This is a genomic window from Heyndrickxia ginsengihumi (assembly GCF_011008565.1).
GTDB classification, from domain to species: domain Bacteria; phylum Bacillota; class Bacilli; order Bacillales; family Bacillaceae_C; genus Weizmannia; species Weizmannia ginsengihumi.
Map to the genome: position 1 here is coordinate 1 of NZ_JAAIWK010000031.1, position 41,825 is coordinate 41,825.

At 36.3% G+C, this 41,825-nt stretch carries 40 protein-coding genes, 3 pseudogenes and 1 riboswitch; of the genes and pseudogenes, 29 read left to right on the top strand and 14 right to left on the bottom strand.

From position 1 onward, the window contains the following. Positions 1 to 251 precede the first annotated feature (251 nt). The 6 genes from G4D61_RS15330 (at position 252) to lpdA (ending at position 7,130) form a co-directional block, all read left to right on the top strand. Positions 252 to 1,010 carry a MerR family transcriptional regulator gene (locus tag G4D61_RS15330; protein WP_163174289.1) on the top strand — a complete coding sequence of 253 codons (759 nt, stop codon included), beginning with the start codon at positions 252 to 254 and terminating at the stop codon, positions 1,008 to 1,010. 131 nt (positions 1,011 to 1,141) lie between these two features. Beyond that, positions 1,142 to 2,215: an NAD(P)H-dependent flavin oxidoreductase gene (locus G4D61_RS15335; protein ID WP_035353713.1), complete on the top strand. Its 1,074-nt coding sequence runs from the start codon at positions 1,142 to 1,144 to the stop codon at positions 2,213 to 2,215. 162 nt (positions 2,216 to 2,377) lie between these two features. Further along, positions 2,378 to 3,376, top strand: coding sequence for a thiamine pyrophosphate-dependent dehydrogenase E1 component subunit alpha (locus G4D61_RS15340; protein ID WP_025730833.1), 999 nt, complete (start codon positions 2,378 to 2,380; stop codon positions 3,374 to 3,376). A 47-nt stretch (positions 3,377 to 3,423) separates the two neighbouring features. Next, a complete protein-coding gene (locus tag G4D61_RS15345) occupies positions 3,424 to 4,452 on the top strand; it encodes an alpha-ketoacid dehydrogenase subunit beta (protein WP_025730831.1) in 1,029 nt (342 codons plus the stop codon). A gap of 22 nt (positions 4,453 to 4,474) precedes the next feature. After that, positions 4,475 to 5,734, top strand: coding sequence for a dihydrolipoamide acetyltransferase family protein (locus tag G4D61_RS15350; RefSeq protein WP_025730830.1), 1,260 nt, complete (start codon positions 4,475 to 4,477; stop codon positions 5,732 to 5,734). Positions 5,735 to 5,750: 16 nt separating this feature from the next. Continuing rightward, entirely contained in the window at positions 5,751 to 7,130 is a 1,380-nt protein-coding gene (lpdA, locus tag G4D61_RS15355) for a dihydrolipoyl dehydrogenase (RefSeq protein ID WP_025730828.1), read from the top strand. Positions 7,131 to 7,694: 564 nt separating this feature from the next. On the opposite strand, the gene G4D61_RS15360 is transcribed toward lpdA, so the two are convergent. Then, positions 7,695 to 8,600, bottom strand: coding sequence for a DMT family transporter (locus G4D61_RS15360; protein ID WP_163174291.1), 906 nt, complete (start codon positions 8,598 to 8,600; stop codon positions 7,695 to 7,697). A gap of 318 nt (positions 8,601 to 8,918) precedes the next feature. Between G4D61_RS15360 and G4D61_RS15365 the strand changes: the two genes are divergently transcribed. Beyond that, on the top strand, positions 8,919 to 10,781 hold the full coding sequence (locus tag G4D61_RS15365) for a sigma-54-dependent Fis family transcriptional regulator (RefSeq protein WP_035349027.1): 1,863 nt from the start codon (positions 8,919 to 8,921) through the stop codon (positions 10,779 to 10,781). Between the two features lie 186 nt (positions 10,782 to 10,967). On the opposite strand, the pseudogene G4D61_RS15370 reads toward G4D61_RS15365, so the two are convergent. Continuing rightward, a pseudogene (locus G4D61_RS15370) lies at positions 10,968 to 11,121 on the bottom strand (EamA family transporter); the annotation flags it as partial. A gap of 424 nt (positions 11,122 to 11,545) precedes the next feature. Then, positions 11,546 to 11,650: riboswitch (SAM riboswitch) on the top strand. A gap of 165 nt (positions 11,651 to 11,815) precedes the next feature. On the opposite strand from G4D61_RS15370, the gene G4D61_RS15375 reads away from it, so the two are divergent. Next, entirely contained in the window at positions 11,816 to 12,955 is a 1,140-nt protein-coding gene (locus G4D61_RS15375) for a 5-methyltetrahydropteroyltriglutamate--homocysteine S-methyltransferase (protein WP_025730823.1), read from the top strand. A gap of 409 nt (positions 12,956 to 13,364) precedes the next feature. Next, on the top strand, positions 13,365 to 13,652 hold the full coding sequence (locus G4D61_RS15380; RefSeq protein WP_025730822.1) for a DUF6509 family protein: 288 nt from the start codon (positions 13,365 to 13,367) through the stop codon (positions 13,650 to 13,652). A 142-nt stretch (positions 13,653 to 13,794) separates the two neighbouring features. Here G4D61_RS15380 and G4D61_RS15385 read toward each other — a convergent pair whose 3' ends face one another. Both G4D61_RS15385 and G4D61_RS15390 read right to left on the bottom strand, forming a co-directional pair. Further along, positions 13,795 to 15,204 carry an MDR family MFS transporter gene (locus G4D61_RS15385; RefSeq protein ID WP_035353705.1) on the bottom strand — a complete coding sequence of 470 codons (1,410 nt, stop codon included), beginning with the start codon at positions 15,202 to 15,204 and terminating at the stop codon, positions 13,795 to 13,797. A gap of 139 nt (positions 15,205 to 15,343) precedes the next feature. Beyond that, positions 15,344 to 15,817: a MarR family transcriptional regulator gene (locus G4D61_RS15390; protein WP_025730818.1), complete on the bottom strand. Its 474-nt coding sequence runs from the start codon at positions 15,815 to 15,817 to the stop codon at positions 15,344 to 15,346. Between the two features lie 498 nt (positions 15,818 to 16,315). Between G4D61_RS15390 and G4D61_RS15395 the strand changes: the two genes are divergently transcribed. From G4D61_RS15395 to G4D61_RS15420, 6 genes are all read left to right on the top strand, one after another. Next, positions 16,316 to 17,494: an acyl-CoA dehydrogenase family protein gene (locus G4D61_RS15395; protein ID WP_025730816.1), complete on the top strand. Its 1,179-nt coding sequence runs from the start codon at positions 16,316 to 16,318 to the stop codon at positions 17,492 to 17,494. A gap of 65 nt (positions 17,495 to 17,559) precedes the next feature. Further along, complete coding sequence (gene fabG / locus G4D61_RS15400) at positions 17,560 to 18,324, top strand: 3-oxoacyl-ACP reductase FabG (RefSeq protein ID WP_163174293.1); 765 nt, start codon at positions 17,560 to 17,562, stop codon at positions 18,322 to 18,324. Between the two features lie 25 nt (positions 18,325 to 18,349). Beyond that, entirely contained in the window at positions 18,350 to 18,799 is a 450-nt protein-coding gene (locus tag G4D61_RS15405) for a MaoC family dehydratase N-terminal domain-containing protein (protein WP_025730812.1), read from the top strand. Beyond that, positions 18,796 to 19,191: a MaoC/PaaZ C-terminal domain-containing protein gene (locus G4D61_RS15410; RefSeq protein WP_025730811.1), complete on the top strand. Its 396-nt coding sequence runs from the start codon at positions 18,796 to 18,798 to the stop codon at positions 19,189 to 19,191. The genes G4D61_RS15405 and G4D61_RS15410 overlap by 4 nt, the downstream gene beginning before the upstream one ends. Positions 19,192 to 19,312: 121 nt before the next feature. After that, positions 19,313 to 20,881, top strand: coding sequence for a long-chain-fatty-acid--CoA ligase (locus G4D61_RS15415; protein WP_205603300.1), 1,569 nt, complete (start codon positions 19,313 to 19,315; stop codon positions 20,879 to 20,881). 174 nt (positions 20,882 to 21,055) lie between these two features. Beyond that, positions 21,056 to 21,631, top strand: coding sequence for a TetR/AcrR family transcriptional regulator (locus tag G4D61_RS15420; protein WP_306304302.1), 576 nt, complete (start codon positions 21,056 to 21,058; stop codon positions 21,629 to 21,631). Positions 21,632 to 21,748: 117 nt separating this feature from the next. Here the strand turns inward: G4D61_RS15420 and G4D61_RS15425 are convergent, their stop codons facing one another. The 3 genes from G4D61_RS15425 to G4D61_RS15435 form a co-directional block, all read right to left on the bottom strand. Next, positions 21,749 to 22,504 (bottom strand): class I SAM-dependent methyltransferase, encoded by a 756-nt coding sequence (locus tag G4D61_RS15425; RefSeq protein WP_025730806.1) that lies wholly within the window; start codon positions 22,502 to 22,504, stop codon positions 21,749 to 21,751. Positions 22,505 to 22,527: 23 nt separating this feature from the next. Continuing rightward, on the bottom strand, positions 22,528 to 23,067 hold the full coding sequence (locus G4D61_RS15430) for a shikimate kinase (protein WP_163174297.1): 540 nt from the start codon (positions 23,065 to 23,067) through the stop codon (positions 22,528 to 22,530). A 121-nt stretch (positions 23,068 to 23,188) separates the two neighbouring features. Further along, complete coding sequence (locus G4D61_RS15435) at positions 23,189 to 24,502, bottom strand: aminotransferase class I/II-fold pyridoxal phosphate-dependent enzyme (protein WP_025730802.1); 1,314 nt, start codon at positions 24,500 to 24,502, stop codon at positions 23,189 to 23,191. A 283-nt stretch (positions 24,503 to 24,785) separates the two neighbouring features. Between G4D61_RS15435 and G4D61_RS15440 the strand changes: the two genes are divergently transcribed. The 3 genes from G4D61_RS15440 (at position 24,786) to G4D61_RS15450 (ending at position 27,680) form a co-directional block, all read left to right on the top strand. Next, positions 24,786 to 25,112: an antibiotic biosynthesis monooxygenase family protein gene (locus G4D61_RS15440; protein WP_025730800.1), complete on the top strand. Its 327-nt coding sequence runs from the start codon at positions 24,786 to 24,788 to the stop codon at positions 25,110 to 25,112. A 262-nt stretch (positions 25,113 to 25,374) separates the two neighbouring features. Further along, the gene (locus tag G4D61_RS18255; RefSeq protein ID WP_025730799.1) at positions 25,375 to 26,490 is read left to right on the top strand and encodes a methyl-accepting chemotaxis protein; all 1,116 of its coding nucleotides are present in this window, start codon (positions 25,375 to 25,377) and stop codon (positions 26,488 to 26,490) included. 2 nt (positions 26,491 to 26,492) lie between these two features. Next, a complete protein-coding gene (locus G4D61_RS15450) occupies positions 26,493 to 27,680 on the top strand; it encodes a phenylacetate--CoA ligase family protein (protein WP_025730797.1) in 1,188 nt (395 codons plus the stop codon). A 107-nt stretch (positions 27,681 to 27,787) separates the two neighbouring features. On the opposite strand, the gene G4D61_RS15455 is transcribed toward G4D61_RS15450, so the two are convergent. Further along, positions 27,788 to 28,312 (bottom strand): type 1 glutamine amidotransferase domain-containing protein, encoded by a 525-nt coding sequence (locus G4D61_RS15455; RefSeq protein ID WP_025730795.1) that lies wholly within the window; start codon positions 28,310 to 28,312, stop codon positions 27,788 to 27,790. Positions 28,313 to 28,697: 385 nt separating this feature from the next. Here G4D61_RS15455 and G4D61_RS15460 point away from each other — a divergent pair, with 385 nt between their 5' ends. The 4 genes from G4D61_RS15460 to G4D61_RS15475 all read left to right on the top strand — a co-directional run bounded on the left by G4D61_RS15460 (position 28,698) and on the right by G4D61_RS15475 (position 31,509). Beyond that, on the top strand, positions 28,698 to 29,495 hold the full coding sequence (locus tag G4D61_RS15460; protein ID WP_025730793.1) for a formate/nitrite transporter family protein: 798 nt from the start codon (positions 28,698 to 28,700) through the stop codon (positions 29,493 to 29,495). Between the two features lie 170 nt (positions 29,496 to 29,665). Further along, on the top strand, positions 29,666 to 30,637 hold the full coding sequence (locus G4D61_RS15465) for an aldo/keto reductase (protein WP_163174299.1): 972 nt from the start codon (positions 29,666 to 29,668) through the stop codon (positions 30,635 to 30,637). 274 nt (positions 30,638 to 30,911) lie between these two features. Beyond that, on the top strand, positions 30,912 to 31,091 hold the full coding sequence (locus tag G4D61_RS15470) for a small acid-soluble spore protein H (RefSeq protein WP_025730789.1): 180 nt from the start codon (positions 30,912 to 30,914) through the stop codon (positions 31,089 to 31,091). A 220-nt stretch (positions 31,092 to 31,311) separates the two neighbouring features. Further along, positions 31,312 to 31,509 (top strand): hypothetical protein, encoded by a 198-nt coding sequence (locus G4D61_RS15475; protein WP_025730788.1) that lies wholly within the window; start codon positions 31,312 to 31,314, stop codon positions 31,507 to 31,509. Positions 31,510 to 31,629: 120 nt separating this feature from the next. Here the strand turns inward: G4D61_RS15475 and G4D61_RS15480 are convergent, their stop codons facing one another. After that, complete coding sequence (locus tag G4D61_RS15480; RefSeq protein ID WP_035353685.1) at positions 31,630 to 32,418, bottom strand: Cof-type HAD-IIB family hydrolase; 789 nt, start codon at positions 32,416 to 32,418, stop codon at positions 31,630 to 31,632. A 331-nt stretch (positions 32,419 to 32,749) separates the two neighbouring features. Here G4D61_RS15480 and G4D61_RS15485 point away from each other — a divergent pair, with 331 nt between their 5' ends. Beyond that, complete coding sequence (locus G4D61_RS15485) at positions 32,750 to 33,310, top strand: DUF420 domain-containing protein (RefSeq protein ID WP_025730785.1); 561 nt, start codon at positions 32,750 to 32,752, stop codon at positions 33,308 to 33,310. 75 nt (positions 33,311 to 33,385) lie between these two features. Here G4D61_RS15485 and pdxR read toward each other — a convergent pair. Continuing rightward, positions 33,386 to 34,837, bottom strand: a pseudogene (gene pdxR / locus G4D61_RS15490) (MocR-like pyridoxine biosynthesis transcription factor PdxR). A 125-nt stretch (positions 34,838 to 34,962) separates the two neighbouring features. Between pdxR and G4D61_RS15495 the strand changes: the two are divergent. Both G4D61_RS15495 and G4D61_RS15500 read left to right on the top strand, forming a co-directional pair. Beyond that, on the top strand, positions 34,963 to 35,580 hold the full coding sequence (locus tag G4D61_RS15495; RefSeq protein WP_025730781.1) for a LysE/ArgO family amino acid transporter: 618 nt from the start codon (positions 34,963 to 34,965) through the stop codon (positions 35,578 to 35,580). Between the two features lie 35 nt (positions 35,581 to 35,615). Next, positions 35,616 to 36,233, top strand: a complete 618-nt coding sequence (locus G4D61_RS15500; RefSeq protein WP_163174301.1) for an NUDIX hydrolase — start codon at positions 35,616 to 35,618, stop codon at positions 36,231 to 36,233. Between the two features lie 24 nt (positions 36,234 to 36,257). Here the strand turns inward: G4D61_RS15500 and G4D61_RS15505 are convergent, their stop codons facing one another. The 4 genes and pseudogenes from G4D61_RS15505 to G4D61_RS15520 all read right to left on the bottom strand — a co-directional run bounded on the left by G4D61_RS15505 (position 36,258) and on the right by G4D61_RS15520 (position 38,735). Next, on the bottom strand, positions 36,258 to 36,719 hold the full coding sequence (locus tag G4D61_RS15505; RefSeq protein WP_035353679.1) for a hypothetical protein: 462 nt from the start codon (positions 36,717 to 36,719) through the stop codon (positions 36,258 to 36,260). A 132-nt stretch (positions 36,720 to 36,851) separates the two neighbouring features. Beyond that, positions 36,852 to 37,349 (bottom strand): hypothetical protein, encoded by a 498-nt coding sequence (locus G4D61_RS15510; RefSeq protein ID WP_025730776.1) that lies wholly within the window; start codon positions 37,347 to 37,349, stop codon positions 36,852 to 36,854. A 439-nt stretch (positions 37,350 to 37,788) separates the two neighbouring features. Next, positions 37,789 to 38,074: pseudogene (locus G4D61_RS15515) on the bottom strand (multicopper oxidase domain-containing protein); the annotation flags it as partial. A 187-nt stretch (positions 38,075 to 38,261) separates the two neighbouring features. Then, on the bottom strand, positions 38,262 to 38,735 hold the full coding sequence (locus G4D61_RS15520; protein ID WP_025730772.1) for a divergent PAP2 family protein: 474 nt from the start codon (positions 38,733 to 38,735) through the stop codon (positions 38,262 to 38,264). 214 nt (positions 38,736 to 38,949) lie between these two features. Here G4D61_RS15520 and G4D61_RS15525 point away from each other — a divergent pair, with 214 nt between their 5' ends. The 4 genes from G4D61_RS15525 (at position 38,950) to G4D61_RS15540 (ending at position 41,663) form a co-directional block, all read left to right on the top strand. Then, positions 38,950 to 39,933 (top strand): L-lactate dehydrogenase, encoded by a 984-nt coding sequence (locus G4D61_RS15525; protein WP_371316483.1) that lies wholly within the window; start codon positions 38,950 to 38,952, stop codon positions 39,931 to 39,933. 221 nt (positions 39,934 to 40,154) lie between these two features. Beyond that, on the top strand, positions 40,155 to 40,526 hold the full coding sequence (locus tag G4D61_RS15530; protein ID WP_025730768.1) for a replication termination protein: 372 nt from the start codon (positions 40,155 to 40,157) through the stop codon (positions 40,524 to 40,526). 272 nt (positions 40,527 to 40,798) lie between these two features. Next, entirely contained in the window at positions 40,799 to 41,179 is a 381-nt protein-coding gene (locus G4D61_RS15535; RefSeq protein ID WP_035353670.1) for a hypothetical protein, read from the top strand. Further along, positions 41,169 to 41,663, top strand: a complete 495-nt coding sequence (locus G4D61_RS15540) for an aminodeoxychorismate lyase (protein ID WP_025730765.1) — start codon at positions 41,169 to 41,171, stop codon at positions 41,661 to 41,663. The genes G4D61_RS15535 and G4D61_RS15540 overlap by 11 nt, the downstream gene beginning before the upstream one ends. The last annotated feature ends 162 nt before the right edge of the window (positions 41,664 to 41,825 follow it).

Here is a 41,825-nt window from a genome sequence, read left to right on the forward strand (position 1 = left end):
TTAATATCATTATTATAAGCTAAAAAGACAGTTAAAGGTTTAATTTATTCAACCTTTAACCGTCTAATAATTTAATGGACTTTTTCAGTGCCCTCGTTTCCCGCCTGCGGGGTCTCATTTTTTGCTTCAATCAGTTTCTGCATAAATTAGGTAAGTGTCGAGCATTATCTTTTGAAAAACAACAGTTATTTTTTCATTGACTCTCACGTTACGTAATACCTTAACATTTGGTTATAAGGGAGGTCGATAACATGAGAATCAAAGAAGTTGCTGATTTAGTCGGAATAAGTGTCCGTACTTTACATCACTACGATGAGATTGGTTTACTAGTGCCTGATCAGGTCTCAGATACAGGGTATCGCATTTATTCAGAAAATAATCTTGCTTTGTTACAACAAATTTTATTTTTTAAAGAATTGGGCTTCCCTTTACAAACAATTAAGCAAATGATCTATAGTCCATCGTTTGATCGCTATGAAGCATTAACATTACAGAGAAAAATGTTAATAGAAAAACGCGTACAATTAGATCAAATGATTGCGACGATCGAAAAAACGATGCAGCATATGAAAGGGGAAGTACAAATGACGAATGAAGAGAAATTTGCCGGTTTTCAATTTGATGAGAACCTTTATGAGCAAGAGGCTAGAAAACGTTGGGGAAACGATAAAGTGGATGAAGCAAATGCACGATTGAGAAAGCTATCCAATGAGCAACAATTAGCGTTGAGAGAAGAAATGAATGCGATATTTAAAGAATTGGCCGATTTACGTTCTGGATTTCCAGCATCAAAAGAGGCGCAAGTAACGATAAAAAAATGGTTTGATTTATTAAATCAACAGATTGGACAATATTCATTTGACGCTTTTAAGGGATTAGGTCAGCTGTATGTAGATGATGAGCGGTTTACTAAAAATATTGATGCATTCGGTGAAGGATTGGCGCAATTTATGTCTCAAGCGATGCGTGTGTTTGCTGAGCGACAAAAGGAAGAAGCGGGGGCTGATTAGCTCCTGCTTTTTTCATTGAGAAGATAAAGTTACACAAACAGCGTGCATAGCTTTTAGACTGGATATCTATTATACTTTTAATTGAAAGCGCTTTAATATGTTAGGAAAAATATATAGTAGGAGATGGTTAGATGTGGAATAATACGCAAGTAACCAACATGCTCTCGATTCAATATCCGATCATTCAGGCAGGGATGGCGGGAGGAGTGACTAGTCCAGAGCTTGTGGCGGCTGTTTCAAATGCAGGAGCGTTAGGATCAATTGGCGCAGGATATATGACAATGGAATCATTAGAGAATACGATTCAAACGGTGAAAACATTAACAACGAATCCTTTCAGTGTTAACATCTTTGTTCCTGAACAAACAGCTGTTACAGAAGAAGAAATTGCATCGGCTAATGAATTATTAAATCCAATTAGAAAACAGTTAGGAATGGATCCAACATATAAAAGACCAATGATAAACGATGAGCTTTTTCACAAGCAAATTGATCTTATTATTCAGCACCGAGTACCAATTTGCAGTTTTACATTCGGAATTCCGCCAAAGAACGAAATCGCGCGTTTAAAGGAAAAAGGAATAATATTGATAGGGACTGCCACATCTGTGAACGAAGCATTATTAAATGAAAAAGCAGGAATGGATATGATTGTTGCACAAGGCAGTGAAGCGGGAGGACACCGCGGCAGTTTTGCAACGGCGTTTGATCTGGCTATGATCGGCACAATGGCCCTTGTTCCGCAAATCGTTGATGCTGTGAGTATCCCCGTTATTGCAGCAGGTGGGATTATGGATGGAAGAGGTGTGCTAGCTTCACTTATTTTAGGTGCACAAGCTGTTCAAATGGGAACTGCGTTTGTAACTTGTATAGAAAGCGGCGCACATCCGTTACATAAACAAGCAATATTAGAGGGGACAGAAGATCAAACAGTAGTGACTGCGACCTTTAGTGGAAAACCGGCACGCGGTATGAATAATAAGTTTATTCAAATGCTGCAAGATCAGCAGCACAATATACTACCTTATCCGTATCAAAATGTGTTAACCCAAGATATTCGCAAAGAAGCCGGAAAACAGAATAGACCAGAATTTCTCGCACTTTGGAGCGGGCAACATCCACGTTCAAGCAGACAGATTCATGCGGCTGAACTTATTATGGGCTTAGCAGCACAAGTTCGTCGTTTGGCGGAAACATTTTCGTAATCAAAAGTGAGACGAAGTGAGACAAAATGAGACAACTGTACAATTTTGTCTCACTTTTTTTATGGACACATCCATCAAACGTTAAATTACCGGCTTCGAATTTTTGGCACAATACTTGCATCTATAGATAGCGAAAGACTTTTGAAATTAGGAGGTAGAATAATGAAAACGACAAAAAGTCAAAGTAGTAGAAATGTGTTAAGTAAAGAAAAAGCACAATGGATCTATCAAAAAATGTTAGAAATTCGTAAATTTGAGGATAAAGTTCATGAAATTTTTGCTAGTGGTGTTCTACCAGGTTTTGTTCATTTATATTCGGGTGAAGAGGCAGTAGCTGTTGGTGTCTGTGCCCATTTAAATGACAAAGATTATATTACAAGTACACATCGCGGACACGGTCATTGCATTGCAAAAGGATGCGATTTAAAAGGAATGATGGCAGAAATATACGGGAAAGCTACTGGATTATGCAAAGGTAAAGGTGGCTCCATGCATATCGCTGACTTAGATAAAGGGATGTTAGGAGCCAATGGAATCGTTGGCGGAGGCTTTCCATTAGCATGTGGGGCAGCACTTACAGCAAAGTATAAAAAGACAAATAATGTAAGCGTTTGCTTCTTTGGTGATGGTGCAAATAACCATGGAACATTCCATGAAGGGATTAATTTAGCTGCAGCATGGAAATTACCAGTTGTTTTTGTAGCTGAAAATAATGGCTATGCTGAAGCAACACCATTTACGTATGCTTCGAGTTGTAAAACGATTGCTGATCGTGCAATTGCCTATAATATTCCAGGTATTCGCGTCGATGGGAAAGATCTACTTGCAGTCTATCAAGCAGCTGAAGAAGCGGTAAAGAGAGCACGAAATGGGGAAGGACCTACAATTATTGAATGTATTACGTATCGAAATTACGGTCATTTTGAAGGTGATGCTCAAACGTATAAGCCTGAACAGGAAAAGAAACAGCATTTAACAGAAAAAGATGCAATTGTCCTTTATAAACAATACTTATTAGATCAAAATCTTTTCACACAAGAAGAATTAAGTTCGCTGGAAAAATCAGTTGAGGATGCTGTTAAAGAAGCAGTGAAGTTTAGTGAAGAAAGCCCTTATCCAAGTGCATCAGAACTTTTAACAGATGTTTATGTTTCCTATTAATCATTTAGTTCAAGGTATCAGTCGAAAAGTAAAGGGAGGAAGATAACATGGGAAGAACGATCAGTATGTCAACTGCCATTAATGAGGCTATGAAACTAGCAATGAGAAGAGATGAAAATGTTGTTTTATTAGGTGAAGATGTGGCTGGAGGTGCACAGGTTGATCACCTGCAAGATGATGAGGCTTGGGGCGGTGTACTTGGTGTTACGAAAGGATTAGTCCAAGAGTTTGGGCGTGAACGGATTTTAGATACGCCAATTGCTGAAGCTGGCTATATGGGAGCAGCAATGGCAGCAGCATCAACTGGACTTAGACCGATTGCCGAACTAATGTTTAATGATTTCATTGGCAGTTGTTTAGACGAAGTATTAAACCAAGGAGCAAAATTCCGTTATATGTTTGGCGGGAAAGCGCAAGTACCTGTAACTGTGCGGACAATGCACGGTGCTGGTTTTAGAGCAGCTGCCCAGCATTCCCAAACATTATATGGTCTTTTCACAAGTATTCCAGGTTTAAAAGTAGTCGTTCCATCAACTCCTTATGATGCAAAAGGGTTATTACTTGCTGCCATTGAAGATAATGACCCAGTTATCTATTTTGAAGATAAGACTCTTTATAACATGACAGGGGATGTACCAGAAGGATATTATACGATCCCATTAGGAAAAGCCGATATTAAACGTGAAGGTAATGACATTACTGTAGTAGCGATTGGAAAGCAAGTTCAAACGGCACTTCAAGCTGCTGAACAGTTAGCGAAAAACGGAATTGAACTAGAAGTAATTGATCCCCGCAGTCTATCTCCACTTGATGAAGATACTATTTTATCATCGGTGGCGAAGACAAATAGATTAATTGTCATTGATGAAGCGAATCCGAGATGCAGTGTTGCGACCGATATTGCTTCACTTGTCGCTGATAAAGGATTTGATGATTTGGATGCACCAATTAAAAAGATTACAGCACCACATACGCCTGTACCATTTTCTCCTCAGTTAGAAGATATTTATTTACCAACACCTGAGAAGGTCATTCAAGTTGTTTCAGAATTATTAGGAGAAACGATTGGAGTATAAGGTTTAGAAAGGGGAGAGCGTTATGGCTACTGAAGTGATTATGCCAAAATTAGGAATGGCAATGAAAGTTGGTACTGTTTCACAGTGGAACAAAACAGAGGGAGAGCCCGTACAAAAAGGAGATTTAATTGCTACGATTTCTTCTGAAAAAATTGAAATGGATTTAGAAGCACCTGAAAATGGTACGGTTTTAAAAATTTCAGTACCTGAAGGCGAAGAAGTTCCGCCTGGTACAATTATCGGATATATCGGGAAAGAAAATGAGAATGTCAGTATTAGTCATTCTAGTGAGAATCCACAAGAACAACAAAATATTTCTAAAGTCGAAGAGGTAAATGTTAATAAACCGGCTGCTGAAACAGTACGAGTTCAAACAGCAAGCCAACAAAAAAGGGTGAAAATCTCACCAGTTGCTCGGAAAATGGCAAAAAAAGCTGGCTTAGATATTACACATATTCAAGGTTCAGGTCCTGGAGGTAGAATTGTAAAAATTGACGTGCTTCAAGCGATTGAACAGACGAAGGCAGCACCGACTGCAATTGTACAAGAGGAACCGCAAGTAGTTGCAGCAAACCATACTGTTGCGGCAGAAGAAGGTAAAAAAGTTCCTGTGACCGGAATGCGCAAAGTGATTGCAACCCGTATGTTCGATAGCTTGCAAAATAGTGCCCAATTAACAATTACAATGAAGGCAGATGTAACAGAGCTAAAAGCATTAAAAAATCAACTGAAAGATACTGTTGCAAAAGTTTTTGAACATAAATTAACGATTACTGATTATGTTGCTCGGGCTGTAACACTTGCTCTATTGCAACATCCACAAATGAACAGTACTTTTAAAGATGGTTCAATTTACACGTATGATCATGTTCACCTTGGTATGGCGGTTGCGCTAGAAAAAGGCTTGGTTGTACCTGTCATTCGCAATGCTGATTCGCTAAGTTTGACAGCTTTATCCAAACAAATTAAAGAAGCTGCTGATCGCGCCAAAACTGGGCAATTAGCAAATGAAGACATACAAGGATCAACGTTTACAATTTCAAGCTTAGGCGGTTATGATGTTGAGTTCTTTACGCCTGTTTTGAATCCACCTGAAGCAGGCATCCTTGGAGTTGGCACAATAACTGATGTACCAACTTATATTGGGGGAAAATTAGAAAGAAGAAGCATTTTGCCGCTTAGTTTAACTTTCGATCATCGTGTATTGGATGGCGCACCAGCTGCAGCATTTTTACAAACGGTTAAACAATACTTAGAAGAACCTATTACAATACTTTTGTAGAAAGGAGGTGCTTCTATTGACAACGATCGCAATCATTGGAGGAGGACCTGCTGGATATGTAGCGGCAATTACCGCTGCCCAGCAGGGGCAAGAAGTTATCCTGATTGAACAACGTTCTTTAGGCGGTACGTGTTTAAATACCGGCTGTATGCCAACAAAAACGTTGTTAGAAAGTGCATCAATGTTTAATCAAATAAAACATGCAAATCAATTTGGCATACAATTACCAGTAGACGCAGTAAGCATAAATTGGCAGCAAGTATTGGAACGAAAAGAACAAATCGTTGGCAAGCTTGTTCAAGGTATCCAATATTTAATGAAAAAGAATAAAATAACAATAAAAATAGGGAAGGCATCGTTTTTAACAAACCACACCGTGGTTGTTGAAAACAATGAGCAAAAAGAAACAGTTGAAGCTGATCAATTTATTATTGCGACTGGTTCTGAGTCCATACCGTTGCCGTTTGCACCTTTTGATGAAAAATGGATTATTAGCAGTAATCAAGCACTTGAGTTGCCGCAAGTCCCTAACTCCCTTTTAATTGTTGGTGGGGGTGTTATTGGCTGTGAGTTTGCAAGTATATACAGCAGAATGGGAACAAAAGTAACGATCGTTGAAATGGCCGATCAAATCTTGCCAGGGGAAGATAAAGATACAGTTGCGTTCCTACATAATCAATTGCAACAGGATGGCGTAACAATACGAACTTCCACTGCTGTAAAAGAACTTGACAACATCAATCAAGTAGCATTGCTCGAAAATGAACAGGGAAAACACGAGGTTTACGCTGATTATATTCTTGTTGCTATTGGAAGAAGTCCCCGTATCCATGATTTAAATTTAGAATACATCGGCGTAGAAGTGAGCAAACGAGGCATTATTGTTAATGAACAGATGCAAACAACAGTTCCAAATATTTATGCATGTGGAGATGTAGTCGGAGGAATACAGCTCGCACACGTCGGCTTTCATGAAGGAGAGGTAGCAGCATCCAATGCATCCGGGCTAGAGGCAAAAGTTAATTATCGGGCTGTACCACGCTGTATTTATACATTCCCTGAGATTGCCAGTGTTGGTATGACTGAAAAAACCGCCAATGAAATGTATCCACATATAAAAAAAGGTGAGTTTCCCTTCTCGGCAAACGGGAAAGCACTCATCGCAAATGAACAAGAAGGTAAGGTTAAAGTATTAATTGATCCGGAGTACGATGAAATTATTGGGATTTCCATTGTTGGACCTCATGCAACAGAATTAATTGGTCAAGGGACTATCATGCTACATGCCGAGCTAACTTCAGACAGTATGGATCACTTTATTGCAGCTCACCCAACATTATCCGAAGCGATCCATGAAGCCATTTTAAATGCAAATGGTCAGTCCATTCATATATAATCATACACATACGACAAAATCTCGGATATCAGTTATGCTTCCGAGATTTTGTCGTATTCATGTTTTCTTTTCTTTCCGCATGTAACGCACTCGCTTGTGTAATAATCATATTTATGACATCTACGAAAAAAGCAAACAATTGCTTTTAACCTTTTCATATGTAGTTGCTCCTCTGAATGTTTTAATAGTATGTAATAAAGAATACAGAAGGAACATTATACAACCATTACAAACAGATTAAGAACGATGAGAAAATTATTAAATTAAAGTTAAAATTAAAACAAAACGATGAACTATTATTGCGTAAAAATTAAGAAAAAGAGGAGTGGTCATCCAAAAGGGTATTTGATTTCCGCTCCGATCAACTTCTTCATGATCCGCTTTAGGGGCACAAATTCAATTAAAAACAACGCCCTTCTGTAAAGATCAATGAATATCTTAATCATCCAAAAGTGATTGTAGTTTTTTGTTCTTCTTCTAAACGAGAGGAAAAAGTCGCTGCAGAAAATAAAAATAATAAATAATTACAATAAAAGCCTTTTAATGAATAAACTGCAATTGCATCTATTTTTCTATTCCTTCAACACATAGTGGTTTCTTCACTGTTTTTTTCAATTTTACATCGTTCATAAACATTGTGCTTCCAAAAATGGTGATTAAGCCAAAAATTGTACCTACAGAAATATGTTCATGAAGAAATAGCACTCCAAATATTACACCAAAGAGCGGAACTAGAAATGTGACGCTTAATGTTTTCGTTGGCCCAACATGATGAATGAGATAAAAATAGAGCAAATATCCGATGGATGTCGAAAAAATTGCTAGACTGATAACTGCGATTGCAACAGTAAATGTGACAGGCTGATGAGGTAGATTTGTCACACTAAATGGAATAAGTAGAAGTCCTGCCCCTAATTGCTGGCCAGTCGCTAATGTAAGTGGAGGCTCTCCAACAAAAACACGTTTCGTATAGACTCCGCCAATGCCGTAAAATAGAGCAGCTAATAAAGAAAAACAAATTGATATGATAACAGTGAATGTTAATGAAACGGAACTCCAGCCAACAAGAATGACAACACCGACCATACCGATTGGAATGCCGATTAACTTTCGCAATGTTAATGTTTCCTTTAACCAAATACGCGCAACAATTGCGGTGAAGACAGGTGTTGTTGCATTAAGAATTGCTGCAATAGAGGCAGTCAAATGAAGTGTAGATGTAGCGATTAATGTAAATGGAATCGCTGCGTTGAAAGCTCCTAACAACAAGTATTCCTTCCATTTTGCTTTTAAGTTTGGAAGTCTTCTTATTAATAATGCATATATAAGGAGGAACAGCCCAGCAATCATGACACGAACATCAATTAAGACGAGAGGTCCTAATACAGGAGAAGCAATACGCATAAATAAAAAAGAGGCCCCCCATAGCGCTCCTAGAATTAGCAGAGCGCTAAATTCAGTTATTTTCATTATTTTCACTCCATTCAGTATTTCCTTTATCATAAAGCCACACGATATTATTCGTCAATTGAATATTCGCCGTATATCTATTCCGATTATAATTAACGCCAAGTCTTGAAGCGTGAACATGCAGCTTTCAAACGAAAGTTATGTCGAAAAATAAAGAATTATAAAAATTGAAAGCGTATTCAATTATATGTATAATATACATAGCTTACATGTTTAATGGAATAGGTCCTGTTTTCTCTTCACTAGTCACTTAAGTAAAATATTTCCCAGTTTCTGTCATTAACATTGTAAACCTATTGATGAGAGGTGGATCATTTGATAACGACGACAAAATGCTACTTAAATACATGGAAACGATTTGTCCATGAAGGGGTGTTAGATTCAGCACGCTTGAATAAAAGAGTCATAGAATCATGGTATCGATGTAAACAGGGAGAAGTCAATCCATATTTGACAAAAGGACATTATCTTTTGTCAAATGAACAATTGCAGAGGCAAAAAGTTAAGTACGCCCAATTATTGGAGGTAGCTTCTTCACATCTTGCACATATTGACCCCATTCTTCAGCAATCGGGAATGATGGCTCTTGTCATTGACCCTGAAGGTGTTGTTCTATCTATTCGAGGACATCGCGGAACAGTATACGAAGCAGAAAAAATCAATTTTGTTGAAGGGGCTTGCTGGACCGAAGATAAAGTTGGAACAAATGCAATCGGAACAGCACTTCAAACCGGCGAAGCTGTGATGATCAATGGAACTGAACATTTTTCCGTTGCTTCACATCGTTGGAGCTGTTCGGCAACACCAATTTATGATCAAAACAAGCAGTTGCTCGGTATCATTGATATTTCTTGTCCTCTAGAACAATCCCACCCGCTTATGCTCGGTACTGTAACATCTATTGCCTATATGATTGAGCAAGAATTGAACATAGTGAACCATGAGCAAGACATTTCGATTTTTGAGCAAGCAATTGATTTCATTGAAATGAATCCAGATGTTCCTTTTGTCGTTTGTAATGATCAAGGATTCATCATATCAGCGAGCCGGATTATTCGCGAAAAAAATCCTCAATATTCCAATATGAAAATAGAAGATCTACTTTCAAGTGGTTATAACATTCAAAAACAGAAACCAATTTTATCAAAAAAGCAGAAAAAGTTGGGAACATGTTTACTTCTTTCCGAAGCAAAAGTTCGACAACACCGTCATTTCCAGATAGTCCATAAAGAAGAAGAGCCCTTCCAATTTCAAGGAGTTATTGGCACAAGTGAAGTATTTATAAATACAATTGAAAAAGCAAAGCTAGTATCAAAAACAGATTCCAGTGTTTATATATTGGGTGAAACAGGTACTGGAAAAGAATTAATTGCCCGCGCCATCCATGAGAATAGTTCAAGAAAAAACGGACCATTTATTGCCGTGAATTGTGGGGCTATACCAAAAGCCTTAATGGAAAGTGAACTATTCGGTTATGTTGAAGGAGCTTTTACAGGGGCAAAACGGCAAGGATATAAAGGGAAATTTGAACAGGCGAATCATGGAACATTATTTCTTGATGAAATTGGTGAAATGCCTCCAGCGATGCAAGTTGCTATTTTACGCGTTCTTCAAGAAAGAAAAGTCATCCCTATTGGCGGAACGAAAGAGGTACCTATTGATATTCGCATTATTGCGGCTACTCACCGTGATCTTTTTCAGCTTGTCAAAGAGGGGACATTCCGGCAAGATCTATATTATCGTCTGCATGTATTTCCAATTCACGTACCTACATTGAAAGAAAGAAGAGAAGATATCCCTGCTTTTATTCATTATTTTTGCCAGACAAACAACTGTCATCTTGATTTGCCCGTTCAACTTCTCGAACAATTGCAAAGCTATGATTGGCCTGGGAATATTAGAGAACTGATGAATATATTAGAAAATCTTAAAATATCCGCGGGTGCTAATAGCAATTCCATTGTAGAATTATTATCTTTGTTTAAAGGAAACCACCACTCAAATAGTGATATAGAGACACCTGTTCAAGTTACAAAATATAATACGCGCGAAAAAATTCAAAGAGAGATGATGATTGAAGCGTTGCAGAAAACTTGCGGAAACGCATCCGCAGCAGCTAAATTACTTGGTATTCCTAGAAGCACTTTTTATCGGAGAGCGAAAAAATTAGGATTATCGTAATAAAGAAGGAGATGGCATAATGCCGTCTCCTTTAAAAATGAAACTATCTTTGTTCATATGCAATAACAACCCCCACTAAAATTAAAAAGAGACCTAGCCAAAAAGTTCCGCCAATGTTTTCTCCAAGGATAAGTCACCCATATCTTTATGGGCGATTTTCCACTTTTGTTTTGTTGAAAATCAATCCACTGAGAAGAGGACAGCGATTGCGACAAGATAGCGCAGCCAAACAAGTTGTAACGGTGGAATGACGGTTACAACAACTTTAACAACGACATACATGCCACCCAATACTTGCTGCTAATATTAAGAACATTGAACCTAGTATTGTATTATTCATTTTTAATACCCTCCATATGCATTTTAAATGTTCTATGCCTTAAAGGAGTATTTAGTTAAACTTCTCCTTTAAGAACGAGTAAATGCTAGAGGCACATCTTGTTTAAATAATGGATGATGATACATCATGTAATTTACCTCTTATCATAATGAAATGGATTAAAAAGATACTCATAAAGGGCTCATATTTGTAAACTCTCTTGCTTTTTATCAAACAATTCATAAAATCGATTGGAGCGTAACGTTTGAGACTCCTGCGGGAAAAACGAGCATCCTGAAGCGGAAATCAACGATTCCTTTAAGTAAATTAGTAACTTTAATTATAGTATGTATTTTACAGACTATTTCTCCTAAAATTAATATTTTTAATTTAATATATTGACAATAAATGATCATCGTATTAAACTAAATTCATAATTAAATATGTCTTATCAAGAGTGATGGAGGGACTGGCCCGATGAAATCCGACAACCAGCACATATATGTGTATGGTGTTAATTCCAGCAGATGTTTAATCTGAGAGATAAGAAAACGGACGTAAAGCTAAAAAGCTGGTTTTCTTATGATGAGGAAACCAGCTTTTTTACTTTAATTAGGGGAGTTGATCAGAAAAACAACCATATGATCGATTTAATATACATATTATTTCGAAAATAAATATGGAATATGAATTTATTTATGAAGGAGCTAAAACAATGACAATTCAACCAGCATTACAATCATTAAAACGTACACTTCCGCCATTTCGAGCAGACCATGTCGGGAGTTTATTGCGACCTGAACGATTAAAAAAAGCGCGTTTAGACAAAGAAAACGGAATTATTTCAGCGGACCAATTAACAGCCATAGAGAATGAAGAAATTCGTAGAATTGTAGAGAAGCAGAAAGAGGCCGGCGTTCTAGCAATTACCGATGGTGAATTCCGCCGCAGCTGGTGGCATTTTGATTTTCTAGAAGGCTTAACGGGGATAGAAGGTTTTGATAAGGAACACGGACTAAAATTTCATCATATTGAAACTAGGGGGCATGGTATCCGTGTGACTGAAAAAATCGATTTTCCTGATGATCATCCTTTCCTTGAACATTTTAAATTTTTAAAAGAGGCCATTGGCGAAAATGAAGATGGTTTCATTGCAAAACAAACAATTCCGAGCCTTAGTCTATTAAGCCGTCCAGCTATTATTAACCGTGATATATATCCCGACTTGGATGAATATTATGATGATTTAGCGAAGGCTTATAAAAAAGCCGTCCATGCATTTTATCATCTCGGCTGTCGCTACTTGCAAATAGATGATACAAACTGGGGATTTTTGGCAGATCCAAAAAATCGTGAAGCATTAAAAGGTACAGAGAGTGACGCAGAAGATGTTGCGCGAAGATGTGCGCAAGCATTAAACAAAGCATTGGAAGATAAACCAGCAGATTTAATTGTGACGATGCATATTTGTCGTGGTAATTATGCTTCCTCTTGGGCATTTTCTGGAGGATATGAACCTGTTGCAGAAATATTATTTAATCAAATCAATGTTGATGGTTATTTCCTTGAATATGACAGTGAACGCTCAGGTGATTTCAAACCTTTACGTTTCGTCACAAGAAAAGATTTACATATTGTTTTAGGACTAATTACATCCAAATCTGCTGAACTAGAAGATATCGAAAATATTAAAGCACGTATTCAAGAAGCATCACAATTTGTCCCTTTGGAGCAGCTTGCACTGAGCCCTCAATGTGGATTTGCTTCAACAGAAGAAGGAAATCTGCTTACAGAAGAAGAGCAATGGGAAAAGTTGAAATGGGTTAAAAAGATTGCAGATGATGTATGGAAATAAAGGCTAATTAATGAATAAAGTAATTCTTACGGAATGTTCTTTGATTTGTTGACAAAAAGGTTTAGAATGGCTTCATTCTAAACCTTTTTGTCATGATCAAGTTGTATATTGCTTTGCCAAGCTTGACTTTTCATTAAACATTTAGTCTCAGTAGTTTACTAGATTCGTTAAAAAACAAGGATTTTTCTTCCTCTCAATCATCATGGCAACTCTACAGGCAATTGCTGAGGAGGCTCCCTGACCGCCCGCGGAAAGCGCACCCCTGTAGTGTCAATCAATCATTTCAAGGATCCATCTATTATCAATTATTACTTTTTATTTCGAATATAGAACTTTTTTGAGTATAGCTCTAAGTGGTGTATAATATTCAAAGTAAATGCAGTAGATAAGTTGAAAGGACGAATGATTTATGAAGATTACCGGGCACGAAGTAGAAAAACTCGTCGATCCGACAGGTATTATTATAGGTGATCGCTATGAATTTTATCTTGATATCGAAGTTTCGGAAGACGATGAATTATATACTGATAAAGGATTATCATTAAAAGTTATTTATGCTGTAGATGAACAGCAGTCAAAAATTGCCCTTTATCAAATTTATGAAAAACTAAGTAATCAGCCGCTTGATTTTGAGCTTGAAGATGATGAAAAACAATTAGTGAATGACTACTGTAAGGAAGTAATCGAAGCAATGTAATCAAAAAAGAAAACAGGGACGTTCCTGTTTTCTTTTTTAGATAGATTTAGATGGTAGTTCTCCGAGGTAATAGATGTTTCCGCTAGCTGTATATTTGATCTAAAAAGAACTTGCGCTCAAATGTTCAAACGCAGGTTCTTTATTATGCATTCTTTTTATGTGTGAGGAATAGACTTGGGATGAAGATTACCACAAGGACGATGGCAGATACTAAAAATCCGGCATGGTAACCTTTTAAACCATTGGCAATCGTTGGTTGCAATCCTTGTACGACATTTGCGACCACTGTTGCGATAATAGCTGAACCGAAACTTGAACCAAGGTTTTCAATAATATTAATACCGACACCTGCTTCTGGAAGTTGTTTGCTGTCAAGTCCTGTATAAGCGTCACTCGTCAACGGAAGCATAATTCCTCCAAAACTGGTGCCGCGGATAAATAATATGATGGCAATCCAAATCATACTTGTTTTATCGGTAATAAAGATAAGCGGAATAGATCCGATAAGCGAAAGAATAAGACTAACTATAACTACGTATTTTGCACCGATCTTATCAATCATTTTTCCGATCATTGGCCGAGTAACGAGCATCCCAACCCCTTGAGGGATTAATGCAAGCGCAGCTTCGATTGCCGTGAAATGACGGAAGTTTTGGAAGAACAATGGGAGTATTAACATAGGTCCCATGACGGCAATATTCGCTAAAAATAACCCGATGCTTGATGCTAAGAAACTCTTGTGTGCAAACAAATTGATGGGGAGTACGGTTTGATTTTTTCTGATTCGATTATATACGAGGTAACTTACAGCGAAAGCAAGGCCGATGCCCACCCATAGGATTGTTTCACTATTGTTAAAAGATGCATGGTCCGCTGCTTTCGTAATTCCGTAAATCAATGCTGCGCTCATTAAGGATAAATCGACAATCCCAAAAATATCGAGTTTACTATTTTTGTTGAATGGTTCAAAGTCTGGAATAGTTTTCATCATAAGTGGTGCAGCAATCAAAACGATGAACACGTTGATGAAGAAAATCCAATGCCATGATGCAGCTTGAACGATGAAGCCTCCGATTACAGGTCCTAAGATTGGACCGAAAATCATTGGTGTGCTGACGATGGCCATAACTTTCCCTAGATTATCTGGACCTGCTGTTTTGACTAATAGTGTTGACATAAGCGGGGTAATAATCCCAGCACTAAAGCCTTGAAGCAAACGGAATAAGATAAAACTAGAAATGTCCCAACTAATCCCAGCAAAAACAGAAGTTACACCAAAAGCGATGACTGCACCGATGAAGATTTTCTTTCCGTTAAATTTGTTCATAAGCCATCCGGATACTGGAACTGCAATCGCAAGGGCTAAAACATAACCTGTAACGGCCCATTGAATAGTATCCAACGTCGTGTTGAAATCCTTATTTAATTTGTCGATGGCAATGTTCACCATCGTTGAGTCAAGCATTGGGGCAATTGCTCCAAGTGCAATTGCCCAGGCAGCCATAAGGATTTCTTTCGGTAATCCTTGTTCCTTTACTTTGTTTGTTAACATATTATTCTCCTCTCGAAAGTAACAATTTTGTTTCCTTGTTAACAAAAAAATAACATGTTTTTGTTTCCTTGTCAACAAAATATAGAGATAAAAAATGCAGCCGGATCGCAATAGAGCTAGGCTGCCTGTCGTTACAAATTTATTCAGACTTCATATTTACACCATGTTTTCTTATTTCTGCATCCAAATGCCTATTATACCTTTCCGCGAAGCTAATCATAATGTCAAATTGTTCCTCGCTTACCTGTTCAAATACTGCCTTATCGCGCTCTAGAAACTCTTTGTGCAGTTCCTCATGGATTTTATAAATTTCTTTCCCTTTCTCAGTAAGCCTAAAATAGATTTCTTTTTTGTTTTCCGGCTTCTGGTAGCTTTCGATTAAGCCTTTTTCTATGAGCTTCTTAGTCATTTTGCTTATTGCGCCCCTCGTCATATAAAGAGACTCCGCAAGTTTTGTCACATTCGTATTTCCGTTTTTTTCAATGAATTCTATACAATGTACTTCAGAAGGCTTATACCCTTTAAGACAGCGTTCCATCTTTGGCTTATTAAGCCAAGCCATCTTGTTAAACAAGTCCCTGAAATTCATGATGAGCTGTTCTTCTTTGTTCATGGCCTATCCTCCCCCTCGTTGGGACATTAACAATATTATATATTAAATTTCTGTTTCCACTTCAACAATTTAAAAAATTATTTAAGGAATTGAGCTATACGTGAAAAAGAGAGACAAAAGCCTTTAACTCCCAAGTAAACAAATGCTAGTTATCATTTGATCACCATTGATTAAATAAACCAATCCACTAAAGGGCAATTATCTAAAAACTTGCATAAGGCTGCACCTAGCTGGACTAAGACTTTGAATTGGCAAAAAGATGGAGGAATATGATCTGATTTAAAAAACAGATTAGCGATAATTTGCCAGAATTACTAGTAAATAGAATGTTGAAGCCGAAACAACTCGTTTCAAAACCTTCGCTTTCTGCAGTCTGAAACAGGAGCATTTCTAGTTTTTTAAAGGAAAATACATACTAACTAGTAGGTATGTTGCCTGCCTATGAATCATATACATGACAATATAGTTTATGAAGTAGATACAATAGGAGTTGGTTATATGCATTTACGACTGACAGATGAGCAAAAATTAGTTCAACAGACAATTAGAAAATTTGTTGAGAAAGAACTGATGCCCCTTGAATATGAAGTTTTAAAAAACGAAAGGGAAGGAAAGCCAAGTATTGCTCCGAGTAAACTCAAGGAGTTGCAATTAAAAGCAAAAGAATTTGGATTTTGGGGAATCAATACGCCATCAGCATATGGAGGAGCTGATTTAGGGCAGATGATGATGGCTATTATACTGATGGAAACGTCAAAAACATTTGTTCCTTTTCAGTTTGGCGGTTCTGCTGATAATATCCTTTATTATGGAAATGAAGAACAGAAGAAAAAATATCTGATCCCGACAATCAATGGGGAAAAGAAATCTTGTTTTGCAATGACCGAGCCAAGTGCAGGATCAGATACACGAAATATTAAAATGACGGCAGTGAGAGATGGCAATGCGTGGGTACTAAACGGGGAAAAAACTTTTATTACTGGGGGAAACGAAGCCGATTTTGTCATGGTGATTGCTATTACCGATAAAGAAATGCATCAAGCTACAAAAGGACGAGAAGGTGTTACATGTTTTATTGCAGACCGTGATATGGGCTGGAGATCAGAATATATTCATACGATGGGTGAATGGGGCCCAGCTAGTTTAATATTTGAAAATGTTCGAGTACCTGAAGAAAACATTTTAGGAACCGTCCATAAAGGCTATCAATTGGGGCTAGAGTGGATTGGTTTTGCAAGATGGATTGTTGGTGCAAGAGCTGTCGGAATGGCAGAGCGTCTTTTGCAAATGGCCATTGATTATGCAAAGGAACGGGAAACATTTGGTAAGCCAATTGCGGAAAGACAGGCGATTCAATGGATGATTGCTGATTCAGCTGTTGAAATTGAGGCCGCAAAATGGCTCGTATTAAATGCTGCTTTTACACTTGATCAAGGTGAAGATAACCGGCATTTAGCTTCTATGGCCAAATTATATGGTGCAAACATGGGAAATAGAGTAGTAGATCGCGTATTACAAATCCATGGTGGTATGGGCTATACAAGAGAACTGCCAGTAGAAAGATGGTACCGTGAGGCGAGACTGTGGAGAATTTATGATGGTACTGATGAAATTCAGCGTATGATTATTTCGCGAAATTTAATGAAGGGCCATGTTAAAATGGATCAGTTTATTTGAAACGGCTAATATTGAAAACGTTTTCTAAAAAGATTTTGATAAAGACTTTTTGAGGAGGAATAGCAATGGCTGGTAGATTTGCTCATCAAGGAGCACTTATTACAGGTGGAAGCCGTGGAATTGGTAAGGCAATTTCTGAACTTTTTGCTGGGGAAGGGGCAAAGGTAGCCATTATCGACGTAAATGAAGCGGCATTAAAAGAGACCGAAAAAGAATTGCTGAATAGAGGTGCTAAAGTATATACGGATGTAGTTGATGTAACAGATGCACAGCAAGTAGAAAAAGCCGTAAAAGAAATCTATAATTCTTTTGGATCGATTGATATTGCAGTAAATAATGCAGGTGTCATTCGCGACAATCTTTTATTTAAAATGACAGATGCTGATTGGGAAACTGTAATAAATGTGCATTTGAAAGGTTCTTTTCATACGACAAGAGCTGTACAGACATACATGGTTCAACAAAAATATGGGCGCATCATTAATATTTCTTCTACTTCTGCACTTGGGAATCGTGGGCAAGCAAACTATGCAACTGCAAAAGCAGGCTTACAAGGCTTTACAAAAACATTAGCGATCGAACTTGGAAAATTTGGAATTACTGTAAATGCTGTTGCTCCTGGTTTTATAGAAACAGAAATGACAAAAGAAACAGCAAAAAGAATCGGAATCTCATTTGAAGATTTAGTAAAAGCGAGTGTTGCTAATATACCTGTTGGCCGCAGCGGCAAGCCTGAAGATATTGCCAATGCTGTCGCGTTTTTTGCAGATAGGCATTCTTCGTTCGTTAATGGCCAGGTTCTTTATGTTGCCGGTGGGCCGAAAAACTAGATCATATCTGATGGGGGTGACTTCATTGTATCAAAACTATATTGGAAAGCGTGGAGACAAAGTGAAGAATATCGTCGAAAGAGGTTTAGTCAAAAGATTTGCAGAAGCGATCGGTGATCCGCACCCAATTTTTATTGATGAAGAATTCGGTAACAATTCTCACTTTGGATGCAATATTGCTCCACCAACCTTTCCGAGAGTGTTTGATTATGGAGCAATTAAAGGGCTGCATTTGCCTGCAAAAGGTTTGATACACGGTGAACAAAGCTTTCATTATGAAAGACCTTTATTTATCGGAGAAACGATTTATTGTTATTCGGAAGTGAAAGATTACTATGAAAGACACGGAAAGAATGGGGAAATGGGATTTCTTGTGCTTGCGTCAAGCGGAGAGGAACCATGCGGAAAGAACATATTTACCTCTACTTCAGTAATCATTATAACTGAGGCGGTTAGAAAGGGGATGGGGTTATGATAACGTCATTGCAAATAGGTGACTCTCTGCAAGAAATAAAGCTAAATCCCGTTTCTCGTTTAGACTTAATTAAATATGCTGGTGCGTCTGGAGATTTTAATCCAATTCATACGATTGATGAGGAAGCAACATCAGCAGGCCTTCCCGGTATTATTGCCCATGGTATGTGGACGATGGGCAATTTAGCTAAACTTTTTACTGCATATTATGATGAAGGCTTTATCCAAGATTATGAAATTCGTTTTAGTGGGATGGTATTTTTAAATGATGTACTAACATTAAAAGCGACGTTATTTGAGAAATTAGACGATAGACTTATCTTTAATGTTGAGGCCACAAACGAAAATAATCAGCAAGTGATTAAAGGGACAATCGTATTTGCCCAATATTAAAAGGAATCAATATGATTTGCATTCGCCTACCTGATTGGTGGGTGAATTGTAATCCAGTAGCTTCTTTATTTCGGTTGTTACTGGTTTTTCGTTACAATCATAATGTGTTGAGGTGAGAAGCATGGAAAAACGACCATGGTTAGATAAATATATAGTTGATGTAGAAACAGCGTTTACGACACCTGAAAGTGATTTATACAGCATGTTAGAACATACTGCAGGCAAACTCGGTGAAAAGACCGCTTTAATATATGAAGACAATCAAATAACGTTTAAGCAATTAAAAACTGAAGTCGATTGTTTAGCGCACGCATGGTATAAACTAGGGCTAAAAAAATCTGAAAGAATCGGCGTTATGATGGAAAATCACCCTGACTATGTGCGATGCTATTATGCCGCAATGAAATTAGGAATGATTGTTGTTCAAATTAATCCGATGTATACGAAAAGGGAGCTTGCAGAAATTTTTACAGATGCGGAACTTTCTTATCTTGTCATTCAATCCGATTACATAGAAAAAATTACGGAATTTACAGATTTTACTCACGTATTTACTAGTGGAACGCCCGCAAAAAATCAATCATTCTACAATATTGCAAACCTAATTGAACAATCTTCTCCATCTGGAAATAAAGCGCAAATTGATATAAAAAAAGATGTTGCGGTTATTCAATACACTGGCGGAACGACTGGGAAGATGAAGGGGGCAATGCTATCGCATTTTAATCTTTTTTCTAATCTTGTTCAAAGTAATATTATTTATGGAGATCGTATTCAATGGGAGCATGAGACCCTCTTAACAGTTATCCCGCTGTATCACGTGTATGGCATGACAGCAGGAATGAATGTTGGAATATATACAGGAGCAGCGAATATCATCGTTCCTAGATTTGATATGAATGTCGTTTTAAAAATAATCAAAACTTATAAGCCAAGTATGTTTCCTGGTGTACCGAAAATGTTTAGTGCATTCGTAAATTATCCAAATATTGAACAATGTGGGTTAGACTGTTTAAAGATATGTACAAGTGGATCAGCTCCATTGCCCGATGAAATTATTCGGAAATTCGAAAGGATTACTGGTGTTACAATTGAAGAAGGATATGGATTATCTGAGGCTTCTCCTGTTACACACCGAAATCCGCCTTTTGGCGTAAGAAAAATTGGAAGCATCGGTGTACCTTTTCCAAAAACCGACTGTAAGATTGTAAATGACGAAGAAGCTGAGCTGCCTGTGAATACAATTGGTGAGCTATTGATTAAAGGACCACAAGTAATGCTTGGCTATTGGCAAAAAGAAGAAGAAACAAATAAAGCATTTAAACATGGCTGGTTTCATACAGGCGACCTCGCAATGATGGATGAAGATGGCTATTTTTATATTGTTGGTAGAAAAAAAGAAATGATGATTGTTAGTGGCTTTAATGTATATCCGCAAGAGGTTGAAAATGTTTTATATGAGTATCCATATGTAGTCGAAGCAGCTGTCATCGGAGTGCCTGATCAAGAACGGGGAGAAATTATAAAGGCCTTCATTGTCCCTAAAGAAGGGACAACGCTTGATATCAATCAAGTCAAAGCTTTTTGCTACCAACGATTAACAAGATACAAGGTTCCAAAAATATATGAAATAAGGGATAGCTTACCGAGAAATCCCGTCGGGAAAATTTTGAAAAGATTATTGAAATAGAATGTACATCAACTTGTGAATGGCGTATAGAATTGCTTATTAAAAAGACTTTAATAGATTGATAGATCGTAAAAATCATTGTGCAATATGCAAGTAAGAGATACAATAACTATCAAATGAGTCAGAATATTGTAAATGATCATATTCAAATCAAAGGAAGTGAGTGGGCAATAGATGATGCGAGAAAAAATTATAGATACAAGTATTCGGCTATTCGATGAAAAAGGTTATATGGGAACTTCAGTTCAAGATATTGTAGATTCTCTAGGCGTAACGAAAGGAACCTTTTATTACTATTATAAAAGTAAACAGCAATTGCTCACAAATATTCATTTAGATTATATTGAGCATTTAATTCGGCAGCAGGAAATTATTTTAAATGATCCGTGCAAAGAGCATCACTCGAAGCTGTATGATATGGTTTATATGATCATTCGTAATATAAGACTGAATAAGAGGAGTGCGCGAATATTTTTTCGTGAGATGCGTCATTTAAGCGAAGGACATCTTAAAGAAATCAAAAGGAAACGGAATATATTCCGTGCAAATGTTCAAAGTTTAATTGAAGATGGCATAGAAAACGGGGAATTTAAAGATCATTTGCGTCCTGATATTCTTACTTTTGGAATTTTAGGGATGACAAATTGGAGCTATTATTGGTTTAATCCAGAGGGAGAAGTAACTGAGGAGGAATTAGCACGAACGTTTGTTGATATCGTCCTAAAAGGGGCGATTGTACAATCTGAATAAAATGGATAAGGGTTTGATAACAATTTAAGGAAGATAAAGAGAAACGATTAAAAAAGCCCCGCCCCGCCGTATTGAGCAGCAGGTGGGGATGGCGGTTTAAAGCAATACGAACGGAGATTAGACATTACCACTGTAGCTATGTGTCACATGAGGCATCATAATGATTCCATCTTTGCTGTATTTATGAAAAAGTTCTGAAAAAGCCTCGATAAATTCATGAAAATGCTGATCATCCGGTTTTGGTGCATACGATGCAGACAGATGGCGGCCGATGAATCCTTCTATGTTGTAATAAAGAGGGTGATCATAACTTTTAAATTGATAGTTTCCGTTACGAAAAAAGGTTAGATAAATGTCTGAATTCTGCTCAATTCCTTCAGAAAAGCCGTGAAAATTTGGACAATATTTTTTATATAAAGTAATGGTTTCTTGAATCAGTTGGTTTTCGGTTACACGGCGATTCCAAACCAATATAACCTTCCGATTCGGTTTTAAAATCCGTTGGCATTCTTTTTTAAATTGTTCTGGATCAAACCAATGGAAAGCTTGAGCTACAGTAATTAAATCAACACTATTAGATTTTAATGTTGTTTGCTCCGCGGTACCGTTGACGGCAGTAAATAATGGATTAGAATGTAACCGTTCCTCAGCAATTCGGCGCATATCGTCATTGGGTTCAATGGCAATGACTTTTACATGATGATCAAGTAATGCTTTTGCCATCATTCCAGTTCCAGATCCGATATCTGCAACGACTTTATGTTGATCTAAAGAATGTTCTGCAATCAAGTCCTTTATTAGTTCTTCAGGATAACTAGGACGAAATTTTTCGTATGTTTCCGCTTTGCCATTAAACTTGTCTATATTTTCCATATGTAATCACCTTTACAATGAAATCAATTATCTTGTAATGCTTCAATAATGGACGCTGTAACTTCCTCTGGACTTTTGTTATCTGTATTGATTTTTAAATGATGCATCGAATAAGCATGTTTTCGTTCGTTAAATAATTGCTGAATATCATATAGAGAGCGGTTATTTAATACGGGACGATTCTCATTAATAAGTTCAAATCTTGCTTTCCAGCTTTCCCATGAAATATCTAAGTAAAGGACGAGACAGTTTTCTAAACAAAATTCCCTAATTTCTTTTTGCTGAAAAGCTCCTCCGCCTAAGGAAACGATGTTGTTATAATGATGCTGACAAATATCAATGACTGTTTTTCTTTCAAGTTTACGGAAATATGGTTCACCTTTTTGCTCAAATATTTGCGGTATGGACATATGATATGTTTGTTCTATATATTGATCGATATCAATGAACTCTCTTTTTAGCTTTGTTGCAATCATTTGCCCAACGGTTGTTTTGCCAACTCCCATAAATCCAATTAACACGATGTTTTTTTTACTAGCCGAATGTTTTTCTTTCTTATACATAAAACAAGCTCCAATCTATATAATCCATGAAATCCACGTTTGCATTAATTTATCTTCATTGTTTAAAAAACGCTTAAAAGAAAAAGCTACTGGCATAGCCAATAGCCTTTCAAATAATATATTATAACATTTCTGCACGTTCGTTGCTAAGTTCTTTAGCAGCTTGATAAATTAGTTCAAACAGATTTTCTAATTCGCTTTCTTCAACACAAGAGAAAGCAATTCTTAAATCAGTCGCATTGATTGAAATCGTACCAACACCATATTTATCAAGGAGATGAAGGCGTAATGTTTCCGCATTAATATTATGAAGTTTTAAGCACATAAAATAGCCAGAATTAAATGGATAGAAAGACCAGACTTCTTTATATTTTTCTGTATTTATTAATAGTTCTTTTACTTTATTGGCACGCTTTTTCATAATGACATATTTTTGTTGCTTTTGGTCTTCAAATTCAGGTGATTGAATGGCTTTTAATACAAACGTTTGGGTAGGATGTGGAGAACTTGAAATCGTTCCACGGATAATCCCTTTTGTTTTTTCCTCTAGAACCTTCAATACTTTTTGACTTTTGCTTGCGTACGTTATAAATCCTACTCTGAATCCCCAAACGTATTCTTCTTTCGTTGCACCGTCAATTTTTACAGCTAATACGCGATCGTGGATATTGGCTAATTTTGCAAAAATCGATTCCTTAATAGAATCCTCGAAGAATAATTGAAAGTATGCATCATCTGTCACAGCTACAATATTTATGCCTGATTCTGCGCATTCTTTAATGACAGCAACAATTTGATCGACTTCATCTACAGTAGGTGTATATCCAGTTGGATTATTAGGGAAATTCAATAATACAATTGCTTTTCCGTTATCTTTTTGCTGCAAAATAGCTTCGCGCAAACCTTCAGCATTAAATTGCTGTTGTTCATTAAATAGGCGGTACGTTTTGATGTTTGCGCCTCTTCTAATATTAAAGACTAATTTGTAGTTTCCCCAAAATTTATCAGGTAAAATTAATGTGTCATTCACATCAGCAAACATATCAGCAATGATACTGAGTCCATGAGTAAGTGCATTTGTTACAATTGGATCACCAATACTTTTACCTTGCAAAGAAGGATTTTCTTTTAACATTTTTTCCTTCCACGCTTTTCGAAGCTCCGGTTTTCCTTGTGTTGGTGCATATGTATATATATCCTCTGGATTATAGGAGGAGAGTGTATCTTGAATTAATGGAAGATACATTGGTCCGTCGCCTTCTGTAGCGATACCAATGGTTGCATTGTATTTAGTTGCTTTTTGTTTCGCCTCAGCAGATTGTGTTAAAATCCCTTTTGGATAATATAGTGCCTTTCCGAGGTTAGATAACATTTCATAAACATGTTGATTTTCTGCAATCAGTTCATCATTTAACAGCTGTGCAGGTTGTTCCAAGTGAATTCATTCCTCTCATAATTGATTCTCTATTTATTCCATACTATCACAACCAATGAGCAAATTCATTAGTCATTTACATTATTTTTAGGTTTTTCACATTATAATATTTAATTCAAAAAATATTATAAATGTTGTTGATTTCTGATCAGATGCGGGCTGAATTTTGTACTACTCTTTCCATTCAATTTAGGAAAAACTTGTAAAAACAAATAACTTTATTTAAATAGAAGAAAGATTTTAACAAATGTTAAACTATAAATAAAAAAAGGGGGGAAGAATGATGGGCGATCATACGAGTAGACCTCAGCCACCTTACTATGCGGTTATTTTTTCATCGCAGCGGACTGATAGTGATCAGGGATATGTGCGTATGGCGAATAAGATGGTGGAATTGGCGTCACAGCAAAATGGTTTTTTAGGTGTGGAGAGTGCACGCGATGATCAGCTTGGCATCACCATTTCATACTGGAATTCCTTGGAAGCAATTAAGAACTGGAAAGAACATGCTGCACATCAGGTAGCACAACAAAAAGGGAAAACAGAGTGGTACAAAAGTTATACGATCAGAGTCTGCAAAGTAGAAAGAGAACAATTTTTTAATAGTTGAGCTTAGAATCATGAAAGGTATATAGATATTATATTGCTGTCCTCCTTGTTTTTGCTTATATGCACACAAAAAAATGTGTGCTTTTTTTCATATGAAAATGTTCATACTGTTAACTGTGTAGCGAAGAAACAACGAAACATGTAAAAAAACAAATAACAATGTTGAAAATGGTAATGATTACCTATAAATAATATGAAAAGGAACTCGATACTAGTATTGAAAGTACATTCATGTTTGACAGAAACAGGGAGGAGATGTAAGAGTGAAACGACCATTTATAAGAATGTGCCTATACAGCGGTCCTTCGCTGATTGTTACTATTCTATTATTATTGTTCTTCTTAAATCATTCTTTTAGCCTATTCATTGGTCTTGGATTTATTTTTTCATGTATAACACTTATCACAACCATTATTTTAGTAAACAGCAAGGGCTTAACGCCGCCTTCTAATCAAGAAGAAATACAGAATCATCAAGTTGTTAATAATGACTTGGATTTACAGAAAATCGATCAAAAAAGTAATGAATTAACAAAACAAATCCAAATTTTGTGCGAAAATATAGATAATTTGTCCGATATTTCGTACGATATTGTAAAGGGGGCGAATATTCAAGCGGAAAATGTAGAAAAAAGTACTAGGGCAATGATGGAGGTCTCGGATGGAATTCAACATATTGCAGGAAATGCTGCAAATGTGTCAAGTAAATCGACAGTAACTTTGGAGGCAGTAGGAAAAGGATCACAGGCAATCAATACAATTATTGGTCAAATGGAATCTATTAGAAAAAAAGTTGATGCACTTTCAGATGTCATTATTAATCTATCTGCCTATTCAAAAGAGATTGGAAATATTGTTAATACCATTTCCGACATTTCTAATCAAACAAATTTGTTAGCTTTAAACGCAGCAATTGAAGCTGCTAGAGCAGGGGAGCATGGCAACGGATTTTCAATCGTGGCAAGTGAAGTTCGCAAACTATCAGAAGAAACGAATGTATCCACAACAAAAATTAAAGATATTGTTGTCTCTATCCAGCAATCGATTACGAAATCCGTTGCCTACATGAATGAAGGAAAAACCGAAGTAGCAAATGGTATCGAAATTGTCCAACATGCTAAACAAGCTTTTAGTGGCATCCAAGATGATATCGATCAAGTTTCAAAGCTCATTACGGACGTTTCAAATGCGGTTACCGAAATATCTGCTGGTTCAGATGAAGTGAATCAAATAACTGAGTTCACAAAAAAAGTACAACAAGGAGGTGTTGAAAAAATTACGGCTTTAAATGGACTCATTGAAGAATTCAAAATAAAAGCAACTAGAACACTTTCTTTAGCAGAAGAATTAAAGGATGAGCTTCAAAAACAGGAGGGATAGCAATGAGACACCAATTATTCATTGAGGCAGCTTTACGCTCGAAATTATATCAAAACAAATTACAGCATATTGATCTAAATGACTGGATTAACATACCATTCACGACAAAACAAGATTTAAGAAATGTAGATACATATGATGTACTAGGAGCACCACTGCATAAAGTGGCAACTTACCATGAAACAAGTGGAACGACAGGTAAGCCGACCCCTAGCTGGTATACTTTTCAAGATCATGAAGACGGTGCTGATGTCGTCCTTAACTCTCCGTTAAACTTGCACTCAGAAGATATTGTTTTAAACCGTTTTCCTTTTGCATTAGCGATTCCATCATTTATTGTTTATGATGCTACTCAAAAAGTGAAGGCGGGCCATATTGGTGTTGATAAAGCAAGCCTGGTAACGCCTGATAGACGTGTTGTTGAAATCATTCAACGAACAAATCCGACAATTTTAGCGATGCTGCCATCTGAAGTTGAAAAATTATATCATGTAGCAAAACTTATAGGTATCCAATTTCCAAATCCAAATTTAAGGGCTTTATTATTAGCGGGTGAACTTGTTTCTCCTGCAAGAAAGCGATATATCGAAAAAATGTGGAATGTTCCAGTCCATCTATTATTTGGCAGTACTGAAACAGGCGGCCTATTCATGACCCAAGAAGATGGACACTATCATCTTGATAATCCAAATGTGCTTGTTGAAGTTGTTGACGAAGATGGTATTCCAGTAGAAACAGGAACTGTCGGGAACTGTGTTATTTCATCATCCAGAGAAGGAATGCCTTTACTAAGGTATTATAATCAAGATATTGTTCAAATTATTGATAAACATGAAGAATTAAAACCAATAATGGTTCATTATGGGCGAAAAGAAGATTTAATTGAGTACAAAGGGAAATCTATCACATTTTATGAGCTGCAAGAAGCTGTTTATTCATTGCGGAACATTCCATTTATGTGGAAAGTGAAACAAACAACTGATGAAGTTCAATTTCTTTGCCAATTTACTGAACCTGTCGCAGAGACGACCATGACAAGTATCCAAAGAGAATTAAGTGAACAATTGGAGATTGATATTGCAGTCTTTCAAACAGATATAATTTCGTTAGATTCATTGGTAGCAAAACCAGCATATGGGAAATATGCATATATTGAGAAAGAAGCAGCTCCTAACGTTATCATGAAATAAGTTGAACTACTTTTTTGCATGATGATCTATTAGTATAGCTTTTTCGAAACAATGATACCAGAAAAAGGGCATTGTCCATTTTGGCAATGCCCTTTTTCTGCATATAGTTATTGCTTCGCTAGTACACTAATATATTCTCGTAAATAATCTGGCAGATCTGGCGGGCGGCGGCTAGAAACGATATGACCATCGACAACAACCGCTTCATCATGCCAAATCGCACCTGCGTTTGTCATATCATCCTTAATACCAGGCGTGCTTGTCACGTTAACGCCATGTAAAATATTTGCGGATATGAGTACCCAACCTGCATGGCAAATTTGTCCTATTGGTTTTTTATACTCATCAAAATGTTTTACGATGGTGATAACCTCTGCAAAACGGCGCAGTTTATCAGGAGCCCAACCTCCAGGGACGAGAAGAGCATCATACTCTGATGGATCAACATCTTGGAAACAAATATCCGAAACAGCTGGAACACCATATTTGCCAACATATTGTTTATTTGCTTCTTCGCCGGTAATATGGACAATAGCCCCTTCTTCACGTAAGCGCAAAATCGGATACCATAACTCTAAATCTTCAAAATCATCACTTATTAATGATAATATCTTCTTTCCTTTTAAAAGCATATATTTCTTCCTTTCTTTTCGTAATACTATTACTTTAACAAAACAAACACAATTATGCTTGTTATTTTATTGATTGTTCTTAGGTGTAAAAGTTCATATAAGCCTTGCTAAAAATATGACAGAAGTCAGAGTAATATAATTGTTTGAAAGTAAAAAATTACTAATAAGTATTGCTGATTTCTACTTTTTTCGCTAAAATAAATAAAGCAAATACGGAAAACAATATCATGGAGAATAAGCAAGTTGTGCGTATTTTCTATTTAATATTGAAAAATGATGTTTGATTTCTTTGTAGGATCGTGCAAAGATTTTTGGCAGCATTCAAAACACTTATCATGGATAAGTTTTTGGGTGCTGCCTTTTTATTTAATTGGAGGGATAACATATGGCTTTTCATAAGCCGGAAACAATTGCATCAGTTGCAATTGAAGCAGGGGTTAATAAGTTAAAACTATCTATTTCTACAGTGCTTGCGCTTGGTTTTTTAGGAGGTGTATTCATATCATTTGGTTTTTTGTTAGACATTCGCGTTATTGGTAATGTGCCTGAACATTGGGGCAGTCTGGCAAGTTTTTTAGGTGCTGCTGTTTTTCCTTTAGGACTGATTTTAGTAGTGCTTGCAGGAGGGGAATTAATAACAGGAAATATGATGACCGTCTCAATGGCATTTTATGCAAGAAAAATATCATTTATCAGCTTGATTAAGAACTGGTGTATCGTAACATTTGCTAACTTCAGTGGTGCGATCTTTGTTGCTTATTTTTTCGGTCATATTGTTGGATTGACAGAGATGGAACCATATCTTCATAAAACAGTTTCGATTGCTCATACAAAATTACATGAGTCATTTATACAAATACTCATTTCGGCCATCGGCTGCAACTGGCTCGTATGTCTTGCCATATGGCTTGCATATAGCACTGATGATTTTGTCGGAAAAGTCATTGGTATTTGGTTCCCGATTATGGCTTTCGTTGCAATTGGTTTTCAACAAGTTGTAGCAAACATGTTTGTCATTCCAGCGGCCATATTTGCAGGGTATTTTTCGTGGGTTGACTGTATAAAAAATATCATTCCTACTTTTATCGGAAATGTTATTGGTGGAGCTGTCTTTGTCGGCTTTGCCTATTATGCCTCATATAAAAAGCAAAACCATAACCATTTTTCGAAAAAGATTTCTTGAAAATCATATGTTCGAAACATATTTAAAAGACGGCAAATCCTCAACAAATTGAAGTTTTATAAGCTATTTATTCATTTGAATAACAAAATAATAAAGAGGAATTTACAGTCTAAATACAGAAGTTAATAATGCAACTGTCACTACATCCGAAAGAAAGTAGGAATATAAAAATGGACTATGTTAAACTCGGCAATACAGGATTAGATATTTCCCGTCTTTGTTTAGGCTGTATGAGCTTTGGTGTTCTAGAACGCGGAAATCATCAATGGGTTCTTGACGAAGAAAAAAGCCGCCCAATCATCAAAAAAGCACTTGAACTTGGCATTAATATTTTTGACACTGCAAACGTCTATTCAGATGGAACGAGTGAAGAGATTGTTGGACGTGCTTTGAAAGATTTTGCTAGACGTGATGAGATTGTTATCGCTACAAAGGTTCATGGCCGAATGCATGAAGGTCCGAATGGAGCAGGTCTTTCGCGAAAAGCAATTATGAGTGAAATTGATCATAGTCTTAAACGTCTTGGTACTGATTATGTTGATCTTTATCAGATCCATCGCTGGGATTATCATACACCGATCGAAGAAACAATGGAGGCTCTACATGATGTTGTAAAAGCAGGGAAGGCCAGATATATCGGGGCATCATCGATGTATGCTTGGCAGTTTCTAAAAGCATTACATATTGCAGAAAAAAATGGATGGACAAGATTTGTCTCGATGCAAAATTATTTAAATCTTTTATATCGTGAAGAGGAAAGGGAAATGATTCCACTTTGTAAGGAAGAAAAAATTGGTCTCATTCCATGGAGTCCACTTGCAAGAGGCAGGTTAACACGTGATTGGGAAGAAACTAGTACCCGTTCTGAATTAGATGAATTTGGAAAGTATCTTTATAAATCAACAGCTGAAGCAGACCGCAGAGTGGTAGAAAAGGTGGCTGAAGTAGCTGGAAAACGTGGTGTGCCACGAGCACAAATAGCACTTGCATGGGTATTACAAATTTCTGCGCCAATTATTGGAGCGACAAAAATGCAGCATTTAGAGGATGCGGTCGGCGCCCTTTCAATCCAACTAACATCTGAGGAAATTGCAATGATAGAAGAACCGTATGTACCACATCCCGTACTCGGTTTTAACTAATAAAGAGAAAAAGAGGCTTGGACAAAAACTCAAAGCTGGTTAGCTAAAGACGAACATTGCACAAGGAGGCTTACAGCCGCCCGCGGAAAGAGAAGGATATTTCCGCTGAGGGGGTGGAGTGCAATATTCGAGGTTTCTTTAGTTCATCTCCATTTGTCCGAGCCTCTTTTTTTAATGTGATTTTGCTTTTATAACAATGATTATCGCAAGTAAAGGTATATTCTATATTCATCTGTTACATACTGTAATTGCTATGAGAAAAGGAGGGTTAGAGATGGAAGCTCAACGCGCTCAAGAAATTATGAATTCACCGAAGATGGTAACGGTCACACATAACGGAACTAGTGTGTATATTGAACATGTTGATCAACAACAAGGGACGGCTACTGTTCATCCACTTGATAATCCTGATGAAAAGCAAAATGTATCAGTATCAAGCCTACAAGAACGATAATTTACATGGAAAAGGGATATCTCATCAAGTTTGAGATCCCTTTTTTGATACTTCATTTTTTATAAAAGCATACATCCTCGATTGTACTAGAAACGAAAACGGAAATTCTCATGAACAAACATCATTGTATTCGTGATAGTTCAGCCTTCTTCAAATCAATTCTTTTAAAATCGGTCATAATATCGTTGAACACTAAATTTTTATGGAGGAGGGAAATTCTATGGCCAATCGTGATCGTGACTATCATCCGAGAGACCCACATTTTGATGGTGAACTTGAAACCGTCATAAATGATGCAACAGGCAGTAATCAAATGGGAATTATGGATGAGAAAAAACCATATAGTCCATTTAAAGTTCAATCTTTAAAAACAGATCCGAAAATGAAAGAATTTTCAAAGTTTGTAGATGGTGAATAAGGAGAGGTTCTTGCTATAATTGAAGCATAAAGAGGAGAGAATATAACGATAAAGGAGTGCCTGAACACCAGTATGCAGATGTTCAGGCACTTTTTTTATAAACCATCGCGTTACAGATGATTATTTTACGAGTCCGAGCGTTTTTAAGCCATTGAAGATGCCTGAATTGGTAACACTAGTTGTTTTCCGATTGGCATAGGAGAATAAATCAGGATGTCCATTTTCCATTGCAAATCCCTCGCCAACATAGCTCAGCATTTCTTTATCGTTCATGCCATCACCGAAGGCAATCGCACTTTCTTTTGGAATACCGAGTTGTTCCAAAATTTTTTTAACAGCAAACCCTTTATTTACAGTGTCTTGAATCACATCATAGCTATGATGGAATCCTTCAATATTCACTTGTGATAAATGTACAGCCTGATTTGTTTCATAAAGGGCAACGTCTTTCTCCTTTAACTTGATTAGTGTAATCCCAAGAATATCATCGCTCATATCTGGTGTATACAAAGCATTTTTTGATAGCCGAAATTTTTCGATAAACTCCTTCATTGTAGGATCATCTAATGAAGAGAGAAGGTTTTTCTCACGCGTATATAATACAATTTCGTGTCCGTTTTCCTTCGCAATCGTTAAAAAGTTTTTGACAATTGTTTCGTCCATTGGCTTATTTAGCAAATCTTTCCCATTATAGACAGCGTACGCCCCGTTATAACCGATAAATGAATGTATATTCAATTCGTCTGCAATACTTGCTATTTCATGAAGTGGTCTCCCTGTTGCGAGAAAGACTTCGATTCCTTGCTCATGTAAAGAAGCAACTGCCCGTTTTGTCGATTCTTCAATGATATCATTTGGCGGCAAAACGGTGCCATCAATGTCTAAAAATACAATTTGATAATTAGTCATAACTGTTCATTCACTCCACATGTATAATTTTCCAATAAGTTGTATTATAAACACTTTACCATAAAATAAATCACATAGAAAATTATGAGGAAAAAAAGCGGTTGAACGACTTTCGCTAAATCTTTCGAAATTGTGACAAACAATGCAGTGTAATTGTTCACTATACTTATTCATGCTATGATATTGGTGGGATAAAGGAGGGAATTTAAGATAAAGACTTCATCAGTCAGCTTAATGAATAAAAAAGTACATAGAGTAAGAAATACTTGATTCAGATGTGCACTACTGTTGGACAAGTTAAAAAATAGAAATGTGAGGTGTTTACAACACAATGGCTCAAAATACGAATCAATTGTATAAACCAAAAAGTAATAAAAACTTTGCTTTACTCATTATTGCGGTGTCGCTCGTTGCGAACATTATTATTTTAATGTTGTTTTTTACGAATATCGGATATAAAGGGAAAGTGGACTTTGATATCAATATTCTTCCTAGAATGAATGCGGTATTTAATAGTTTCACATTCATCTTTTTAGTATCAGCATTCATTGCGATTATGAAGAAAAATATTTCACTGCATAGAGGTTTTATTCTTGCAGCGTTTACTTCTACTTTTTTATTTTTAATCTCTTATTTAACATTTCATTATATTTCTCCAGAAACAGCAAGATATGGAGGTCATGGGGCAATTAGAATAATTTATTTCTTTATTTTAATTACCCACAGCTTCTTAGCAGCAATCATCGTGCCAATCGCATTGTTTGCACTTGTATGGGGATGGACGATGCAAATCAATAAGCATAAAAAAATTGTCCGTTGGGCTATGCCAATATGGCTATATGTAAGTATAACAGGTGTTGTTGTTTACTTAATGATGGCTCCTTACTATTAAAGCCAACAGATGACCGAATTAAAAAGAGTGCGAACATTATTATGATCGCACTCTTTTTAATATACATGTCCGTTTTTACTTTGTGCGCAGCTTTTTACATAAGTTTGCTAGCATAATGATCCCTTTTTCTAATTCTTCTATAGATGCATAAGAATAGGAAAGACGCAGATGATGCTGATCACTGCCATCGTATATGCTTCCTGGATTCAATAAAATCCCCGCATGCAGTGCGTGATAAAACAATTTTCGTGTGTGAATTTCTGATTGTAAACGAAGCCAAATATAAAATCCGCCTTCCGGAATATTCCACGAGGCTATATGTTTAAAATACTTATCAAGCAGCCTAAGCATAACATCTCTTCTATACATTAATTCCTTCCTTATCCGTTCTAAATACTCTGTATACATTCCATTTTTTAAACATTGTGCAACTGCATATTGTGATAAAGAACTTGAACCGTAATCCATTTGCATTTTTATATCTGACAAGCGTTCAATAACAGGTTCAGGTCCAACAAGCCAGCCAATTCTTAATCCAGGGCTCAATGTTTTAGAAATGCTTCCTATATAAAGAACATTTCCTTGTTTATCATTCGCTTTTAAAGGTTTTGGCGGTGGAGAATCAAACCATAAATCTCCGTAAACATCATCCTCAATGATTGGTAGGGAAGCTTGTTTACAAACTTCCAGTAATTGCTGTCTCCTTTTTTCAGACATTAACATCCCTGTCGGATTATGAAAAGAAGGGATCGTATAAAGCAATGCTCCATTATGCAGACGTTTTAAACGACTGATTGTGTGATATTCAATTCCTTCATGATCGAGAGGAATGCCAAATAAATTCATGCCAGCTGATTGGAATACGTGGACCGAATTTAAATAAGAAGGCGTCTCATGGAAAATAACGGAGCCTCGTTTTAATAAGCCGACAGATATTAACTGTAACGCTTGAAGTGCTCCAGAAACGATTAATATTGATGATGGTGATGCATCAATTTCTTTTGATGTTAAATACTCACTGACCGTTTTTCGCAATAACAGGTTTCCCTTAGGTTCTTCATATCCTAAAGAAAGTTTTTCTGTATTCAGTTGCAGAATTTGTTTCATCTTTTTAGTTGGTAATAAATGTGGTGAAAGTTCACCTGTACCGAGTCGAATATAGTAAGGATCTGCCTCCGCTTTATTGATTTCTTGGATGATGTTGATATTCGGTTCATGAATGCCAGAAGATACATAACTAGTTCAATCAGGTGGTGGTGTTGAAGCAAGCAGACTCCATGTATTATTCACAACTTTAGTACCACTGCCAACTTTTGCTTCGATTAACCCATCTGCGACCAACTCTTCGAAAGCTGTTACAATTGTACTTCTATTGACTCCAAAGCAGTTAGCCAACGTTCTTTGAGAAGGTAATTTTGTACCGACTGTCCACTCACCATTCATTATTTTCTTTTTCATATAATGAGAGATTTGCAAATGCAAAGGGATTGAAGAGGCTTTTTGCGGTTTCCATTCAATTTCAAACATATATATAAACTCCATTTTTTCTTTTATTATAATCAATGGTTGGTTTTGTTTCCATCCAATTGGTTGGAGACAACAAATCTATCATTCGCTATTCTAAATAGAGAAAAATCAAGGAGGAGATCAATATGGAACCTTTGATCCACGGAATCATCTTATCATTTGGATTAATCTTACCTTTAGGGGCCCAAAATGTTTTTGTTTTTAATCAAGGAACCGTACATAAGCATATCATTTATGCACTGCCGGCAATTATAACAGCAGGATTATGTGATACAATTTTAATTTTTATAGCAGTCGCAGGTGTGTCCATTATCATGCTGCAATTCGTATGGCTAAGAATGCTGCTATTAATCATCGGGGTCTGTTTTTTAGCATATATTGGATATGCCCTGTGGAAAAGCTCATCAAATATAAACACTGTACAACAGCCGCAACATTTTTCCATGAAACGTCAAATCGTATACGCAGCTTCTGTATCACTCCTTAATCCACATGCGATGCTTGATACGGTCGGCGTAATTGGAACAAATTCTCTTATGTATACTGGCTTTGAGAAATGGTTATACACAATAGCATGCATTAGCGTTTCTTGGGTTTGGTTTTTTTCTTTAGCAATGATCGGAAGAAAAGTCGGTCAAATTGATCAGAAAGGCCATTTATTAAAACGAATGAATCAAGTTTCTGCTTTTATTATTTGGGGAACCGCTCTATTTATGGGTGCGCAACTGTTTTCACTTAAATAAAGGATATATCAATAATAAACAATGGTGGTGAAAGAATGGAACCTAAATGGCTTTATTGGGCAAAGAAGCTTCAGGCCATTTCACAGGCGGGGTTAGCCTATGCAAAAGATGTTAATGATTTAGAACGCTTAGAGCTTATTCGCAATATTAGTGTTGAAATGTTGTCGCAACAAACGAATGTTGAAATGTCTGTCATAAAAGACTTATTTGCAGGTGAAACCGGGTATGCAACACCAAAAGTTGATATAAGAGCGGTTATATTTAAGGACGAGAAAATATTAATGGTAAAAGAAAAGAGCGATGGTAACTGGTCATTGCCTGGTGGCTGGGCTGATATTGGATTAACTCCTAGTGAAGTCGCTGTGAAAGAAGTAAAGGAAGAATCGGGGCTTGAAGTAGCATCGAGTAAATTGCTTGCGGTTTTCGATAAAAAATGTCATGCACACCCTTATTCTCCTTATGCTGTATATAAACTTTTTATACAATGCGAATTAATCGGGGGACAACCACAGGCAGGGATCGAAACGGATGCAGTTCAATTTTTTTCGAAAGATGCGTTACCGCTATTATCAATTACTAGAAATACAATAACGCAAATAGAAATTGCCTTTAAACATTTGCAAAACCCGTTAGAACCCGTTGATTTTGACTAATTAGGTATGTTCCTTCATGTGATTTCAGTGAGAAGATGTCTTTAATTTTTCTTTATTATATTGAAAGGCATACAAAATCACAGCTCGTATGAAGTCAATTACTAAATATTGAACTTTTGTCAATTTTACTAAAGATAAAATTTTAAATCGTTTCATATATTTTAACCCGCCAAAAATAAAGACAATATGAAGAAGTGTATTTGAAATTAAAAATATTCGTAATTTACCATATGTTAGTTTGAGCATCCATAAACTAGTAATAAAATAAGGACCAAGATTAAAAATATCGAAACTGTCCAATGGTGGAATTCCTTTATAAAACCGCCACCATTTTTTCTTTTCACCATATACATCCAACACTTTAGTAAGACCGCACATAAAGGTGGCAGCTGTAACATATTTTTTAAATGCTTGCTTACCTAATAATGGCAAGGTTAACCATGAGAGAATAAAGATGGCAATTAACACGATTTTTGAGCTTTTCACTTTGCACCTCCAATATTTGTAGGGTGTGTAATTTTTATTAAAATATGTTCTAGTGGCAATGGACCTTTTAAAAATCGATTCACATAAAAAAAGCACAAATAACATGAATTTGTGACCTTTGGATTCAACAGCCTATTTAGCATTTGAATGAACTCTTTTCCTTTGAATCGAGTGAAAACATGCTTGTATTTTTTCTTGAATATATTGAAATCCATATAGAATCAATGCTCTTGCTGCATCAATTAATAAATACTGGACTTTTGTTAGTTTTACTAACGATAGAATGTTAAGTCGTTGAATATATTTTATTCCATGGAAAATAAATAAAATATGAAGTATTGTATTTGACATAAAGTATTTTGGGAATTTGCCATATGTTAATTTGAGCACCCACAAACTAGTGATGAAATACGGACCAATATTAAATATATCCATACTGTTTAATGGGGGAATCCCTTTATAAAACCGCCACCATTTTTTTCTTTTTCCATATTCATCTAAAACCTTTGTTAAAATGCACATGAATATTGCAGAAGGAAGATATTTTTTGAAGGCCTCTCGACCTAATAAAGGCAAGGTTAACCACGAAAGAACAAAGATTATAATTAAAATGAGCCTTGAGCTTTTCACTTTCACACCTCCATAACGATAGGATGTGTAGTTTTTATAAAAATATTAAAATAATGGATCTGATTTTACATTAACAGTCGACGAGAAATAAAAAAAGTCAAAAACTAAAAAAACGTTTGTAACTAAAAAATGCCCCAGTTGTATCTATAACAAGTAGGCTGTTATTCGAAAACTGGGGAGGATGAAAGGATATAAAATCTACATGCGTTTTTTCTAATTTCCTGAAATAATGTTGCAATTGAATCATTATATTTAAGTCGTGCGGATCAATTACGAGATATGGACGCATCATATCTTCATATCATGATCCTCATGATCTAAAATATGGCAATGCCCAACATACTGCCCGGCAAATGGAAAAAATCTCATCATTACACAGTAATTTGGGCAGATGATGCTACAACAGTGTCTTGCATCTGCGTTCATTATGTTTACAATAAGGGCCTGTTTGCATAAAGTCATTTGTAAACCATGCTTCAGGATACCCGTCGCTATCCGATTGTGTTTCGCTTCCATGTACATGTACGACTGTTCGAACTTCAGGAAGATCTCCGAATTGATTGATCCACTGGCAGGAGATGCCGCTGTGGAAGGTTATTTGCCCATTTAACCTTGATTGGTTTTCCTTTTTCCACATCAAATAGTGGGCCAGGATAGCTACCATTATATCCCCATAACTGTGTGAGTGGTAAATCCCTGTGTAATTTTTGTCTAAACTGTTCAATCGTGACGGCTTGGTTTTTACGTTTGAAGAATTGGCAGTGTTTCAATAAATTTTTCTAATAATATGTTCACATCTTCAGCTCCTGTATGTAGTATTTTTTTATTACTAATTCCTTTTTATGAAGAAGGCAGTTCCCTAATCGGCCATTCAAAAAGCTTAGGCAATATATCCTAAGCTTTTGTATATCATTATGAAAATGGATAGATGTAATAAGTTAAAATACTAACAATAATGCCTGTTATAATTCCAAAAAATACTTCAGCGGGCTGATGACCTAGTAATTCTTTAAGTTTTTCTCTAGACTCTGTTTTCTTTAAATTCGGGTCTTTTAACGTTTCGATTAAGCGATTGAAATCAGCTAATAATTTATTTAACACTTCAGCGTGATACCCTGCATGGCGCCGAACCCCTGTAGCATCATGCATAACAATCATTGAGATGACAATACAAATGGCAAATTCATTTGAATAAAATCCTGATGTTAATCCGATTGCTGTCGTTAATGCGATAATCGTCGCTGTATGGGAACTTGGCATTCCCCCAGTACTGAACATCAATCCCCATTTTACTTCGCGTGTATTGAAGAAGTGAATAGGGATTTTTACAAACTGGGCTATTAACATCCCTAAAAGAGCGGCTAAAATTGGATAGGATAATAGCATATTGTCCTCCTATTTAATTATTGTTGTTCTTAGATTATGAAAAACCTTTGTATTCAAAACCTGTCCAGAAATATTTTTTATTGGAATTCATGGCACTGTTCATTCCATTTACATTAACGCTTTTGAAAGTGCGAAAAACTTAATAAAGACAAGAGTTTCTTGCTTTCGACAAATATGTTGTATGGTAAAATATACATAAAGGAGGATGAGAAAATTGAAAAATAACAATAAATTAGTTATCGTCGGTGTCGGTCACGTCGGTTCGTATGTGCTTGCGGATGCGATGAAATTAGGTCTATTTTCAGAAATTTCCGTAATAGATATTAACAAAGAGGTTGCCTTTGGAGAGGCGCTAGATCAGGCGCATGCAACCGCCCTTACATATATGACAAATACAACTGTAAAAGCGGGAGATTATTCAGAGTGCGCAGATGCAGATGTAATTATTTGCGCAGCAGGTCCAAGTGTATTGAAATCATCTGAAGATGAGATGCCTGATCGGGCATTATTGGCAGTTAAAAATGCCGCTGTTATTCGTGAAGTGATGACCGGTATTACTGCCTATACGAAAGAAGCCATTATTATTATGATTACGAACCCACTAGATACAATGGTATACATCGCTGAAAATGAATTTAATTATCCGAAAGGACGAGTATTTGGAACAGGAACAATGCTAGACTCCGCACGGTTGCGCTATGTAATAGCAAATAATTACAATATTGATCCAAAAAGTGTAACCGGTTATATGATGGGAGAACATGGACATACAGCTTTCCCGGTATTCAGTCGCTTAAATATTCAAGGATTTGGTGAAAAAGAATTAGATCAAGTATTTAAAGGAAAAGAACCATTGCACAGGGAAGAAATCGGAAAACAGGTTGTTAAATCTGCTTTTGATGTTTTAAATGGAAAAGGATGGACAAATGCAGGAATCGCTCAAGCTGCAGTTACTTTAGCGAAAGCAATTATGTTAGATGAACATAGTGTTTATCCAATTTCAACCACACTGCGCGGGCAATACGGATATGATGGGGATGTAGCTTTCAGTATGCCTTGTATAGTCGGACGGAATGGGGTAGAAAAGCAATTAGAAATTTCATTAGATGAACAAGAAACTGAATGGCTTCATAAATCAGCGAAATATATTCAAGAAACGATGAAAGTTGCACAGACAGGAAAAGAATTTATAAAGTAAGATCAATAACAGGTGTATTAAAAATCAAAAAGCTGGCTCTATTGTAAAAAATAATGGAAATCTAATTCAATAGAGCTAGTAATCTTACAAACAAAGAACAGATATCAGAAATATCTATCTAATTACAGTATGTGCTAAAAACACAATGTATTCCTTTCAATTATGCACCTAAGTGAACATATGTTCTGTTGTAACGACACAGCAAAAGGAAGATGAGAATAATGGATACGAATAAAAGAGAAAGTACAGGCTTTTTGATTAAACAGCGTGCATTTTTGAAATTATATATTATCACAAATATTGAAAATGGTCGTTGGTACGGATTAAAATTATTAGATGAATTGAAAAAGGAATTTAAACCGCTTGGGTTTGAACCTCAGCATTCAGAAGTATACCGTGCTCTACATGAACTTGAAGATGAAGAAGAAATATTAACGAAGGGGAAAGTGAAGGTTGCAGGGGCGAAGCGTAAAGAAGTTGTTGTTTATAAAATAAAGGATCACGAAAAAGCGCAAGCCTATAAAAAGTTAGTAAAAACAGATTTGGATCGGTGCGTTAAACTACTGCAAAAAGCACTGAAAGATAACTTCTAAATTATTACAGTATTTCTACAATATAAAAATTAACAAGTCCTGTTTTAAACGGACTTGTTTTTATGTGTGGAAGGCATTGCGGATAAGTGGAGTCCAATGCTTCAAGAGAAAACGACTAAAATAAAATTGGAAAATTTATGTTTTAAAAAGCATTTTAAACGAAAAATTATCGGACTTTTGTCGTATTTACGATTTTTAAATCGAAAAATTTCGGTTTGCCATGTATAATAAGTATTTGAAACAATCTATTCTAAATGAAGGAGGACGTTTTAATGGAATGGACATTAGCCATTTTGTTTGTGGTATCAGCATTGTTGTTTATCATTTCGATGTCAAAATCCGGACGAGCTTCTAAAGAGAAGCAAAATGAAATTGATATGATCCATATGGCTGTCATGAACGAAATCAATGATGTGAAAGAAACAATCCGAGACATTGAGCTTGATATAGAAATTGTGTCGAAGGAAGCAGGCGTTCAAATTTCCTCACAAGAAAAACTGTTTCTTCGTGAAATACTAGACTTATATAAACGCAATTACTCAATTGAAAGCATTGCGGATAAAAAACAGGTGTCAGCGAGTGAAATTAAACAGTTACTAACTCCTTACCTGACATCAAAGGATGAAAGGAGAAAAGTTGCAGATGAGATTTAACTTATTGAGCAGCTTTGCAGCAGGAGTTCTTATTGCAACAGCGATTTGTGGTGGCGTCTACTTTTCTAGTGACCATGGTTCGTCTAAAAAAACTGATAAAACAGTTGAAAGTAAAACGCAAACTGCAGCGCAGCCTTCTGAATCAGAAATGAAAAATAAACTTGCATCTGCAGGATATGTCGTTCAAACGAAAGCTGAATATGATAAACATATAGCTGACGCAAAAACAGCCTCACAAAAATCTGCTTCATCTAATGATAAATCAAATAAAGTTATTTACCGAGTAGTGTTTAAAGTAACAGATGGTATGACTAGTATTGATGTCGGTAAATTACTTGTTAAAGCTAAAATTATTGATGATGCCTTTAAATTCTCAAAAGATGTAGAAAATAAAGGGATAGAAAATAACTTGCGTCCTGGTACATATGAAGTAGATAGTGAAATGTCATATAACCAAGTCATCTCAACGATTTTCAAACCTTAATGTACAATTCGACACTATCATACTATTATTTTTCTATTAGAAAGAACCCCGTAAATGTAACTTTGAACTGCCCCCTGTCAAGTAGACAGTGGAAATAATAAAAATGATTTAAGCGGCTTTAGCTCTATATTCCATCGGGCTAAGGCCGTTTAATCGTTTTTG

What these genes read in the sequence shown, in the direction of transcription:
- G4D61_RS15330 (WP_163174289.1), top strand. Translation starts at nt 252, where the DNA reads ATGAGAATCAAAGAAGTTGCTGATTTAGTCGGAATAAGTGTCCGTACT.
- G4D61_RS15335 (WP_035353713.1), top strand. Translation starts at nt 1,142, where the DNA reads ATGTGGAATAATACGCAAGTAACCAACATGCTCTCGATTCAATATCCG.
- G4D61_RS15340 (WP_025730833.1), top strand. Translation starts at nt 2,378, where the DNA reads ATGAAAACGACAAAAAGTCAAAGTAGTAGAAATGTGTTAAGTAAAGAA.
- G4D61_RS15345 (WP_025730831.1), top strand. Translation starts at nt 3,424, where the DNA reads ATGGGAAGAACGATCAGTATGTCAACTGCCATTAATGAGGCTATGAAA.
- G4D61_RS15350 (WP_025730830.1), top strand. Translation starts at nt 4,475, where the DNA reads ATGGCTACTGAAGTGATTATGCCAAAATTAGGAATGGCAATGAAAGTT.
- G4D61_RS15360 (WP_163174291.1), bottom strand. Translation starts at nt 8,600, where the DNA reads ATGAAAATAACTGAATTTAGCGCTCTGCTAATTCTAGGAGCGCTATGG.
- G4D61_RS15375 (WP_025730823.1), top strand. Translation starts at nt 11,816, where the DNA reads ATGACAATTCAACCAGCATTACAATCATTAAAACGTACACTTCCGCCA.
- G4D61_RS15380 (WP_025730822.1), top strand. Translation starts at nt 13,365, where the DNA reads ATGAAGATTACCGGGCACGAAGTAGAAAAACTCGTCGATCCGACAGGT.
- G4D61_RS15385 (WP_035353705.1), bottom strand. Translation starts at nt 15,204, where the DNA reads ATGTTAACAAACAAAGTAAAGGAACAAGGATTACCGAAAGAAATCCTT.
- G4D61_RS15390 (WP_025730818.1), bottom strand. Translation starts at nt 15,817, where the DNA reads ATGAACAAAGAAGAACAGCTCATCATGAATTTCAGGGACTTGTTTAAC.
- G4D61_RS15395 (WP_025730816.1), top strand. Translation starts at nt 16,316, where the DNA reads ATGCATTTACGACTGACAGATGAGCAAAAATTAGTTCAACAGACAATT.
- fabG (WP_163174293.1), top strand. Translation starts at nt 17,560, where the DNA reads ATGGCTGGTAGATTTGCTCATCAAGGAGCACTTATTACAGGTGGAAGC.
- G4D61_RS15410 (WP_025730811.1), top strand. Translation starts at nt 18,796, where the DNA reads ATGATAACGTCATTGCAAATAGGTGACTCTCTGCAAGAAATAAAGCTA.
- G4D61_RS15415 (WP_205603300.1), top strand. Translation starts at nt 19,313, where the DNA reads ATGGAAAAACGACCATGGTTAGATAAATATATAGTTGATGTAGAAACA.
- G4D61_RS15420 (WP_306304302.1), top strand. Translation starts at nt 21,056, where the DNA reads ATGATGCGAGAAAAAATTATAGATACAAGTATTCGGCTATTCGATGAA.
- G4D61_RS15425 (WP_025730806.1), bottom strand. Translation starts at nt 22,504, where the DNA reads ATGGAAAATATAGACAAGTTTAATGGCAAAGCGGAAACATACGAAAAA.
- G4D61_RS15430 (WP_163174297.1), bottom strand. Translation starts at nt 23,067, where the DNA reads ATGTATAAGAAAGAAAAACATTCGGCTAGTAAAAAAAACATCGTGTTA.
- G4D61_RS15440 (WP_025730800.1), top strand. Translation starts at nt 24,786, where the DNA reads ATGGGCGATCATACGAGTAGACCTCAGCCACCTTACTATGCGGTTATT.
- G4D61_RS15450 (WP_025730797.1), top strand. Translation starts at nt 26,493, where the DNA reads ATGAGACACCAATTATTCATTGAGGCAGCTTTACGCTCGAAATTATAT.
- G4D61_RS15455 (WP_025730795.1), bottom strand. Translation starts at nt 28,312, where the DNA reads ATGCTTTTAAAAGGAAAGAAGATATTATCATTAATAAGTGATGATTTT.
- G4D61_RS15460 (WP_025730793.1), top strand. Translation starts at nt 28,698, where the DNA reads ATGGCTTTTCATAAGCCGGAAACAATTGCATCAGTTGCAATTGAAGCA.
- G4D61_RS15465 (WP_163174299.1), top strand. Translation starts at nt 29,666, where the DNA reads ATGGACTATGTTAAACTCGGCAATACAGGATTAGATATTTCCCGTCTT.
- G4D61_RS15470 (WP_025730789.1), top strand. Translation starts at nt 30,912, where the DNA reads ATGGAAGCTCAACGCGCTCAAGAAATTATGAATTCACCGAAGATGGTA.
- G4D61_RS15475 (WP_025730788.1), top strand. Translation starts at nt 31,312, where the DNA reads ATGGCCAATCGTGATCGTGACTATCATCCGAGAGACCCACATTTTGAT.
- G4D61_RS15480 (WP_035353685.1), bottom strand. Translation starts at nt 32,418, where the DNA reads ATGACTAATTATCAAATTGTATTTTTAGACATTGATGGCACCGTTTTG.
- G4D61_RS15485 (WP_025730785.1), top strand. Translation starts at nt 32,750, where the DNA reads ATGGCTCAAAATACGAATCAATTGTATAAACCAAAAAGTAATAAAAAC.
- G4D61_RS15495 (WP_025730781.1), top strand. Translation starts at nt 34,963, where the DNA reads ATGGAACCTTTGATCCACGGAATCATCTTATCATTTGGATTAATCTTA.
- G4D61_RS15500 (WP_163174301.1), top strand. Translation starts at nt 35,616, where the DNA reads ATGGAACCTAAATGGCTTTATTGGGCAAAGAAGCTTCAGGCCATTTCA.
- G4D61_RS15520 (WP_025730772.1), bottom strand. Translation starts at nt 38,735, where the DNA reads ATGCTATTATCCTATCCAATTTTAGCCGCTCTTTTAGGGATGTTAATA.
- G4D61_RS15530 (WP_025730768.1), top strand. Translation starts at nt 40,155, where the DNA reads ATGGATACGAATAAAAGAGAAAGTACAGGCTTTTTGATTAAACAGCGT.
- G4D61_RS15535 (WP_035353670.1), top strand. Translation starts at nt 40,799, where the DNA reads ATGGAATGGACATTAGCCATTTTGTTTGTGGTATCAGCATTGTTGTTT.
- G4D61_RS15540 (WP_025730765.1), top strand. Translation starts at nt 41,169, where the DNA reads ATGAGATTTAACTTATTGAGCAGCTTTGCAGCAGGAGTTCTTATTGCA.